A 55,755-nucleotide genomic window follows, 5' to 3' on the forward strand; every position below is an offset into this window, starting at 1 on the left:
ACTGTAGTCACAGAGGCATAGGCCAGCTCCCGATCCGGATCGGCCAAGATGCGCTCGTGGATTTGACGGGTGCTGGCACTGCCCAGATCCCAGAGGATGTCCAAGATTTCCGACTCCAGAGGGCCCAGCGACAGTTGCTTGGGACGATGCTTGGGCAACATGAGCCTTTGCCGGTGTAGGAACTTTTATCTAGACTAACCGTTGCAGTCTCAAACCCCTCAGCCATTTTTAAGGATCCGCTAAGCTCGAAGATGGTGGTTCTTTGTGCTGTTACTTCCCATGGCTGCTCCCACCTATTACACCATCACCTTCGGCTGCCAAATGAACCGCGCCGATACCGAGCGCATGGCCGGGATCCTGGAGTCCCTGGGGTATGTGGCCACCGAAGATGAGTTGCAGGCGGACTTAGTTCTCTACAACACCTGCACCATCCGCGACAATGCTGAGCAAAAGGTCTATTCCTACCTGGGCATCCAGGCGCAGCGCAAGCGCAAAAACCCGGCCATCAAGCTCATTGTGGCCGGCTGTGTGGCCCAGCAGGAAGGGGAAAAATTGTTGCGCCGCGTCCCTGAGCTGGATCTGGTCATGGGCCCCCAGTACGTGAACCGCCTTGGGGATCTGTTGGCGCAGGTGGAAGCCGGAAACCAGGTGGTGGCCACCGAGCCGGTTGAGATCCCAGAAGACATCACCAAGCCCCGCCGCGACAGCCAGGTCACTGCTTGGATCAACGTTATCTACGGTTGCAACGAGCGTTGTACCTACTGCATCGTGCCGCGGGTGCGAGGGCAAGAGCAGTCCCGACAGCCCCAGGCCATTCGCGCCGAAATCGAAGACGTGGCCAGAGCGGGCTACCGCGAGGTGACGTTGCTAGGGCAGAACATCGACGCCTACGGACGGGATCTGGATCCCAAAACCAACCTGGCCAGCCTGTTGCGCTTCGTCCATTCGGTGGCAGGCATTGAGCGGATCCGCTTTGCCACCAGCCACCCGCGCTACTTTACCGAGGAGCTGATCGCCACCTGCGCCGAGCTGCCCAAAGTCTGCGAGCACTTCCACATCCCCTTCCAGGCGGGCAGCAACGAAGTGCTCAAGCGGATGCGGCGCGGCTACACCCACGAGCGCTATCGCCAGATCATCCAGCTCATCCGCCAATACATGCCCGAAGCGGCCATCAGCGCCGATGCCATTGTCGGCTTTCCGGGAGAAACAGAAGCCCAGTTCCAAGAAACCCTGCAACTGGTGCAGGATATCGGCTTTGACCAAGTGAACACTGCTGCCTACTCCCCCCGTCCCGGCACCCCTGCCGCCGAGTGGCCCGACCAGGTGCCCGAGGAGGAAAAAAGCGACCGCCTGCAACGGCTGAACCGACTGGTGGCCGAGGTGGCTGCCGCTCGCAGCGCCCGACTCTTAGGCCAGGTGCAAGAGGTGCTGGTGGAAGGCCCCAACCCGAAAAACCCCCGCCAGGCGATGGGGCGTACCCGCGGCAATCGCTTGGTGTTCTTCGAAGGGGATCCAGAGCAACTGAAGGGATCCCTGGTGCCGGTGCGCATTACCGCCACGCGGGCTTTTTCGTTGACCGGCGAGGCAGTTGCCGTTGGCACTATCGGCTGAAGATTATCTCTAAATTGCCAAGCCCACGACGAGGATCGAACTCGTGACCTCCCCCTTACCAAGGGGGTGCTCTACCACTGAGCCACGTGGGCAAAGCCGATGGTGGGCCGAGTTGGATTCGAACCAACGTAGGCGTAAGCCAGCGGATTTACAGTCCGCCCCCTTTAACCCCTCGGGCATCGACCCATTGACACCGGTCTTTCATCATAGCAGAAGGTGTTGCCCAAATCAGACCTGCTCCCATCATCAGCCGCCTTAATCGAGAGGCCAGAGCTGGGAAGCCATCGGATCCTCGTGCAGACAATGAGGTGGCGCCAGAGCTGGCTACAGAGGGAAGCTGCCGGAAAAAGCCGGATCGGGTCGGGGCTGGACATTTTTCAAGACAAGCTGAACGCGGAACTTGATATCGTTGAAAACAGTCCTTCGGCCCCTGACCATGATTTCGACCCTCGGCACTCCCACCCATCCAGAGCAGACCCTTTCCCCCAACCAGTCTTTGCGCCCCTTGACCAGCCGTATCAACAGCCGGGGGCACTTGGAAATTGGGGGGTGCGACGTGGTGGAGCTGGTGCGCCAGTTCGGATCCCCTCTCTACATCCTGGACGAGTGGACGCTGCGCCGCGCCTGCCAGCTTTACCGCGACACCTGGGCCCGCTGCTACGCCGGGGGATCCCGGGTTTTGTACGCCACGAAAGCCTGGAACTGCCTGGCCATTTGTGCTCTGGCTCTGCAAGAAGGGCTGGGGTTGGATGTGGCTTCCGGCGGGGAGCTGTACACAGCCCTGCAGGCGGGGGCCAAAGGTGAAGATCTCTATCTGCACGGCAACGCCAAGTCTCTTGAGGAGCTGAACTTAGCCCTGGAGACAGGCTGTACTGTGGTGGCGGATAGCCTGTACGAGCTGCAGCAGGTCTCGGCCCTGGCCACACCCGAACGGCCAGCGCGGCTGCTCCTGCGGGTTAACCCCGGTATCGACGTCCACACCCACGAGTACATTCGTACCGGGCAAACCGACAGCAAATTCGGCATCGGGCGATGGCAATTGCCGGAAGTGCTGGATTTTTTGGCCGCCCATCCTCAGTTGCAGTGCGTCGGGCTCCACGCCCACATTGGGTCGCAGATTTTTGATCTGCAGGGCCACCGAGACCTGGCGGGGGTGCTGGCCCAGATCTGGCGGCAAGGGCTGGACAGAGGGTTGCCCCTACAAGAGCTCAATGTGGGTGGGGGCCTGGGGATCCGCTATGTCGAATCCGATGATCCCCCCTCCATCCCGGAGTGGGTGGAAACTGTGGCGACGGCGGTGCAACAAGCCTTTGCCCAGGCTGGGATCCCTCTGCCGAAAGTGCTCTGTGAGCCCGGACGATCTGTGATTGGGCCGGCTGCCGTGACCGCCTACACCCTGGGGGGGCAAAAGCGGATCCCTCCCAGTGATGACCTGCCCCAAGGACGCACCTACATCACCATCGACGGTGGTATGTCCGACAACCCCCGCCCGATCACCTACCAAGCCCGCTATACCGCCCTTCTGGCCAACCGACCAGAGGCAGAGGCCACGCAGCGGGTAACGGTGGCCGGCAAACACTGCGAGTCGGGGGATGTGCTGTTGAAGGATGTGCTTCTGCCCGCTCCAATGGCAGGAGAAGTGTTGGTGGTTTTGGCGACGGGGGCCTACAACTACAGCATGGCTTCCAATTACAATCGCTTCCCTCGGCCAGCCGCGGTGCTGGTCAACGAGGGAGAGGCCCAGTTGATTGTGCGGCGAGAAACTTATGCCGACCTAATCCGTCAGGATGTTCTGCCGGAGCGGTTGCTGCGTTGAAGGGGAGGATCGCCCATACCCATCTGGGCTAAGTAGAAGCACAGCCTTCCCTGGCAACGCCGACCACAGCCAACGCACCTCACGCGGGAAAGACTGGAAGATGGCCAGGAGGTGAGTGGTAGGCTGGTCTGGGGGCCGCAGTCAACAAGGGTTCTGGAGTTGAGAGGTTCTGAGGTACAGAACGGCACAGTCAGAAGGCCCGCAATGAGGGGAGCGTGAACGGGGTTTTTCGCCATGCTGGCGGCCTTATGGGCTTGGCTACAGCAGTTTAACTTTCTCAGCCTCTTGGACTGGGCTCTGGCCGTCTTTCTGTTGGCCTTGGCTCTCTATTACACCCGCGAGAGTCGTGCTGGGGTGCTGGTGCGGGGATTTATAGTGCTGTTGGTGCTGTACCTGGCCACAGCCTCTCTGCCCTTGGTTCACCTGATCTTGGATCGCCTGCTCCTGGGCGCAGCCGTAGCCATGGGCGTGCTCTTTCAACCGGAGTTTCGCCGGCTGCTGGAGCAACTGGCAAGAGCTATCCGCATGGAGTGGCCAAGCAACGCAGGCGACGACGAGGAGGATCCTGAGGAAGATTTGGTGGAAGAACTGGTGCAAGCGGTGCGAGAACTTTCCCAAAACCGCACAGGAGCGCTGATTGTCATCGAGCCAGAGCAGCCGATTGACTCGCGGGTCTTTACCGACAAAGGGGTACCTCTGCAGGCGCGGGTGTCGCGGGAGATCCTGCAGACCATTTTCCAGACTTCAACTTTGTTGCATGATGGGGCTGTGGTCATCCATCGGGATCGCATTCGCGCAGCGGGGGTAATCCTACCGGTTTCGGAGCGGGCCGCCTCTCGGCAACTGGGCACACGGCACCGTGCTGCGATGGGGATCACAGAACAGACCAATTGCTTGTGTATTGTGGTCTCAGAAGAAACGGGCTGCATCTCGCTGGCGGAGGGTGGGCGCATCGAGCGACCTCTGACCAGTGCCAAGTTACACGAGCTGCTGGTACAGCGGTTGCGCAATCCCCGCGATGCCAAAAAACGAGATGCTCCGCTACGGGGATTGTGGGCCTACCCCTGGTTTCGCAATGGGCCGCTGCGCTGGTGGGGATCCCTCTCCGATCTAACTAAACTCTTTCGCAAACCTGAGAAAACCCTCCCGAAAGACTGATCCCCATGACCCTTTCTCCTGCCCATCTTCTGCACTTGCCTGCCGACCTGGATCCCCAGTTGTTGCCCCGCCATGTGGCGGTGGTGATGGATGGCAACGGGCGTTGGGCGCAAAAACGGGGTTTACCCCGCAGCGTTGGGCATCAGCGAGGGGTATCGGCCCTGAAGGAGCTGCTGCGCTGTTGCAATGATTGGGGGATCCCGGCCCTTACCGCCTATGCCTTCTCCACCGAGAACTGGGGCCGTGCCCGCGAGGAAGTGGATTTCCTCATGACGTTGTTCGAACAGGTGCTGTGGCGGGAGTTGGGGGAAATGGTGCAGCAGGGGGTGCGCATCCAGTTTGCCGGCCAGTTGTCGGCTCTGCCCCACTCTCTGCAGGAAACCATCGTGCATGCGGTGGAATGCACCCAGCACAACAAGGGCATTTGCCTGACGGTGGCCCTCAACTACGGGGGAAGACAGGAGATCCTGCAGGCCTGCCGCTCCATTGCCACCTTGGTGCAGCAGGGGCTGCTGCAGCCGGATCAGATTGACGAGGCCCTCTTTTCCCAATTTCTCTACACCACCGGCCTCTCCGATCCTGACCTGCTGATCCGCACCAGTGGCGAGATGCGCATCAGCAACTTCCTGCTCTGGCAGATGGCCTACACCGAGCAGTATTTCACCCCCATTCTCTGGCCGGATTTTGACCGAGCCGCTTTTCACCAAGCCTTGCTTAGCTATCAGTCGCGGCAGCGGCGGTTTGGCAGGTGAGGTTCCAGGTTGAATATCTGTCGCAAACCGGCAGCTAGCGCAAAAAGCTGGTCACCAACCACATCACCGCAAACGTGATCCCCACCAACAGCGCGCCAGGAGCATCGCCACCGGTGAGGGGAAGGGCAATGCCGTAGGCCAACATCAGCCCCAGGCTCAAGGCCGCCAGAGCCAAGAGAAAAGCGCGAATGAAGCGGCGCTCTTTGCGGTACAGGAAATAGATACAAGCCATCAGCCCCAAGGCCAGTTGCAGCGAGGGGTACTCATCGGGAGCCAAGATAACCCAACCCACCAGTCCACCCAGCAGCGCCGCAGGCCAGAGGGCATCGGCGGTAGAGGGGGTATCCAACCAGCGGCTGACCCAGGGGGGATTTTGGGCAGCAGGGCGAGGCAAACTCAGCTCCGGCTCAGGATGGGCAGCCCGTTGTTCGGCGTAGCGAATGCGGTCGGGAACGGCGATTTTGCCCTCTTTGCGCAGGCGCAGGCGCTGCATCAGGATGGCATCGTAGGCTTGCTCCACCCGCTCCTGCTGCTGTTCGTCCGCGCCCAAGCTGGCCAGGAGCCTAGCCCGCGCCGATTGAATTTCTTCAAAGGAGGCTTCTTCGCTAATTCCCAACACCTGATACGGACTCATCTCAGCCATAGCGACCAGCCCTTTAACTCTCTATCACCTTAACCCAGCCTGCCCAACCTTCGATCCGGCTACGCGACAGGAACCGACAACGGGGATTGAGTTGCCCCATCCTCCAGGGATCCGGATTCGGAGGTCGAGGCAATTACTGCCTGCAGACATCGGGCTACATACTCGACCGCAGCGTAGGTGGTGGCTTTGCCAAGGCTAAGGCGAATGGATCCCAGTGCCTCGGCTTCCGAATAGCCCATGGCCAAGAGGATGCGGCTGGGGATCAGTTGGCCGCTGCTACAGGCGGAGCCGGCGCTAATGGCGATCCCCTGGCGGCTCAGAGCCCTGACCAGCACATTCCCGGGGATCCCCCCTGCGGTGCAGTAGCTGAGGTGGTGGGGCAGACGCTGCTCCAAATCCACAGGGCCGGTCAGCCGCAAACCGGGCACCTCCGCCAGCAACTGGGCCAAATGCCGTTGCAATTGCCGTAGGCGGGCCGTTTCTTGGGACAGCTCCTGGGCCGCCAGAGCCGCCGCCACTCCCAAGCCGACAATGCCCGGGATCCCTTGGGTGCCAGCCCGCAGCCGCCGTTCTTGCCCACCCCCCCGCAGCAGCGGTCGCAGCTCCACCCCTGGGCGCACGTACAGCGCCCCCACCCCCTGGGGCCCGTAGAGTTTATGCCCGGAAAGGGAGAGCAGATCCACCGGCAGTTGCGCCAGATCCAGCGGGATCCGCCCCACCGTCTGCACAGCGTCGGTGTGGAAGAGCACCCCCGCCTGGCGACAGATCTGACCCAGCTCTGCAATGGGCTGCAGGGATCCCACCTCATTTTGGCCGTGGACGATGGAGACCAAAACGGTATTGGGTTGCAGCGCCTGGATCAAAGTCTGGGGATCCACCTGGCCGGCGGCGTTCACCAGCAGACGGGTGACCTGCCAGCCTTGGGACTGCAACTGGCGGGCAGCATTCTCCACCGAGGCGTGCTCGACGCTGGAGATGATGAGATGTTGGGGAGTAGAGTAGCGCTGGGCCACCCCAAACAGGGCCAGGTTGTTGGACTCCGTCCCGCCTGAGGTAAACAGCAGCGCCTCCGGCTCACAGTTAAGCAGCTCGGCCACCTGCTGCCGCGCCCGCTCCATGGCCATGGCGGCCCGTTCTCCCCACCCGTGCAAGCTGGAGGGGTTGCCCCAGCTTTCCTGCATCGCCATCTGCATGGCCTCGATCACCTCAGGCCGAGGCGGAGTGGTGGCGCTGTGGTCGAAGTACAGGGTGGGATCCAGAGGCAACATGAAGACTTCACAACCCAGGACTCAATGTCCTCATCTTAGTGCGGGGTTGTGGTCGGCTCATACCCCTTGGCGCAGCCGTTCTAGCACCCCGCGATCTTCGAGGGTGGAGGTATCGCCACTGATGCCGGCGCCAGCCGCCAAATCCCGCAGCAAACGGCGCATGATCTTGCCGGAGCGGGTTTTGGGCAGGGCCTCGGTGAAGCGAATTTCGCTGGGGCGGGCAATGGCCCCGATTTCGGAGACCACATGTTGCATCAACGCTTGGCGCAGCGCTTCGCTGGGCTCATAGCCCTCCGACAGGATGACAAAGGCCACGATCACCTCGCCTTTGAGGTCATCTGGGCGACCGACCACAGCCGCTTCGGCAACTGCAGGATGAGACACCAAGGCCGATTCAAGTTCCATCGTGCCGAGGCGATGTCCTGCCACATTGATGACATCGTCCACCCGGCCCATCACCCAAAAATAACCGTCTTCATCCCGGCGGGCCCCATCCCCGGCAAAGTAGAAATACTGCCCATCTTGGGGAGGGATCCGCTCCCAGTAGCTGGTGCGGAACCGCTGCGGATCTCTATAGATAGTGCGCATCATGCCCGGCCAGGGGCGACGGATCACCAAATACCCCCCTTCGGGTGCCGGGTTCCCCTCCATATCGACAACATCTGCTTGAATGCCCGGAAAAGGACGGGTAGCCGATCCCGGCTTGGTGGCGGTAACCCCCGGCAAGGGCGAAATCATAATGCCGCCGGTTTCGGTCTGCCACCAGGTATCCACAATGGGGCAGCGCTCGTTGCCGATGACGGTGTGGTACCACATCCAAGCTTCGGGATTGATCGGCTCGCCAACCGTGCCCAACAGGCGCAGCGAAGAGAGATCATGCCGACGGGGCAGGGCGTCGCCACTTCTCATAAAGGCCCGGATGGCCGTTGGAGCAGTGTAAAAAATGGAGATGCGGTGACGGGCGATTAACTCCCAGAAGCAATCGGGCTTGGACGGTCGCGGCGCCCCTTCGTACATAAACACCGTTGCCCCGTTGGAGAGGGGGCCATAGACGATGTAGCTGTGTCCCGTGATCCAACCGATATCGGCAGTACACCAGTAGATGTCTTCTTCGTGCAAATCGAAGATCCACTGGCAGGTGATGTGGGTGTAGAGGTTGTAGCCGCCGCTGGTGTGGACAACGCCTTTGGGCTTGCCGGTGGTGCCGGAGGTGTAGAGGATAAACAGCATCGCCTCCGAGTCCATCGGCTCGGCAGGGCACGCTTCCTCCAAGCCAGGAGCCAGCTCATGCCACCAAACATCTCGGCCTGGGGTCATCGGCACGGCTTGCCCCGTCCGCCGCACCACCAAGACGTTTTCGACAGTGGGCACTCCCTCTGCCAGCGCCAAGTCCACCTGCGGCTTGAGGGGGACAATCGCATCTTTGCGCCAGCCCCCATCGGCGGTGATCACGGCTTTGGCTTCCGCATCCCGCAGCCGCTCCTTGAGAGCCTCCGCGCTAAAGCCCCCAAACACCACCGTATGGGCTGCCCCGAGCCGAGCACAGGCCAGCATGGCCATGACGGCTTCCGGGATCATCGGCATGTAGATCCCCACCCGATCCCCTTTTTGAATGCCCAGGGCCTTCAGGCCGTTGGCCCAACGGCAGACCTCGCGATGGAGCTGCTCATAGGTCAAGGTGCGAATGTCCCCCGGTTCTCCCTCCCAGATCAGGGCCAGTTTGTGGCGGCGGCCATTTTCCAGGTGGCGATCCAAGCAGTTGTAGCTGAGGTTGAGCTGTCCTCCCACAAACCACTGCGCCTGGGGAGGATCCCAGTGCAACACCTGCTGCCAAGGCTGAAACCAGTGCAACTCCTGCCGAGCCAGCCGTTCCCAAAAACCTAAGGGATCCGCCTCGGCTTCCTGACAAAGCTGTTGGTAGCGACTGGGGGTGATGCGGGCCTGTTGCACAAACGAAGGGGGCGGGGGGAAAAGGCGCTTTTCCTGCAGGATGGATTCGAGGGCGGGTTGAGACATGGTCAAAGATGAGTGAGGAAAAGAAGTTCTGCAACGCCCACAGAAGGGCGAGGGGATGGAATTGCAGTAGAATACAAATCCCGGCGAGGGTAGGGCAAGGGATGGGCAGGCAATCTCAATTGATTGTAAAGATTCTGAAGATTTTTTGAATGAGAAGTGGTTCAGGGGTATTCCCAGGCAGGGCTCAGGTGAAAAAGGTGGCACGTTGGCGGTGCATCACCACCGACTCCACCAAGCCGATGGCCAGAAAATTGGTCAGCAGAGCCGAGCGGCCATAGCTCAAAAAAGGCAAAGGCAAACCGGTAATGGGGGCCAGGCCGATGGTCATGCCGATGTTGACTACTGCCTGAAACAGGATCATTGCCAGCACCCCAATGGTGATCAGGGATCCAAAATTGTCCTTGGCCCCTTGGGCAATCCAGATCAGCCGCGCACACAGGATCCAGAACAGGATCAGCACCGTCAGGGTGCCCACAAAGCCCATCTCTTCCCCAATGGCGGAGAAAATGAAATCCGTGTGCTGTTCGGGGATAAAGTCCAGTTGGGTTTGGGTGCCCTGCTGGATGCCCTGTCCCCAGAGGCCACCGGCCCCGATGGCAATGCGGGATTGAATGAGGTGATAGCCGGATCCCCAAGGCTCTTGCATGGGATCGATGAAAATCTCCAGCCGCCGCCGCTGATAGGGCTTGAGAAGGTGCCAAGCTAGCTGACCCAACTGCCCCGAGAGCAGGTTGATTACCCCAAAAGTTACGGCCCCCGTCCACTGCCAGGGGAGACGCCAAGCGGCCAACCCCGCCATTCCCAGACACCAGAGCAGCCAAACCCAAAGCATCCAGCTCAGCTCTGGGCGAGTGTGTAAGCCATAGAGAATGGCTCCCACCCCCGGCGACAGGAGCAAGAGGATCCAACTGCCCTTGGCTCCGGCCCAGTAGAGCATGACCAGGACAATCACCACAAACACCAGGGCAGTGCCCAGGTTGGGCTGCAGGAAAATCAAGATCCAGGGAGGAGCAATGACGGCAACGGCCACCCAAATCTGGCTGAAGTATTTGATCGGCCAGTGGTGCAGGAGAGCGGCCAGGGTGATGATTACCCCCAGCTTGGCAAACTCAGAAGGCTGCACCTGAAAGCCGGCGATGGAGAGCCAGCGCTCCGCTCCTCCGCCTGCTGTGCCGAAAAAGAGCACTGCAATTAAACTCGCCAAGGTCAAGAAGTAGGTGAACCAGTGCCAGCGCAACAGCCGCTCATATGGAATCCGGGCCACCACTCCCAAAAACGCCAGGCTGATCCCGGCCATGATCAACTGCTGTACCCAGTAGTGGCTGATGGGCCGCTCCCAGACCGCACTGCGGATAGCAACAATACCGATGCTCGTCAAGGCCAGCACTGTGGCCAGCAAAATGCCATCGAACTCCCGCCAAGGAGCCAAGATCTGCCGCAGGAGCTTTTTCCACCCAGGCTGAGAAGATACCTTTGGGTCAGCGTTGCCCAGCAATAGACCCGATCCTCCAAAGCAAGGCCAGCCTCAGTTTGACATACCCCCTGCCCTACCGACTTGTTTTCTCATCACTCGCGTTGAGTGTCGATTCCTCGTCGATCCATTTTCTGGCGTGTTCGCCTCCTCTGATAGGGCCTCAGTAGTGCTCCGCACCGCTGTCGCGAACAGGTCAGCCCTCCTCAAGTTGATCCTGCTCAGATTGGCTGGACTCAGGATTCTTTCATTCCCAGCTCTGCAGTTGCCCTAGCCAAGCGGAGATGTGGGATCCCACTTCTTCTCGACGCCGTTCAAAATTGGCTGCCGTCCAAATGAGGAGCAGGCCCAGCAGGATCCCAGTGGCCCAGAACAGCAGCGAATAAGCTGTCACCAGTAGCCATCCCTGCCGCAGGATCCCCAGCCCAAAAGCCAGCGTGCCCACGAAGAGATAAGCTCTTACCCGCAAGGCCAAGCCCAGCAGACCCAAAGCTAAGCCAAGCCCCACCGGCCAAAATCCCGCCCACAGTTGCCCGTGGGTTTCCACCATCACCACCAGCAGCCATGTGCCCAAGGAAACCAGCCGCAGCCAATGTCGCCCCTGTCGCCCGCTGGCTTCCTGTAATCCCGGATCCACCTGAGCCACATAGAGCAGGGATCCCACCAAGGGTAGGGCGGAGAACGTGAGAGAAGACCAGTCCTGTTGCTGGATGTAATCCCAGAGGATCCAGTTGCTCAAAAACAAGCTGATGTAGCCCAGGCGCACCTGGGATCTCCAGACGGACAGCAGAGCATAGTAGGTTGCCCCCAACAGCAGATTAAGGGTGTTGTTTCCTCCCCCGGTTACCAGAAACGCAGTCAGGGGTAGCACCAAGGCCGTATTGTGCCAGGGATCCGACGGCCAGCCCCACCCTCGCCAGGGCAAGCCATGGTAAACCAGCCCCAGCCCACAGAGCAGGGATCCAGCCCATCGCGCTATGGATAGCTGCGGCAGCCCCAGGAACACACTGCCCAGCAGAACCCCAGCCCCCTGCCAAGCACTGAGGTAACCCCAGACCGTTGGCGCCCAATTTCGCTCTGTCGGAGATTCTGAAGTTGAGGTTCTCGCCTGTCCGGCGGCATAGGCCACCAGGCCGGATCCCGTCAGCACCCAGAGCCCCTTCCCCCAAGGGCTGAGAGCGAAACTCCAAAGGGCGAGGCTGGCCAAGCCCCAGTTGCCGGCACCTATCCGCTGCAGCCAGGCCGCTTTCAGCCGCAGGGTCGCCACCAGCCAAGATGGACAGAGGCGGTAGCCCACTGCCAAGAGCAGCCCTAGCAAAGCTGTCAGCACCGCCGCTTCGTCCTCCCAGAATTCCCCAGTTTGCTGGCCGAGAAAGTAGACCCAGCTCTCGTAGGCCGCCAGCGATATTCCGAAAGCTCCCAGGATCCCCTTCCGGTTGGTAGGAGGAGGGCCTTCCTGTTCGCGACAGGGGTGCTGCTCCGGTGACTGTCGGCGCCCCACGCCCAGCAGCACGATGGAGAGACCTAAGCTGCCCAGACCTGTCAGCTCGCTCCATTCGAGTTCGAGATGGGATCCCAGCCAGCCCAAGCCGGCATAGATCAGCGGCGCTGTCCCCCAGCAACTCAGAGCCTTGACCCGCTGCAGGAGTTGTCCCCCTGAGGACTCCGTCCCACCAGCGCGATCGGGCCGCTCAAAGAGGAGTTTCTCCGGCCCAATCCAAAAGAGGATCCCCAGGCTTAGATTGATGACGGCAAGCAGAGGGGCAACAGGACGGGATCCCTGTACCACCCACAAGAGGCTGCTGGCCACCAACAGCTCCAAAGCCCAGATCAGCCCATAGGACAGCCCCTCCATTACAGACCATGAGATGGCCGACGAAGCCTCCTGACCGCTGCCGCCAGTTGAGACATCCTCCGCCCTGGAAGGAGACGGGCTTTCGCTCTCCAAGCCAGCAGGATGGACACCGCCGTCGCGATAAAAAGCGGGAGCCACTTCCACCCAAAGCCGCAAAACAATGGCCACCAGGACAGTCCCAGAGGCCAGGGTCAGAGCCACTGGGGAATCCAGGTACTTTCCACCACCGATGCGACCTGCTTCTGGCTGCAATGTCTGCAACGTTAGGGAAAGTAAAAGTACGATCCCCAGCAGAAAGCCAAAGCCATCCAGCACCGGTCGGTAAGCTGCCCGAAGGCGGGGAGAGAGGTAGTGGAACGGAGTCCCTAGGCTGTAGCGACAGCCGCTAGTGCTCCGCACCGCTGTCGCGAACAACAGCAGCACCCCCAAGGCCGTCAGCCATTCTGACTCCGTTAAAGCGGGGAACAGCCGATGGATTCCCACCAGACCGAACCCCCAGCCAAACGTCACTGTCAACAGCACCTCTGCTGGAACAACTGCGTTGGCGGTGTGGAGCTCATGGTCGGCGGAGGGGAAAGAGGCCCACACCCACACCTGAGTGGCCATCAGCAGCAACCCCAAGCCCAGACCCAGAAACTCAACCCCCGGCCTTCCAAAGGTGAGTAACTGGGCCAGCAAAAGGGAGAGAACTGCCGGGAAACGCAAAGACCCGCGCTCCGGGATCCCCTGCTGCCAGGAAAGGGATCCCACCTCCCCTTGCTCTGGGATCTGCAGCCAGCGGGGCATGAACTCCAGGGGGGGCAGGGCCAATACCTGAGCTGCCGTCAAAACAAGAGGCACCAGCAGCCACAGCCAGCCAAAGGATTGTTCACCCGTCGCAGACAACTCGGGGAGCCGTTGCAGCAAAAACGCCAAGTAGCTGGATCCCACCAACACCGACCCTATGCCATCTGCACTTCGCTGCCACAGCCCCACGGGCAATCCCCAAAAGCGCCCTGACCCACCCAGAGCCACCCGCCCTGCCCATTCCAATAGACCCACCAACAGCAGAACCACTCCCCAAGCGGACAAGCTAGTGCTCCGCACCGCTGGCGCGAACAAGTCGGGCAAAAGCCAGCGGATCCCGGCTAGCAGTGCCCCCACTCCGTAGGCGTGGGTCAGGAGTACCCAAAGAAAGTTGGGAGTTTCTCCTGATCTGGACTTTTGTTGTAGCCACCAGGCCAGGATCCCGGCGCTCAAAAGCAAGTGCCAAAAGCGAATGGCCGGATAGGGAAGGCTCAAGAGCAGCAGGGATCCCCCTAGCCCCAAAACCAAGCGCTCTGTTGGTTCCACCAGCCCAGAAAAGTCTGTCTCGCCGGCTTCTGGAGTGCTCCTCTGCCAGCGGGCCGCCAACCCCAACCACAGCACCTCGTAGGGCAGTAGCACCAACCCCAGCAATCCCCAGGGGGAATCAAGGGGCTGAAACCAGTTGGTTACTGTAGCTACAACCTCTTGCCGCCAGCTTGCTGGCCACACCTGCCAAAAAGCCCAGCAAGTTTCCAGGCCCAGCAAGAACAGCAACGTCAAATGCACCCTAAGGACTTCGTCCCGCTGGGGCGACTGGGTGTGTCGGCGCAAGCGCCCGATTAAGACATGGATCCCCAGCAGGCTAATCCCCAGCAACTGCCAGCCGCTGAAAGGGCTCTCCGCCAAGCCAATGGCAGCCAGCAGCCAGCCCACCACCAACAGCACCCAGCTCCCCTCCCACCAGCGGGAGAGCGTCCCCTCCTGAGCGCCTTCTGCTACGACGTCCGGGGATCCCTGGGGCCATTCCGCTGCTAGCCAACCCAACAGGGCCACCGCCAACCCCAACTGCGGCACTTGGACATGCCCAGACAGCAGCCCCCGTAGGATTAACAGGGATCCGGCAGCCCCGATTAGCCAGATCTTGGAGCCCCGTAATTCCCGAGACCGGCGGCTCCAGGTGTAAATCACGGTGCTGAGGATCCCCAGATACAGGATCCCCAGGACAAAAGCAGGGCGAAGCTCCTGCGGCCCCAAGCTCCAGAAAGCGTGCAAGCCAGAGAGGGCCAAAAAGTTCACCAAGGTTCCGTAAAAGGCATTGGGCTCCACACCGCTGTCGCGAAAGCCGGCACCTGAACCCAGCGAGCGCACCCGACCCTCAGCCGTCAACGGGATCCCCAGCAGCAAGCCCAGCGCCAGGATGCGGATCCCCCAAGGGATCCCCAGCCCATCCAGGGCCCACACGTTCACCGGCACCAGCAGCAGGGCAATAGCCTCCAAGGTTTGACCGGTTAGACGCAGCCCTTCCTGCCGTTGGATCCATCCAGCACCTACCCCAAAAGCCGCCGTATAGGCCAAGAGCACCCCATACTGAGCAGTTGGAGAAAATTGCTCCCAGTGGCTGGCCGCCAGCACCCCGGAGGACACCACCACCAAAAACAGGCCCAGCAGCAACAGCCAAGCCACGCTCAGCTCTGACAGCAAGTTCCGCAGCAAAACAGCCAGCGCCGGGGTAGGGGGGGGCAAGGACTCCGTCCGAGTAGCGCGAGTGGATTGAGGGGCAGCTTGGGGCTCTTCTCCCCCCTCGACCGCAGGTTCCTCAACCCCAGATCCGGCCAGGCGAGCATTTCTTTCTCGCACCATCCCTGGGATCCAAATCAAATCCAGGAGCTGACCGATCCCCAGCAGCCCAAAGGTCAACAGCCAGAGCAAACCCGTCCGCCAGCGGCCCAGATAAAAACGGTGCAGGCCACAGATGCCAAACAAACCCAAAATCCAGAGCACGTAGGCCGAGCCAAGACGAGCCGGGATCTCGTCGCTGGGGGAAACTGCCGCTGACCTTGGTTCCTCCCCCTCTAGCCGATACTGCTCCACCAGCAAGCGAAAGTGCTCTGGAGTCAGCAAGCTCAGCTCCAGCCAGGCCCGCAAACCCTGCAAGACTTGCTGCCGGGATCCCCGAACGGTGAGCTGCAAAAGGACGTCGTCCGAGGAGGGCGAGCGGTCAGATTGCAGCTCCTCTGCTCCTGGAGGCAAGAGGTGATCCTGGGATCCCATGGCCAGATTCCTTGAGCAAAAGGCTTGGGGCTACTGCTACTCTAAGCCTTGCTCTAGCCGGTTGCCATGCCGTTCTCAAATCCTTCTCCTGCTGCGGCAAAGCGAAAGAGCTACGCACCGCTGACGCGACCGCTAGAGGGCTTCGACTAGCCCTCTAAACCTCAGTCGGGATCCCTGGGATCTCGCTGCTGTGAGTGCTGCGCAAGACGGGAAGCGTCATCATCTGTCCCAGGCGTGAAACGGTGAGCTCCGCCGCCGGAATGGGCTCCGAGACCTGTCCGCCGCTGAACACCATCACCCGGTTGCTGTACAGCAGGATCTCGTCCAAATCTGTAGAGGCAAAAAGAATAGCTGTACCCGTTTGGGTGCGTTCTAGCAATTGCCCCCAGACCCACAGCGCCGACTCGATGTCCAACCCTCGCGTTGGGTGCTCCATCAGCAAAAGACTCAGGGGTGTGGGCAAGAGAGCCAACTGGCTGCGCTGCTGGTTGCCCCCCGAGAGTTGCTCCACCCGGCTGTAGGGGTGACCCCGAATGCTGAAGTGTTCGATGGCCGCTTGGGTCTGCTGACGGGCCAGAGCCCAGTTGATCCAGGGATCCTGCTGCTGGAGGGCAAAATGCTCCTGCAACGTTAGGCCGGGGATCAGCCCTTCCCGCAGCCGATCCGCCGGAGAAAACCCCACCCCACAGCGCAGGTAGTCGACGTAAGGACGGCCTGTCATCTCCTGCCCCCTCAACAAGATCTGGCCCCGCCTGGGCGGCAACAACCCTGCACAGGTGAGAAGGAAAGAGCGTTGCCCACTGCCCTCCAAACCAGCCAACCCAATCACTTCCCCCGGCTGCACCGCCAGATCTGGCAAAGCCAAGGCAAACGGCTCATGCCGCACCACCAGGGAGCGCAACTCCAACAGGGGATCCGCCCTCCTTTGCGGAGAATGGGGCCGAGCCGGGGGTGCCAACTCCCGCCCGAACATCCAATCGATCAACCGCTGTTCCAGCAGGGCAATGTCCTCACCTCTAACAGGCAGCTCCCCCACCACCTCCCCCTGCCGCATCACCGTCACCCGATCGCAAAGGCACTCCACATCGGCCAGCTTGTGGGAGACGAAGATCACCGATTTGCCCTGCTCCGCCAACCTTCTCAGAGCCGCGAACAAAAGATCTTTTTGCGCTGCAGAAATGCCCGTCGTCGGCTCATCCAAAATCAAGGTGTTGATCCCCAGGGAAAGCAACCGCAGCATTTCCAGTTGTTGCCGTTCCCCCACCGTCAAGCTGCCGATGGCTCCATCGGGGTTGAGGTTGAAACCAAACTCTTCACAGGCTTTCTCAAGACGTTTCCGGCTTTCTCGCAGCCCCAAACCCAAGCGCCCTCGTTGCCCGGCAATAAAGTTTTCCAGCACCGTCAGAGAAGGAAAATCCAAGGGATCCTGGTGCAACATGCCAATGCCCAGGCGAATGGCCGCTGCAGGGCTGTCGATGCGAACCGGTTGCCCATCGATCCAAATCTCCCCCTGATCGCAGCGCAGAAAGCCGCTCAGGATTTTGACCAAGGTACTTTTGCCGGCCCCATTCTCCCCAAGCAGGCCGTGGATCGTGCCCGCCTCCACCCGTAAGGACACATCGCGGTTCGCCTGTACCGCCCCAAAACGCTTGTGGATGTGCAGCAGCTCGACCTTCATTCTGCTCATAGTAACCTGCCTCCCCAGAAAATCCCCAAGAATACAGTTGCTGAGGTTGCAAGTGCTGGTGCTACGATAGCGACAGCTCGCCGTTAGGCGTTGGCTGCGGACGAGTTCAGCATCGATCTGTGGTTCGCCCTGCCCCTCTTCTCCGCCCTTCCCCCCTGCCACCCATCTCGGATAGCAACCGCCTCAAAATCTTCTCAGGCAGCGCTAACCCGGCTCTGGCTCAAGAGGTGGCGCGTTACTTGGGCATGGATCTGGGCCCGATGTTGCGCAAGCGCTTTGCCGATGGCGAGCTGTACATCCAAATCCAAGAGTCGATCCGGGGTGCCGATGTCTACTTGGTGCAGCCCACCTGCCGCCCCGTCAACGACCACCTAATGGAACTGCTGGTCATTATTGACGCCTGTCGCCGTGCCTCTGCCCGGCAGATCACCGCCGTCTTGCCTTACTACGGCTACGCTCGTGCCGACCGCAAAACGGCAGGCCGAGAAGCGATCACCGCCAAGCTGGTGGCCAACATGATTACCCAGGCGGGAGCTCACCGCGTGCTGGCTATGGATCTGCACTCGGCCCAGATTCAAGGCTACTTCGACATTCCCCTCGACCACGTCTACGCCCAGCCGGTATTACAGGCTTACCTCAAGGAAAAGGGCTTGCTCGACGAAGACATTGTGGTCGTCTCTCCCGATGTGGGGGGTGTGGCTCGTGCCCGTGCCTTTGCCAAAAAACTCAAGGAAGCCCCTCTGGCAATCATTGACAAGCGCCGCCAAGCCCACAACGATGTGGAAGTCATGAATCTCATTGGGGATGTGCGGGGGAAAACTGCCATCCTTGTGGATGACATGATCGATACCGCAGGCACCATCTCGGAAGGGGCAAAATTGCTGCGCAAGCTGGGAGCCAAAGCGGTTTATGCCTGCGCCATTCATCCTGTTTTTTCTGAGCCGGCCATTCAACGCCTGCGGGGTGGTCTATTTGAAGAGGTGATCGTCACCAACACCATCCCTATCCCTCCAGAGCAGCACTTTCCCGAGTTAACCGTTCTCTCGGTAGCCAATGTGCTGGGGGAAGCGATCTGGCGCATCCATGAAGATAGCTCCGTCAGCAGCATGTTTCACTAAAGTAAGTTTCAAAGTAAGTTTCTCCAGAGTATCGCTAGAGTAGAGTGGGTGCAGAATGGGTGCGCCTGCTCCTTTTCCCTGTGGAGATCAGCCCAACCAGGCACCCCCGATCCGTCGTGATGGACTGGGTTGAGCCAGCTCCTCGGCCAGGTTTTCCCATGTCACCTCCCATTTCTCGCTCGCCAAGATCCGTTGTGCACGGTTTTGCTTTCCCGCGGACTGCTCCCAGGGAAGGGCAGTCCCTTCAAACCGAACTGGGTACAGCGCTGTACCCGCTGTTGCAATTACTGGGTCAACTGTTGAAGGTACCTTTGGTCTATCTAGAACTGGCCCAGCCGGGATCCGATCCCCACTCGCCTTCAAAAGGGATCCTCTACCGGGATCCGCAAGGGATCCCAGCCGGAGAACCTTTCAACCCCGATGTCGGCTCTGAGCAATGGCCTTTTCATGAGTCCTTTCTCTTGCAAACTGAGCAGGGGATCCGGTTGGCCGATCTGCACCTGCTCGACTGCCACCCTCGCCAACTGAGTTCCTTTGAACGGGAACAGATTGACCTCGTTGCCCTCAGCCTGAAGCACATTCTTCTCCAAGCCCAGGAGCATCGGCAAACCCTCGAGCAGCTCCAATCCCAACTGCAGGACAGCCGCAGCACTGCTGCCCGCTACCAGCAGATCTTCGAGAACGCCGTCGAAGGCATTTTTCAAACCACCCTAGAGGGCAAATATCTGGTTGCCAACCCGGCCTTGGCCCATATTTTCGGCTACGAATCCCCTGAGGATTTGATGCACAACGTCTCCGATATTGGCACCCAAATCTATAGCGATCCGGAGCAACGAGCCGAATTCATCCAGCGCATGCTGAGAGAAGGTCAAGTTGTGAATTTTGAACACCAAGTCTGCTGCAAAGATGGCAGGCTAATTTGGATTTCTTTAAATGCCCGTACCATCTACAACGACCAAGGGGATCCCCTCTATTTTGAAGGATTTGTTACCGACATCACAGCATCCCGTCAACTGAAAGAACGACAACAACAATTGGAAGAGGCCCGCCGAGAGAGCGAGCATCGTTTTCTGCAACTGGCAGAGAATACGCAGCAACTGTTTTGGATCACAACACTCTACAGCAAAGAGCTGATCTACGTCAGCCCAGCCTGTGAAGCCATTTGGGGCCTTTCCGCCGAAGAGGCCTACGCCAACCCCCAAGCCTGGATGCGCCAAATCCACCCCGACGATCGCTGGTTGTTCCCCACCATCCTCAAAGCCCAATCGGAGGGCAAATCCACCGATGTCGTCTTCCGCATTTATCGCACCGATGGCCGCCTGATTTGGCTGCGGGAACGCACTTTTCCCATCGCCGACAAAGAGGGCAAAATCTATCGGGTGGCAGGGATCGTCGAAGACATCACTGAGTCCAAGCAACTGGAAGCCGAACGGCGTCGTATAGAGCAAGCCTGGCAACAAAGCGCCAACCATTTTCGGCAGATTTTTGAGCTGGCCCCCAATGGAATTGCCCTTGTGGACTTGCAGGGGCGATTTATCCAGGTCAACGATGCCTTTGCCCAGATTGTCGGCTACACCCCCGAAGAATTGAAGCATCGGCAGCAACTGGACATTCTCCACCCCGAAGATGTCAACCCACTGCTGGGGGCCAATGAGGCTTTGTTGGCGGGGAAGGTCTCCGTCAGCCAGCGCCAGATTCGCTACACCCATCGTTCCGGTCAGGTTGTTCATGTGCTGTTTCAGGCCACCCTGCTCACCGACGAGGAAGGACAGCCCACCCAGTTTCTCAACCAGGTGATCGACATCAGCGCCCGCGTGGAGGCAGAAATTGCCCTCAAAGAAAGTGAAGAACGCTTCCGCCAATCCTTTGAATGGGCCCCCATTGCCAAGGCCATGACCCACCTGGATGGCACCTATTTGCAAATCAACGCCGCTTTTACCGAAACCCTGGGCTACACCCTGGAGGATCTCAAAGGGAAAACCGTCCTCGACATCACCCATCCCGACGACATCGCCACCACTCTGGAAAACAGCAACCGCCTGCTGGCCGGCCAGGTGCATCAGTGCGAACAGGAACAACGCTACATCCACAAGAACGGCCAAATAGTCTATGCCATTCTTCGCATCACCCTGGTGCGCACGGCCCAAGGGGATCCCAGCTACTTTCTGAGCCAGATTTTGGACATTACCGAGCGCAAGCAAGCTGAGGCAGCCCTTCGCCAAAGCGAGCTGAGTTTGCGGGGCATTTTCGAGCAGTCGGCCCTGGGCATTTCCATCGTCGATCACCAGGGCCATTACCTAAAAGTGAACCCTGCTCTGGAAGAGATCTTGGGCTACAGTGCCGCCGAACTAACCCGCATGAGCTTCTGCGACCTCACCCATCCAGAAGACATTCAGGAAGATTGGCGCCTTTTCCAGGAGGTTTTGAACGGCCAACGGGATCGCTACCATCTGGAAAAACGCTACATCCACCGCAGCGGAAAGGTGGTTTGGTGCCGCCTGGCGGTCTCTGCAGTCCGGGATCCCGAGGGCAAAAACCTCTTCATCATCGGCATTTGTGAAGACATTACCGAAGAAAAACGGGCAGAGCTGCAGATCCAGGCCGCCCTTCAGGAAAAAGAAGTTCTGCTGCGGGAGATTCACCACCGCGTCAAAAACAATCTGCAAATTATCTCCAGCCTGCTGCGGCTCCAAGCTGACCAGATCAAAAGCCGCAAGTACGCCCGCGTTTTTAAGGATGCCGGCAGCCGTATTCAAGCCATGTCTTTGATCCACGAAGGTCTGTACCAATCCAACAATCTGGCCGCTGTGGATCTCAAGCAGTACTTGCACAATTTGATCTCCAACCTCTTTCACTCCTACGGGGTGAACCCCGAGAGCATTCGCGCCAGCATCCGTGCCGAAGGGATCCGCCTCAACCTCGACGATGCAGTTTTGTGTGGCCTGATCATCAACGAGTTGGTGACCAACAGCCTCAAGTATGCCTTCCCGAAGGGCCGCAGTGGAGAGATAGAGGTTTGTTTCAGCCAAACCCGCAAATATACTCAGTTGCGAGTCTCCGACAATGGCATTGGCTTGCCCCCGAACTTTGACTTCAAGGAAACTCAATCTCTGGGTTTACAACTGGTTGCAACCCTCACCGATCAGCTACAGGGCAAGATACAATTGAGAAGCAAATCGGGTACTACTTTCATCATTACCTTTCCGAGGAGCGAGCCTTGAAGAGAGTTCCACCCCTTGTCAAAGGCAGTATTCTGGTCGTCGAGGACGAGAAGATCATCGCCAAGGACATTGCCAACGTTCTGAAAAAATTTGGCTACGCTGTGCCCGCCATTGCTTCTTCCGGGGAAGAAGCGATCCGAAGGCTGGAAGAGATGCCGGTGGACTTGGTCTTGATGGATATCGTCCTAAAAGGCGATATCGATGGCATAGAAGCCGCCAAGCGGATCACCGAGCGCTTCAACATTCCGGTGGTGCATCTGACGGCCTACGCCGACGAAGACACCCTCTCCCGCGTCAAAGAGACCCAACCCTTTGGCTACATCATCAAACCCTTCAAAGAGCGGGAACTCTACACCACCATTGAAATTGCCCTGCACAACCACCGCCAGAGCCTTGAGAACCGCAAGCTGGAAGAGAAAAGAATCGAGGAGCTGCGGCAAAAACTGCAGCAGTTGCAGCAGTTCACGGACGTGAAGGGCACTCTGTTCAAGAAATTCTTGCAGGATCTGAGCGAGCCCCTCTCGAACCTCAGCTTTGCCTTGGGGCTGCTCAAAGATGCCGAGTCGGAGCAGAAGCGGGAACACTACCTGCAGGTGCTGGAGGATGAATTTCGCCGTGAGCTGGAGCTGATCCACCAGACCTCTAACCTGGAAAATCTCCTGAACCTGGAAAATGTCGGCCTGTTGAGCCAGTTCAGCCTGCTGCGTCCCCAGGAGCCCAGCCCTGGTCACCGGTTGGAGCAGGAAGCACCCACCCCTGCAACCACGCCCTCCCAGGAGTCGGCAGGCTCTGCCCCCGCACCCAGCCCCACTGCCGCCACAGCGCCACGGGCACCGCTGCGCCCCCTTAACCAGACTCAGTTGGCGGAACGGTTGGGGGTGGTGGTTTCCGCCATTACCTACTGGAAATTCAAAACCGGGTTTCCAGAGTGGAGCCGCAGCCGGGATCCCGACGGCATTTCTTGGCGCTATTCCCCCGATTCCAAGCGCTTTTCGCCCGTGCCCTAGCTAGCGTTGCAGCACTTCCACCCGCACAGGTGCCAGCCCCGAGCGCACCATCCCCAACACCTCTGCCGCCCGCAGGGAGAGGTCGATGATCCGACCGGGGATAAAAGGGCCGCGATCGTTGATGCGCACGACAGCCTGGCGTCCGTTTTTCAGGTTGGTCACCCGTACCTCGGTGCCAAAGGGCAGGGTGGGGTGGGCAGCCGTCATCTCATGGCGGGTTGGGTGCAGGTCATACCAAGAAGCAATGCCCTCTTGCACAGGCCCAACCACGCGGACAGGGGCGGGTTCCTGTTGAGGGGCTGTTTTCGGCTTGGAACCTGCAACAGCGGCTTTGGCGGTCAGAGCAGCCGGTTGAGGCAGGGCCGGAGCTGAAATGGGCGGGGCATCGAGCAGCAGACGGCGCAGACGATTGGCAGCCAAAACAGCCACATCCACCGGGCGCTGGTTGTCGATCAACAGCACTCCATCGTCGATGCGCAGCAATTCCTTGTTGTTGACCTGAATGGTGTAGAGAGGAACACCCAAGCCTTGTTCGGCCAATTCCAAACCTGCCCAACCTAGGGTGATGGTGGTGTCTTTCAGGGATCCCTGGGCCATTTGGTTGAGCTGGGCCACAAGGGTGCTGGCCCGCATCAGCGGTGGTTCTAGCCCAGGGTGCTCGACAAAACTGACAATGGGCAGATCCCGCACATAGACAGTAACCACCTGTTGCCCGTCCATCTGATAGTCGTAGAGGGTGGAGATGGGCTGGTTGGTGTGCTGCTGTTGTTCGCCGATCTTGAGAATGGGTTCTTCTGCTCGACGGGGCAGGATCGCCTGGCGAGATCGGTTCAAGGGATGATCCAAGTTCAGGGTACCCAGTTTGGCAGGGGCAAGACCCTCGTGGCCGGAGATAGGGGTTTGGGGGGTTCTCGGCAGCGTTCTGACTGGGGCTGCGGCAGCAGTGGCGGGTTGGGAAGGGGGAACGAGGTCGGTGGCCGGGGAGGGCAATTGGGAGTCAGATGACAGCTCCGCTGCTCGGGTGCTCAGGGATCCGGTTCGCGTTGAGGCTTGTGCTCGCGAAGTCAAGCTGCCCAACATGCCTGCCGGCAAGCCCAAAGCCGTGACACAGAGACAACTGACCAAGCCCATTTTGCGGGCGGGATCCAGTCCCTGTCCAAGCTGTTTCCAATTTCGCATGAGGCCGCGCTCCTCTCCAATCTCGTACAACTTCCAGTGCGACGGTTAAAACAGAAGTTAATGTACCATAGGTTTCTGAGTTGACCCGTTTGTACGGTCGGACACAGGAGCTCAAGTCTTGATAGCATAAGGGGTTTTGGCATTTTGGACTACCGCTCAGCAGGGGTTGACATCGATCTGGGCCACGCCTTTGTCAGGGGGATCCGCGAGCGCGTTGAACGGATTCAAATTCCGTCCTCAGGTTCTTCAGGAACCTTGGGCGGCATCGGCGGCTTTGCCGGTCTGTTTGAGCTGCCGACGGGGTATCAAGCGCCGGTGTTGGTGGCGGGCACCGATGGGGTGGGGACAAAGCTGGACATTGCCCAGCAGTGGGGTCAGCACCGGGGGGTAGGTGTTGATCTGGTGGCGATGTGCGTCAACGACGTGCTGACGGTGGGGGCCCGGCCGCTGTTTTTCTTGGACTATGTGGCCACTGGCAAGCTGGAGCCAGAAGCCCTGTGGCAGGTGATCGATGGCATCTTGGCGGGCTGCCAGGAAGCGGGCTGCCAACTGCTGGGCGGGGAAACGGCGGAGATGCCGGGGTTTTATCCCCCTGGGAAGTACGACCTGGCCGGGTTTTGTGTGGGAATTGTGGAAAAAACGGCCATTCTGGATGGGTCGCGGGTACAGCTTGGGGATCGGTTGTTGGCTTTGCCCAGCAGCGGCCTACACAGCAACGGCTACAGCTTGGTGCGGCGGATTGTGGCCGACCGGGGTTGGCGCTGGGATCACCGGCCTCCCGGCTGGGATCGGCCTTTGGCGGAAGTATTCCTCACCCCCACCCGCATCTACGTGCAGGCGGTGCAGCGGCTGCAGGCAGCAGGGATCGCCATCCACGGCATGGCCCACATCACCGGCGGCGGGATCCCGGAAAATTTGCCCCGCTGTTTGGCCCCGAACCAGGCGGCGCGGCTGCAGCCCCATAGCTGGCCCATCCCACAGGAGTTTCTCTGGCTCCAAGAACAGGGCCAGGTGGAGACCTTGGAGATGTTCCGCACCTTCAACCTGGGGGTGGGCTATGTGCTGGTGATCCCCCCTGAGGCGGAAAACCAGGTGAGATCCCTGCTCCCCGAAGCCTTCCCCATTGGGGAGGTGGTGGCGGCCTGTCCAGGGGAGAGCCGGGTTCTGGGACTGGAACAGTGGGGATCCCTCACAAGCCCTGCCGACTAGCCAACCGATGGATCCCCACCAAAAGGGGGAAAGGGATCCCAGTTCCCTCGACTCATCCTCGCCGTCGCTATGCTAAGTTGGCATGTGGCCTCAGCGCTGTTGCCCGCCTTCTTGCCCGAGCCTGCTTCCCGACATTTGTCCTCTTTGGGAATAGGGGTAACTCGGCCTTGGACCGTTTGCTAATCGCTGCTGACCCTCTAGGTTAGGAGTTGCTGATGACAGGTTTACCCACTGCTCGTGCAACCGCGGGTGCCATCGAAGTTGAGCATCTGAGCAAAACCTACGGCAGCTTCACTGCCATCCGCGATGTTTCCTTCCAAGTGAACGCCGGCGAGATCATGGGTTTTTTGGGGCCGAATGGGGCTGGCAAGACCACTTCCATGCGCATTTTGGCGGGGTATCTGCCTGCCAGCGAGGGGACGGCGCGGGTGGCCGGGTTTGATGTTCACGAAAACTCGATGGCGGTGCGGCAGCGCATTGGCTATCTGCCGGAAAACCCACCCCTCTACCCCGACATGACGGTGGAGGCGTACCTGCACTTTGTGGCCCAGATCAAGCGGGTCAGCGCTGGCGATCGGCCCAGGCGGGTGGACGAGGCGATCCGGCGGTGCAGCCTGGAAGAAAAGCGCCACACCCTCATCCGCAAGCTCTCCAAGGGGTTTAAGCAGCGGGTGGGCATCGCCCAAGCTCTGGTTCACGACCCGCCGGTGATCATCCTGGATGAGCCCACCATTGGGCTGGATCCCAAGCAGATTATCGAGGTGCGCAAGCTCATCAAGAGCCTGGCGGGGGAGCACACCATCATCCTCTCCACCCACATCCTGCCCGAGGTGAGCATGACCTGCGACCGAGTGGTGATCATCAACCGCGGCCAGGTGGCGGCCATTGGCACGCCTGCCGAGCTGACAGCCCAGCTCCAGGATCGGCAGCAGGCAAAGCTGGTGGTGGGGGCAACCGAGGCAATGGCCATCCGGACGGCCCTGCAGCCTTTGCCCCAAGTGGAGGTGGTGAGCCTACAGCCCTTGGCGGCGGATCCCTCCCGCTGGCAGGTGCAGCTCAAGAGCAACGCTGCCGCGGACGGCTGGATCCCGGAGGTGGCCAGGGTGCTGGTGCAGGCAGGGATCGACCTCTACGAGATAGGCCGCCCGCAGGCTTCTTTGGAAGAGATTTTCCTGCAGCTCACTACGCAAGAGGGATCTGAGGGCGCATTGGAGGAAGCGGCATGAACGGAGTGGTTGCCATTTTTCGCAAAGAGCTGCGCGGCTACTTCACCTCCCCCATTGCCTATGTGGTGGCCGCGGTGTTTTGGGGACTGGCGGGGTTTTTCTTCTTTAATATTCTGGTGCGGGTGATCAGCTTTTCTCAGCAGGTGGATCTTTTCGCCCAGTTCGGCCAGGAGAACCCTTTTGACGCCGCCACCATCCTGTCGCAGCAGTTTCTCAACCTCTTGGGCACTCTTTCTCTCTTCTTATTGCCCATCTTCACCATGAGTTCCTATGCCGAGGAGCGGCGGCGAGGCACGATGGAGCTGCTGGCTACTTCTCCCATCACCAACTTGGAGGTGGCCCTGGGCAAATGGTTGGCGGTCTGGGTGTTTTTCATCACGCTGCTGCTGCCGCCGCTGGTCTACCATGTGCTGGTGCTGAGCAGCGCCAACCCGGCAGTGGACTACCGCCTGACCCTGATGGGTTATGTGGGCCTAACCCTGCTGGCGGGTAGCGTTATGGCTTTGGGGTTGTTTATCTCTTCTCTGACAGACAGCACCCTCATCGCAGCAGTGGCCACCTTTGGCTTGATTTTGTTGCTCTGGGTGATCGACGCGGCAGCCGGCCAGGAGGAGAACTGGATTGCCGCGACGCTGCGGCATGTGTCTTTGCTGCAGCAATATAGCAACTGGGTGCAAGGGATCCTCAGCAGCAGCAGCCTCATTCTTTTCTTGAGCATCATCGTCCTGGGGCTGTTTGCCACGGTGCAATCGGTGGAAAGCCTGCGCTGGCAACAGAGCTAGGGTCAGATGGGAGGAGTGTGGTGTTTGCGGCAGCGGTGCGGAGCATTATGAAGGACTGGCGCGCGTTATTGGACTGGACAGGGATCCTGGGCATTGGCGTCATCGCCATTGGCCTGGTGGTGGGATCCGCCTTTACCGGTTGGACGGCTGTGCCCCTGAGCATGCTGGCAACAGGTTTGGCCCTGCTGGTGGTTTGGGGCATCACCCACCGGCAGGAGGTGGGGGTCTTCCTCGGTCTGCGTTCCACCCAGACCAACGCCAACATCCTGGTGGCGGTGGCGGCGATGGCCGTCATTCTGGTGCTGGTGAATGTGGTGGCGGTGCGCTACGACCTGCGGCTGGATCTCACTGAGGAGGGTCTGTTTACCCTGTCGCCCCAAACCCGGCAATTGGTGCAGGGATTGGCGCAGCCGGTCAAAGTTTGGGTGGTCACCACTGCGCCGGATCCCAATCTGCGGGAACAACTGGAGCGCTATCGCCGCCTTAACCCCAACCGCTTTCAGTTTGAGTTTGTGGATCCCAATCGGGATCCCTTGACCATTCAACGGCTGCAGGTGACGCAAAACAACACCCTGGTGGTGGAGGCCGGAGAAAGCCGACAACAACTGCCCCAGCCCCCTGCTCCTGACCTGGAGAGCAGACTGACCCCTGTCTTGTCCAAAGTGGTCAACCGAGGGGAGTTAGTGGCCTATTTCGTGCAAGGGCATGGGGAAGTGGGGCTGCAAGCGAGGGAAGGCGCCCCAACTCTGGCTCAGGCGGCGGCAGCCCTGGGCCAGGAAGGCTATCGGGTAGAGCCCCTCAACTTGGTGCAAGCGGAGATCCCAGAGGATGCGAATGTCCTGGTGCTGGCGGGGCCACAGCGGGCTTTGTTCCCCGGCGAGGTGGAGAAACTGCAGGATTACCTGGCCGAGGGAGGACGGCTGCTGTTGTTGATTGGGCCACGGGTGGATGCCGGCCTGGATCCCTTGCTGGAAGAGTGGGGCGTGGTCTTGGGGGATGACATCATCCTGGAGGCGAGCAGCATCAGCCAGCTTCTGGAGACAGGGCCAGCCGTAGCTTTGGTTACTGACTACGGGGATCACCCCATTACCGCCCCCTTGGCCGCCCAGCGGCTGATGACCCTCTTTCCCTTAGCTCGTTCGGTAGAAACCCAAGCTCGGGAAGGGATCCAAGCCACGCCCTTGCTGCGCACCGGCCCGCAAAGTTGGGGGGAGACCAGTCCTGAGCTGGAACGTGGCCCCTTGCAATTCGATCCGGATCAGGACAAGCCCGGCCCCCTCACCTTGGGTGTTGCTTTAACCCGCCGTTTGGACGCCGACCAGGCCGACACAGGATCCCCGCAGGAGGCCCGCCTGGTGGTGATCGGCAATGTCAACTTCGCCCTCAACGGCAACTTGCGGCAGCAGGGCAACCGGGATCTCTTCTTGAACACCCTCAACTGGCTGACTGAGCAAACGGAGCAGATCTCCATCCGCCCCAAATCCATCACGGATCGCCGCCTCACCCTGACCGGTCAAACCTTCCGCTGGCTGGTGCTGGGATCGACGGTGCTTTTGCCCTTGGCGGCCCTGGGATCCGGAGCTGCCCTGTGGTGGCAAAGACGGTAGAGCTGGAGGAAAGCAGGCATGTTCAAGCGAACCACCTGGATTCTTTTGGGTTTGGCGGTGGCCTGTCTGCTGGGCTACTTCCTCTTGGACAACATCCAGCAACTGCGCCAGGAGCAACAGGCGGAGCGAGCGCGGCTGTTCCATTTTGCCACCGATACCATTGCCCGCATTGAAATCCGCCAACAGAAAGAGGGGGAACCCGTTCGCGGCAGCGGTGCGGAGCACTTGGAAATCCTTTTGGAGCGCACTCCGGAAGAAGAGGGATCCCGCTGGCGGATTGTCAGTCCCATTCAGTCAGCGGCGCTGGACTTCCCCATTGAGCAGTTGCTCAACACCTTCTCCCGCCTCACCCCCCAAATCACTCTGGAGGGGGTCACTGACCTGGCCGCTTTTGGCCTGGATCAGCCGCGACACCAAATCGCCCTTTTCCCCAAAGAAGGGGATCCCTACCGCCTGGCCATCGGCAACGACAACTTCGACGGCTCTGGCTTCTACGCCCAGCCCGAAGGGGGACAGGTGGTGCTTCTAAGCAGTGCCCAGAAGGGATCCCTGTTGCCCTCCCTACTGGCTTTGCGGGACAAGACTTTGCTTCAGTTTGATACAGCCGAGGTGAAAGCCCTGCAAGTGCAGTTGGCAGAGGCGGAGCCGGAAGTTGTTCGCCTGCAGCGACAAGACAATACTTGGCAGATTGTCGAGCCCAGAGAGCTGCCTGCCGATGAGATCAACGTCAACCGCTTGCTCAATACTCTGGCCCGCCTGCAGGCCGTGGAGTTCCCCGCCGAGACCCAGACGGATCTAGCCCCCTATGGCTTGGAGCAGCCTTCCGCCCGGCTGACGGTAGAGCTGGAGGAGGGCAAAACCCTGAAGGTCGCTTTGGGATCGGAGAAAGATGGCCAGGTGTACGTCATCACCTCTGAGCACCCGGCAGTAGCCACCTTGCTCACCTCCACCGCCGATATTCTCCGCTCCGACTTGGAAGAGCTGCGGGATCACCGCATTGCCCGCCTCAACGCCAACCAAGTGGGCCAAGTCACCTTAGAATCCCAAGGGGAAAAGGTCACCCTCACCCCTCGGCCTTCAGAGAAGGGATCCTTGGAGCTGCGCTGGGAAAACCCGGAGCGACCGGGCCAGCCTGTGGATCTCGGCTCTCTGTTCTCCAGCCTGAATGCTGCCCGCGCCAAGGAGTTTGTGGAACAGGCCGACGCGGAAGCCCAAAGGGTGTTGTCTGAGCCCGACCTACGGCTGACCTTTGAGCCCAAGCCTGACGCCGAGCAGGATCCCTTAACCCTGACCTTGGCCGCCTCTGGCTTGCAGGCCTATGTACAAAGCAGCCGCCAGCCGGACATTGCCGTGATCGAGCTGAGCACCTTCAACAGCCTGGAAACCGAAGTGAATCGCCTCTTGGAGGGCCAGCCGGAGAGCAAGGACTCTGCCCCGCTCACGCGACCAGATCCCACTCCCTCGCCCTAGAGTCCCTAGAGCCTTAGCCAGCAGGGGTAGCTGTCTTCTCTTCCGCAGTTTGGGCTTCTTTTTTCAGGGCTTCCCCTTGTATCGTCAGCACCGAGCAGGGGGCGCGGTGGAGCACGTAGTTGCTGACGCTGCCCAGAAACAGCTCGCTCAGGCCGGAGTGGCCGCGGCGGCCCACCACCACCAAGTCCGCATCCCAAGAGCGGGCCAGATCGCAGATGACTCGACCGGGGTTGCCGTAGTTGAGGCTGTACTCAGCACGGATCCCGTGCTCAGCCGCTTTCTCCACCAGCGAGCGCAGGTAGTCGATCTGGTTTTGCTCGAAGATGGCGCATTGCTCCCGATAGGACTGCCACAGCTCGGCGCTGATGGTGGAGCTGTAATCTACCCCCAGGATCATCGGCGGCTCTGGGGCGCCCGGCTCTTCCTGAGACAGAACATGGAGAATCATCATCTGGGCCTGCATGGCCTTGGCCACTTGGACGGCCTTTTGAAATACTCCCTGGCTCAGCTCCGACCGATCCACTGCCACCAAAATCCTGCTGAACATATCGGCTTCCTCCAGATGGCTAACAGAGGGACACAAGACAGAAGCAGCTTAACTTTGACTCATTCGACCCATCTTCCTTCGACTCAAAGTTCCTTTCTTCTTTGCCCTCATTCGTACCTATCTGTGTTGTAGAAGATTTGGGCGAGAAAACCCCCGAACATCTTGAATGAACCACCAGATTGGCAACGAAAGTTCAGAGATCTTGACACCGGTCAGAAGGCATCGCCCTGGGCCGCCCACTCCAACACCGCCTGCAGCGCCTCGGCCTGCTCTTGCCAGACTTGATCGAGGGGAGTGCCCCGCAGGATTTCCAGCGTTAGGGTTGGGATGTGCCGTTCCTGCCCCGCCCAAGTGCCCAGAGAACCGGGGGTGGGATAGCCAATGTCGGCGGCGACGGGCAAGCCGTTGCGAGCAGCCATCACCTGGGCCAGCTCAAGGGCAGGGCCGTTGTAGTTCACGCAGGGGTGCGCCTGGCAGGAGTGGGCAGAAAGGATAAACTGGGGCTGAATCCGGGCCAAACTCGTCAACAACACTTGCGTTTCGGGCTCGGAGCCTGGGGCCGATCCGGGCGGATAACGAGCTTCCAGAGAGGCCGGGATCCAATCTTGGGTGGGCAGATTGCGGTTGAGATCGACGCCGTTGGCATTGAGCCGTTGCCCCAAGGCACAGCCATCCGGGTTCAGGCGTGGGATCGCCCACAAGGTCGCCTTCCCGGCCAAGGATCCCCATTTCCCAGAAGCCACATAGCGCTCGATCAGGGCATAGCCCTCCACCTCATCCCCGTGTACCCCGCCGAGCAGCAGCAAGGAGCGGATCCCTTGGGTGAGCTGCCAAAGGTGAATGGGACGCCCCTGCACCGAGTAGCCGATGACCCGCAGGGATCCCAAAGGTTCACCCGCAGCAAGTTCCTGAGACATGGGGGATCCCGGCAAGTCTCGCAACCGTTAGAACGGGAGATCGTCCGGCTCCGGTGGGGAAACCACATCCCCCTCAGAGGATTCCACAATCGCCGGTTCGCCCATCCCCGTCAGGGAGAGAACGCGAGCGGATCCCAGTTGATGGACACGGCGCGCGGTGATCTCGGCCAGCTTTTCCTTGCGCCCATCTCGCTCCACCACATTCATGTGCAGTTGGCCCTCCACCGTGATCTGGTCGCCCACATGGCAGGTGTCCACCACCCTTTTGGCCAGTTCTCCAAAAGAGGAAACGCGCACGCGATAGGGCGGCTCATCCGGGCGCAGGCTGGGAAAGCCAATCACCAAGGATGTAACAGCCAAGTTATCGGGGGTGTAGCGCAGCTCCGGCTCAGACAGAACCTCGCCCATCAACACAATCGAGTTCATAACAGAGCCATCCAGGGATAAGGGGCAGCTCAGCGCACTTCCATCATGCCCGCAGGCCAGGATGCCGTCAAACCTAGCCGACGCGGAGAGTCATGTGGCGCAGCACACTCTCGTTGATGCGCAGGTTTTTCTCCCAGGCAGCCACCGCACTGGGTTCGGCTTCGTAGTTGAACTGGATGTACAGACCCTCCTTGAACTTTTTCATCTCAAACCCGGCAAAGCGGCGCTTGCCCCTATTGGTAATCTCCACGTGGGTTACTCCGTTCTCTCGCAGGATTGCCTCCTGACTGCTGAGCAGTTGTTCGAGGGGTTCATCTGACACATCAGGACGCACAATCAGCATCGTTTCGTAAGCGCGGGGCATGGAAGCGAGTTCTCCTTGAGGATCCAGTTGTAGAGATGCAGTAGACTATACTAGCTTTTCTTTCCTGCAACCGAAAAGGCCGCGGCTCAATCCCCACACCTCCATACTCTGGCCGCAGCAGCCAATGCAGGTGAGGCTGCTCACAAGAGGGGATCCATTGTCCGATACAATAGGGATTGCTTCATTGGCCGCTGGTTGGCCCGGCCAAGACACGCTGAATCGAGAGTTGGGATTCCAAGCATGAGCGCAGACGAAGTTTACAGCCGTGTTCGTAAGATCGTGTCCGATCAACTGGGCGTGGAAGATGACAAAGTGACCCCAGAAGCCAATTTCCAGAACGACCTGGGGGCCGACAGCCTTGATACGGTGGAGCTGGTCATGGCTTTTGAAGAGGAATTCGATCTGGAGATCCCCGATGAAGATGCAGAGGGGATCGCCACCGTGCAAGACGCTGTTAACTACATCCTCTCGAAGAAAGCTGCCTAGTCTGCCCCCAGTTCTGACTCTATACCCCCGGGCTAACACCGGACGATGGCTACCACAGATCCCGCCACTGCTTACAGACCAACCCGCCGCGTTGTGATTACGGGCCTGGGTGCGGTCACCCCTATCGGCAACTCTCCTGCCGAGTTTTGGCAGAGCTTGCTGGCAGGGCGCTCCGGCATTGGGCCGATTACCCATTTCGATGCCTCCCGCCACGACTGCCGTATTGCCGGAGAGGTGAAGGGATTTGATCCCCTCGACTATTTGGATCGCAAGGATGTCAAGCGCACCGACCGCTTTGTGCATCTGGCGATGGCGGCCACCCGGCAAGCCTTGGAGGACGCCGACTTTCACATCACCGATCTCAACGCCGAGCAAGTGGGGGTGATCTTGGGCACCGGCATCGGCGGCATCCGCGTCTTGGAAGAGCAGCAGACCATCTATCTGCAGAAAGGGCCGGATCGCTGTAGCCCCTTCATGGTGCCCATGATGATCGCCAATATGGCTGCGGGTCACCTGGCCATTCATTTTGGCGCCAAAGGCCCCAATTCCTGCACAGTTACGGCCTGTGCCTCTGGCTCCAACGCCATTGGCGATGCCTTTCGGCTCATCCAGAGGGGAGAGGTGCAAGTGGCGATCACCGGTGGCACGGAAGCGGCGGTTACCCCTTTGTCCATGGCGGGGTTCAGTGCCATGAAGGCCCTTTCCACCCGCAACGACGCCCCGGAGCAAGCCTGTAGGCCCTTCGATCGGGATCGGGACGGCTTTGTCATGGGGGAAGGAGCCGGGATCCTGCTGCTGGAGGAGTTGGAGCACGCCCGCGCCCGCGGGGCCAAGATCTATGCGGAGATAGTCGGCTATGGCCTCACCTGCGATGCCCACCACATGACCAACCCTGCCCCCGGCGGCGAGGGAGCGGCCCGGGCGATGCGGCTGGCCCTCAAGGATGCCGGGCTTCAGCCTGGGGATGTGCAACACATCAATGCCCATGCCACCAGCACCCCTCTAGGGGATATCGCCGAGGTCCAGGCCATCAAGTCGGTCTTTGGCGAGCATGCCCCCCGTTTGGCCATCAGCGCCACCAAGTCCATGACCGGCCACCTGTTGGGGGGAGCGGGCGGCATTGCCACGGTGGCCACAGCTTTGGCCATCCACCACGGCTGGGTTCCTCCCACTCTCAACTTGGACAACCCCGATCCCGAGTGCGAAGGGCTGGATTTTGTCCCCCACAAGGGGCGGCAGATGGCCGTTGAGGCCGCTTTGGTGAATGCCTTTGGGTTTGGTGGGCACAACGTCACGCTGGCCTTGCGCCGCTACTCTCCCGCTTGAAGGGCTTGGCCTATGTCTTCTCCCGAAAGTTCGTCGCCCTCAGTTCGCCAACAGGCCTTGGCCGCTTTGACAGCGGAGCTGGCGCAGCAAGGCCACCCGCCCGAATATGCCCAGCACATGGCAGCGGCGGTTATTTTTCAAGCGGACTTGGATCTGTGTGCAGCTCAATTGGCGCGGGTGCTCAGTTGGCTGAAGCAAAACCATCCTCAGCTCTATCCAGAGGCGGTGCAATTGGTGGACGCCACCCGCGAAGAGTTCGAGCGTCGCGTTCAAAATGGATAGACAAGCCATCTGCTGTGATCTGAAGCAGGGATCCGGCAGTTGGGTTGCGGTCGTTAGCAGAGGGTGATGTCCCCCCTATGGGACTGCAAGGGGTGATCTTGAGCTGGAGTGGAGTGGTGGCCGATGACGAGAGCCTGCACCTACAGGCCATCAACCAACTGCTGGTGGAAGAGAACCTGCGCCCCTGGAACCTGTGCTGGCCCAAGTCGGGATCCCCTGGGCAGTGGGAGCTTTACCGGCTGCAATACCTGGGCCGACCGGATCGAGAGCGCCTGCCGGCTCTGTGGGGGGATCAAGGGCGGGTGCTCAGCCCCAAACAACTGGAAGAGCTGCTGAAACGCAAGGCCCTATACTACCGACAGGCTTTGCAGGGGCAGAGGGAATTGCCTCTCATTCCCGGTTTGGCGGAAACTTTGGAGACGCTGGAGCGGCTGCAACTGAAGGTCGGCCTGCTGTGCGGCCAATCGGCAGCCGAGGTGGCCGCTTTTCTAGAGCGCTTCCAGCCATGCTGCCCGGCCCTGACGCGGTTGACCGATGGGGGATCCTACCGAGTGACGGGGGATGATGCAGGCCCAATGCTTTCCCCAGGACACTTGCACCGCCTGCTTTTGCAGCGGATGGAATTGCCTGCCCAGGAGTGCTTGAGCATTGAGGCCACCTACCCCGGCATTCAGGCAGCCCGTTCGGCAGGGATCCCAGTCCTGGCGCTGGCTACCTTCTTTCCTCTGCACATGCTGCAGCGGCGGGCCAATTGGGCGGTGGACGGCTACCACCAGGTGGAATGGGAGCGCATCCGGAACTGGTTTGCCGGCGGGCAAGACCGTCCTTCGACCCCAGAAGCGGAGGCCGGTTCCTTCAAGGGATCCCAGGGAGGTCAGCCCCAGCCCTAGGGCAGGATCAGCATGCCATCCCCAAAGGAATAGAAGCGATACCCCTGGTCGACGGCCTCTCGGTAGAGATCCAGCAGCCTTTGCCGCCCGATCAGCGCAGCCACCAGCATCATCAGGCTGGAGCGGGGCAGATGAAAATTGGTGACCAGTCCTTGAATCACCCGCCAGGAGTAGCCGGGGTAGATGAAGAGATCGCTTTTCCCCTGCCAAGGCTGCAAGGTGCCAGAGGCTGCCGCGGTTTCCAAAGAGCGCACCACAGTCGTTCCCACCGCGATCACCCGCCCCCCTCGGGCTTGGGCTTTTTGGATGGCTGCCACCGTTTCTGCCGGCACCTTGAGCCACTCGCTGTGGAGACGATGCGCGGTTACCCGCTCCGCTTCCACCGGTCGGAAGGTACCCAGGCCGATGTTCAGGGTGATGTAGGCCGTTTGGATCCCTTTTTGGGCCAGCCGCTCCAGCAGCTCCTGGGTAAAATGCAGCCCTGCCGTGGGAGCAGCCACCGAGCCGGGGTGTTTGGCCCAGAGGGTTTGGTAGTCTTCAGGGCGAACTTGTCCTGAGCCCGGGGATCCGGAAGCCTTGATGTAGGGAGGAAGCGGGATCCGGCCCACCTGCTCTAGGATTTCCTCAAAAGGCTGTGCCCCCTCCCACTCAAACTGCACCACTCGCCCACCGGTCTCCGGATCCAAATCCAGGACAGTGGCTCTCAGCCCAGAGGGGGATCCCTCCTTGCTCCAAAAACCAATCCGATCCCCCACCTTCACCCGTTTGCCCGGCCTGACCAAAACCCGCCAGTTCCACGCCTGATCCGGCAGAGGTTGGGCGGCGGCAGGGATCCCTTCCAGGCAAGGCTCCAGCAGCAACACTTCGACCCGCGCCCCAGAGGGTTCCTTAGCCCCGAACAGGCGGGCCGGGATCACCTTGGTATCGTTGAGAACCAGCAGATCCCCTTCCTGCAGGTAGTCAGGCAGATGGCAGAAGCGGCGATGCTCGTGCCTATCCGGGTACACCACCAGCATCCGCGCCTGATCCCTGGGCTCCACCGGCGTTTGCGCAATCCGATCTGGAGGGAGGGTGTAGTCGTAGGAAGCTGTGAGCAGATCGGGATTGGACTCCCTATCGCCCAAAGGCTCAGCCTCACCGGGGGGAGCGGCAGCAGGCGAAAAAGAGTCAGGCATGGAGATGAATCAAGATGGGGTTCTACGTGGATCCAGCATAGCCAACCGGATCCCGCCAACCCTCTCCCTTTTGAGGGAAGCAGCTAAACCTTGGCCACCACCACCTGCTGCGGCTGATCCTGATACTTGCCGGCGCGGTCGGCGTAGGTCACTTGGCAGGGATCCCCTTCCAGAAACAGAAGCTGTACCACCCCTTCGTTAGCGTACACACGGCAGTCGGCGCTGGAGGCGTTGGAAAACTCCAGAGTGAGATAGCCCCGCCATCCCGCTTCAGCCGGCGTCAGGTTGGCAATCAGACCCACCCTGGCATAGGAAGATTTGCCAATGCAGATCACGGTAATGTTATCCGGGACTTGCAGCCGTTCCAAGGACACCCCCAACCCATAGGAATGGGCCGGGATGATAAAGTAATCCCCCATCTCGTCGTGGTGCAGCTCCACCGCTTCCAGATTCTTGGGGTTAAACCGCTTGGGATCCACCACCGTGCCGGGCACATGGCGAAAGATCTTGAACTCCACCGGCGACAGGCGGATGTCGTAGCCGTAGGAAGACAGCCCGTAACTCAAAACGGGCCGAGATTCAACAGCGCGCACCAGCTCAGGGCAGAACGGCTCGATCATCCCTCGCCGCGCTTGCTCACAGATCCAGCGGTCGTTTTTTAACATGGATGCAGCCGGTTCCCTAGGGAGTGGGGGGAAAAGCAACAGTTACCATATGTACTGTTTCTGTCAGCTTCTGTCAGCAGTGCGGAGCAACATAGGGTGCCGTAGGCATAGCACTTGTGCCGTTGAATTGAGGGGGATCCAGAGAACAGGCAACATTCCCATCGGCAGTGCGGAGCCCTGGGCCTGGGATGCCACGTAGGCGCAACTGCGTGATCAAGTCGGCCCGCTCCAGAAACGAATCTGGCATCTCCGGCCCGGTGATCACCATGTCCATGGAGATGGGGCGTTGGTCGATTAAGCTCAGCACTTCCGCTTCTGGGATCAGGCCCAACTTCACAGCCAAGCTCAGCTCATCCAACACCACCAAGTCATAGCGGCCACTCCTGACAGCCTCCTGGGTAAATTGCCACAGCTCATCCAATGCCACCCGCTCCTCAGGCTCTAGGTGAGGTGTATCGATGCAGCGGTGCAGGCGACAACGAACCCACTCCAAGGATCTGCCCAGGGAGAGACGATTTTCGGGCCCCTGATTGATCCCACCCTTGAGAAATTGCACGATCAGCACCCGCGTTCCCTGGCCTGCCAAGCGCATCGCCTGAGCCATGACGGGCGTAAACATGCCCCGGCTGGGGTGGGTGTAAAGCTGCAGGGATCCCTGGGGAACCAACTGGGCGGAGAGGGCTCCATCCCGCTGAAGGAAGCGGTCGCCGGCAGCAGAGCTGGCTTGAGCAGTAGGCTGTTTGACGCGGGCCACAGGAAAGGCATCCTTGGGGGAGGGCATAGGATTTGGGGAGGCAGTGCAAACCACGTTCTAATCTCACGAGCAGGCTAGTGGACACGGCCCTAGGTTATAGGGCCTACAAGTGGTGGAGAGCGTCGGCTATGGATTCCATGAAACACCACCTGTGCGTATCCGTCAACGAGTCGGTTCTGCTTCCGGCCAGCATACAAATCATCCTAAATAGAGTGATAGAAAATACAATCCTTGCCCATCCTAGCTTTTCGGCACGAGAGGCAATACCTGAAAAGAAAAGCTTTGACAGAGGATCTTAATAAAATTTCAGGCCCAGCACAAAAGCTTGTGTGCAGGGCTACCTTACTTGAGTATAGAGGTGCTCTATAAAAATTCGAGGAAAAGATAATTTCTTCCAAATAAGGTTGACTCTCACAAACGGGAATGCCAGCACCGGCAGCCTATCCACCGAGAGCAGCGAGACTTAGCCCACCCCAGAAGCCTTGCCCGACAGGAGCTCCACTCTGTCGGGAGTTGGATAGATCCACACATTGCCGAACATTCGCAGTGGAAAGAATTGCGACCACAACTCCAAATACTTAATTTCCAGACTCGAAATTAACAAAATGCAAATTCGTCAATTATCTTCGTCAAAAAATGATTTATTGACAATATTTTTGAGAATCGCATCCGATTCAGCGAGAAACACAAGGGATTGTGTACATTTTAGATTCTGAGGCCGTTTTCTTCGAGAGATTGACTCTTTAATTATTTTTCTTACCGATCTCGGAGCCGATATTTCCATTTAATTTAACCTCTATTTCTACTCTGAGAAATGAGCATTGGGCATTCAGTTTGGATCCCATTTAAGATTGACCTGCACAAGCTCCGGAGCTTTGGGTGCCGAGATTGCCGGGATCCAGAGCCGAGTCCTTTCCTTCTTGAGAAGTCTTCTCCTAGCAAGGTAGATCCAATCCTGGAGAATACCTGATCCCTCATCCAAGCAGCCGGGAAGTCCAGGGATCCCACCCTCGATCCCTGGATCAAAAAGACACTTCCTGCCAGTACGAAAGGCTGCCTTTGTTCTCTGCTACCGACTTGGACTTGGGAAAAATCCCAAGCCATTGTGAACTCGGGGTGTGCGCCGCCGGGAGGGACTGGGATCCGTCTCACTGTTGGGTGGGCTGGCTTCTGGGTGTCGGTGTTCCAAATTGACGGCTTCTCCCCCCAGCACCAAGGTGGAAGCATTGCCCCCATCCAAGTTCAAGGCATGGCGACAGCCCAATTGCTGCATCAACTGCGCCATCTCCAGCAGGGTAAGCCCTTGGTTTTCCTGGGCATTGCCGGCGGTCACCAGCAGCAAATGTCCGCTGTCCAGTTGGCCGATGGCACTGCGGGCGGCTCGCTGCCTGCGAAAGAGAGGCTGAAATCCCTCCAATCGGGCATCCAAAACCACCTGCCCATCTAAGAGCAAGAGCGGCCCTGCGCCCAAGAGGTGAGGATAGGCTTCCAGCTCAGGCGGATCCAAGCGCAGATAAAAGCTGAGGCGATCCCCAGGAACCAGCTTGCGGGCTTCTAGGGCACCTTCTAGCCCCCGCCCTGCCAATACATACCCCTCACTGGGAATCTGTACCGTTAAACTGCCGGCCAGGCCAGCCATCAGAATCTCTTGCACCCGATCCTCCCGCACCATCACGAGCATTTCGTCGTCCGTTTGGGTGGTGTAGGTGGATCCCCAGTCGGGGGTGAACTGGGAGATGCCGGGCAGGATATAGCCTGTATTGATGCCCACCACTGGGATTTGATCCCCAATGGCATTGCGCAGCTCTGCTTGCATCCGCAAACGGGCAAAGCGCACGGATCCCCCTTCTTGCCCTGCCGTCCCATCCGACCAGGCGATGACCCCACGACCCAAAATGGGGCTGGAGATCCAACGGCCATCCCGACGAATTGCCCCCAGCGGCTGACGGGTGTTGCGGTTGAAAAACCCACCGTTAATGGCGGCTACTGCTCCCTGTTCGGGGCCAAAGGAAGACAGCTCCCCCAGACCCACCAGCCCCGCAGGTGCAGCCCAGATAGGCCGCAGTTGGCCCGCTGCGAGAGAAATGACCACGATAGAAACGGGGATCCGATTGTCTCCAACCCAAACCTCCTTCTGGTACAAAGGGATCCCTTGCACCACCCGCACCGGCTGCACACCGAGGGTCACCTGAGCTTGAGCAGCCACGCTGGGCAAAAAGAGAGCAGCAGTGCAGGCTAACCCCCAGCCCATGACCCAGGCGCTCAGCTTGGTTTTGGACATGTCTTCACGTCTTTAGGGCTTCACCATTGTCATTGGGAGATGATTATCCCCCTGCGGCAAAGGTTCCCATCACAATGAGCGACAACAGGATCCCTGGAAAGAGCAGCGTCACCAAGATCAGCAGTTCGGAAAGGGTCATCGGGGAATGCCACCTACTGGAGATTTAACCAACACAACAGCTCCGGCTTCCACCCTAGCGATCCCAGAAGGGTGCTCCAGGCTCCCTTTGGGATCCCTTAACACTCGATCACCGGTTTTTGCGGCTGCCCGTGCATGCCATCTCTCGCTCTGCCGACAGTATCCTGGCAAGGGGAAAGCCTCATCCAACGGTTCCTATGGGCATCCAAGGCAAACGCATTGCCGTCGAACCCGGCCATCTTCGCCCCTGGCTCAAAGAGGCTGTTTTGGCGGGGGGCGGCGAAATTGTGCCCCTGGCAGAAGCAGAAGCCTTGGTCTGGGCCGATGCCTTTGATGTGCCTGGCCTGAAGCGTTGTCTGGCGGAAGGGAAAGGGATCCGCTGGGTGCAGCTGCCCTGGGCAGGGGTGGAACCCTTTGTTCGGGCGGGAGTCTTGGATCCCGCTTATGTGTGGACTTGTGGCAAGGGGGTCTATGCCCAGCCAGTGGCGGAACATGCCTTGGCCTTGACCTTGGCCGGCTTGCGCGACTTGAAGATCCGCGCCTTGGCCCAAACGTGGCAGGAGGGCTCCGGTACCAGCCTCTGGGGTAGCCGTGTGGTCATTTTCGGGGCCGGGGGCATCGCCCAAGAGTTGATCAAGCTGTTGCAGCCTTTTCAATGCTCCATCGACGTGGTGCGTCGCAAGGCGGATCCCTTGCCGGGGGCCACGCGGGTGGTGACGCTCGCGGAACGGCAAACGGTGTTGGCAGAGGCAGACGTGGTGATCTTGGCCTTGGCTCTCACGCCGGAAACCGAGGGGATCATCGCCCAAGCTGAGTTGGAGCAGATGGGATCCCAGTGCTGGCTGGTGAATGTGGCGCGAGGCAAGCACATCGTGACCTCCGACTTGGTGGCCGCCCTGCAGCAGGGGGTCATTCGCGGGGCCGCCTTGGATGTCACGGATCCCGAGCCCCTACCGGATGGGCATCCCCTCTGGAGCTTGCCCAACTGCCTGATTACCCCCCACACTGCTCTTACCGATGCCATGATTGTCCCAGCCCTCTCTAAGCGGGTGCGAGAAAATGTGCGGCGCTTCCGGGCCGGGGATCCCTTGCTGGGGGTGGTGGATCCGGTTTTGGGGTATTGAGTCCTCTAGCCCCCCTCCCTTGGGGAGCCTGGGATCAGAAACATTTGGCGCCAAACCCTACTGCGAAGCCATCTCCCGCACGCGGGCAGCAATGGCCTCTGCCATCTCCTGAGTGCCGACAGGATCCCCTGTGGCCAGGTCATAGGTGACCTGCTTGCCCTCGGCGATCACCGCCTGCACCGCCGCCTCCACCCTTGCGGCAGCCTCCCGCTCTCCTAGGTAGCGCAGCATCATCGCCCCGGAGAGGATCAGAGCGCAGGGGTTGACTTTGTTTTGGCCGGCATATTTGGGAGCAGAGCCGTGAATGGCCTCAAAAACCGCAATGCCGTCGCCGATGTTGGCCCCCGGCGCCACCCCCAGCCCGCCGATCATCCCCGCGCACAAGTCGGAAATGATGTCCCCATAGAGGTTGGTGAGCACCAGCACATCGTAGAGCTGCGGCTTTTGCATCAGTTGCATGCACATGTTGTCCACGATGCGATCTTCAAACTCGATGTCGGGATACTCCTGGGCCACCTCCCGCGCCACCTGCAGAAACAAGCCATCGGTGAATTTCATGATGTTGGCTTTGTGCACTGCCGTCACCTTCTTGCGGCCATTCTGGCGGGCGTACTCAAAGGCAAATTTGACAATGCGGCGGCTGCCGAAGTCCGAAATGGGCTTGATGCCGATGGCGGATCCCTCGCGGATGGGTTTGCCGGAAAGGCGCATCATTTCCTCCCGCGCCTGGATGGCTTCCGGCGTGCCCCGTTCAAACTCGATCCCGGCATAGAGATCTTCGGTATTTTCCCGCACCACCACTAGGTCGATGTCTTGAAAAGGGCTTTTGACACCGAGCATAGATTTGGCCGGGCGCAGGTTGGCGAAAAGATCCAGCTCCTTGCGAATGGCCACGTTGACCGAACGAAAGCCAGTACCTACGGGAGTGCCAATCGGCCCTTTGATCGCCACTTTGGTTTCCCGAATGGACTCCAACACCTGGGGTGGCAAGGGGGTGCCGTATTTTTCAATCACCTCCACCCCTGCCTCTACCGGGATCCATTCCAACCCAACCCCGGTAGCCTCCAAGACCGTGGTCATCGCCTTGGCCACTTCCGGGCCAATGCCATCCCCAGGGATCAAAGTCACACGATAGGCCACAGATGCTTCTCCTCGCAGTGTTAACGACAGCGCAAAAACTCCGCCTTGCCAGCGTGAGAGGATCCCCTACAAACGGGTCAGACAACCGGGGATCCGTTGAGCTTAAACGACTATAGAACAGGTTGAGACCGAAAATGCTGCGTCTGCTACCTCAGAAAAGGGGGGGCTAGCCGCAAGATCGGGGACTCGGCGGCAGAGGGACTCGCAGCTCTACAACTGTGCCACTGCCAAAGCGGCGATTACGCCAAGCAATGCTTGCCCCGATCAACTCGGCTCGGTAGCGCATGTTGAGCAACCCGTGGCCATGGCCGGGCGGCTGGGCGGGATCCGCCCCGCTCTTGGACTCCGGCATACCACAGCCATCGTCGATGATCTTCAGCTCCAAGTGGGTGTAGGGAGCCTGAGGGTTGGTAGAGGAACCCGCGTCCTGTTGCGCCTTGGGCTGAATGATGAGATCGATGCGCCGTGCCCCTGCGTGTTTGACGATGTTGTTCAGAGCCTCCTGCACGATGCGGAAAATGTTGCTCTGGCAGGTGGGGCTGAGACGGGAGAGCAGGCCATCGGCTTGGTTGTCGAAACGGGTGAGGAGAGGATGGGGGGAACGTTGGGCGGCCCGTTCCAGGAGACTGCGCAGAGCCGGGCCAAGGTTAAAGGCCCGCATGGCCGTCGGCTGCAAATCTTCCACGATCCCGCGCAATTCGGCCATGGTCTCTCGCAGTTGGGCGCTCATGGCCCGCAACTGAGCCTGTCCGGCTGGGCCAATGGTCGGATCGCCGGATAGCTCTTGGATCTGGCGAGACAAAGCTCCCAGATCTGCCAAGGTTTGGTCGTGCAAATCGGCGGCCAACCGACGACTTTCCGCCTCTCGCCCCTCGGTTAGGCCCCGCAAAGCTGCTGCCGTCGCCTCCTGACGGCGAACCTGCTCGTAGAAAGAGGCCCGCTGCAAGGCTACTGCCGCAATGTCCGCCAGCGCGTTCACCAAGTCCGTATCTCTGGGGGAAAATCCGGCGGCTTCTGAGGCGATATCGGCGGTTTTGCTTCCCCGAACTGCCGGCTCAAACGGCGGCATGAAGGCGCAAAGCACCCCGGCCACCTGGCGAGCATCGGTGACTATCGGCACACCCAACAGGGAGCGGATGCCCTTTTGCAGCAGATGGCGGCGGGCGTGGGCAGACAATGGGAAGGTGTTGACATCTGGAATCAGCAGCGTGTTCAGGTGGCTGTAGCAATTGACCCAGAGGAGCTGGCTTAGCTCAGGGGGCAGCGTCTGTCCCCTTTGGGAAGGGATCCCCGGCTGACGGCAATACTCTTGGATGATGGCCAGAGGTTCTGCAGGAGCGCCGGCCAAGGGTTGCTGAGCCAAAGGACTCCGTCCCGCCTCTGGTGGGGCTGTTGCTCTGCCTACGGCAGGGGAAGGGGAACCGCAAGGCTGTCGCGACGAGGCTGCGAACGGCTCATGGCCACTGCAGGGCGCCACAAAACTGCACCGCTCAACCTGCAAAGCCTCTGCCATGCCCTCGAGGGCAATCTGCACCACCTCCTGGGGATTGTAGGTGCCGCTGAGGCGCTGGGCAATCTGGCGCAAAAGGCTTTCCCGCTGGGCAGAGCTACGGGTTTGCTCGTAAAGCCGCGCTTGCTTGAGGGCGATCCCCGCCTGCTCGGCCACGGCTTCTGCCAACTCCAGATCCTCCGGCTGCCAAGGACGAGGGGTCAGGGAATCGCTGCCAGGGTAGCGGATTAGGGCAATGCCCCCCAACAGTTCTTGGGGCCTGTCCGGATGCTCAGAAGCAAATAGGGGCACCAACAACAGCCCACTCCCCTGGCTCTGAGGCTTTAGATCGGCCCAGGACTGAGCCGTCTGCGGCTCCGGCACCACCACAGGCCCCCTCAAGGTGGCGAGCAAACTGGCCCCCAAGCGCAACTTGGCTCGAATCGTCTCCGGCAAGTCCGGCGGGATCCCAGGCTCAACCCAGGGGCAATCTGGGGATCCCACCAACGGCCCCCTTGTCGGCAACAGAGTGTCCAGCAACGACTCCGTCCCGCCCACGCGAACGGTGGGGGAAAGCTGCGGCGCATAAAGGCCAACAGGGTGTAGCAGCTCCTGCTCCGGCTGCCAGAGGGCCAAGATACACACATCTGCCTGAAAAGCCGCCCCGATCTGCTGGGTGATCGCATGGAAGAGGGTGGTGGGCTCCAGGCTGGAGCGAATCGCCGCCGTGATCGAGTGCAACAGAGCCAGCCGTTCCGTCTGCTGATGGGCATGCTCGAACAGGCTGGAACGGGTGAGGGCAATGGCCAGTTGAGAGGCCACCGAGCGCAACAGCTCGATCTCCTCCGGCTGCCAAAGGTGGGGTGTGGTGACGTACACTCCCAACAACCCAATCATCTCCCCTGGCTCTGCAGCCAAACCGGGCCGTCCCCCATCCTTCCCGCCAACCTCCGAAAGCCCTACTCCTGCCGAGCCCACCGACTGCACCGGGATCAGCACCGCCGAGCAAGCCTGCAGCGCCTGGAGAGCGGCCAACCCCTCTGGGGTCAGGAGATCTCGATCCGGCAGCAGAGGCAAGGCTATTTGCACCACCTGCCCCGTCCGCAGGCGCTCGCACAGCGAGCCAAAGTCCTGGATCCGGTACACCTCTCCTAGGGAGGGGGTTAGCCCAGGGCTCAGGGCCTCATGGCTGACCCGAACCGTCTGCTGATCCGGGCTGAGACTGTAAAAACAGCAGCGGCTCAGCCCCTTCACCCCTTTCGAGAGAAAGGCCTGCTGCAGCTCCTTCAGGGCAGTGCTGACGATTTGATCCCACTGCAAAAAGCGGTGAACAGTGCTGGTGATGCGGTTGAGCAGCGCCTCCCGCACCGCCTGCCGTCGGCTGCGCTCCAGCAGCTTGGCATTGATGATGGCGCTGGCGATATAGGAACAGAGGAACTTCACCACTTCCAGAAAGCTGGCTTCCAGAGGTGTCCGGCTCAGCAGAGCCAAAGCCCCCAGCCGCTCCTCCCCTCGGTTAATCGGGTAGGCAACAAAGCCCCGCAAGCCATTGGCCTTCACCCACTCCGGGGCGGGCATCCAGGCTTCTTGGGCGGGATTGTTGCTCAAAAGCGGCAGCCCCTCCTGGGCCACCCGTCCTAAAGGGCTGTCGTCAGGATAGATCCGCTGAATTTGGTCGTGAGCAGGGCTGAGCAGGCCGGCATGGGCCACCGACTGAAAACATCCTTCCTGCGGGTCGAAAATCCAAAGGCGAGCTGAGGCCGCGCCCAGGCGATTTACCATCTGCTGTACCAAGGTCTGGGCCAGCTTGAGCACACACTGCTCCAGCTCCCCCATCTCTACAGAGTCCGAAGAGGATGGGGAAGATAACTGAGAAGAGAGCAGCACCAGTTCTTGGACAATTTGGTTTGCAGCCTGTAGCTGGCGTGACAGCATGGGATCCCGATTGCGGCAGCGGTGCGGAGCACTTTCAACAGAGGCAACCGAAGGCATGACAGCAAGAGATGGGCTTCCATCAACAAGAAACCAACTTCTGCACAGCCTCTAACCGCCCCAAAGCCCAGCCCCGCCGCTGGAGAAGGGCAAAAGATTCCAGCAAATCCGGCCCCTGCAGATCCCCTGTCAGGGCGGCCCGCAAACTCTTCATCAGCAGGCCCTTTTTCATGTTCTGGCCCTTGGCCACCTGATCCACCAGCGGTTTTAAGCTGTCCGCCGAAACCTGGGGCAGCTCGGCAGCAGCCAACGTGGTGGCCATTGCAGCCATAGCCTCTGCCACCCCAGGCAGGCGCAACTGTTCCAGAGCTGGCAACGTGTAGCTGAGGGGCTCCTGAAACAAAAAGCGGCTGAGCGGAGGAGCCTCTGCCAGGCGGTCGATACCATCGGCAATCAGGCGGGCCACATCTTCCAACCAGGTGGGATCCGGCACCTCGGAAAGGTCAAACCCTGCCGCCTGCCAAAAGGGGGTGAGCCGTTCTACCAGTTCTGGCGGAGAAAGCCGCTTGATGTACTGGCTGTTGATCCAGTTGAGCTTGTCCCAGTCAAAGCGGGCAGCCGCACGGTTAACCCGGTCAAAGTCGAACAGCGCAGCCGCCTTTTCCAAAGAGAAAAGCTCTTCCCCATCCGGGGGCGACCAACTGAGCAAAGCCAAATAGTTCTTGAGAGCTTCCGGCAAAAAGCCCAGTTGCTGGAACTCTGCTACCGAAGTTGCCCCATCCCGTTTGGAGAGCTTTTTCCCCTCCGGGTTCAGGATTAAAGGAGAATGCGCGAACTGGGGAGGTTCGTAGCCAAGAGCGCGGTAGAGCAAAATCTGCTTGGGGGTATTGCCGATGTGATCTTCGCCGCGAATCACATGGGTGATGCCCATGTCAATATCATCCACCACCACCGCCAAGTTGTAGAGAGGGTAGCCATCCGCTCGGGCAATGACCATATCCCCCCCCAAGTCCTGGGTGTTCCAGGTAATGGGGCCGCGAATGAGATCCACCCAAGACACTTCCAGGGGCTCCTCGATTTTGAAGCGGATCACCGGCTGCCGACCCTCGGCTTCGTAGGCCCGTCGCTGGGCTTCGGTGAGAAAGCGGTGGCGGTTGTCGTAGCGGGGGGCTTTGCCGGCGGCCTTCTGGGCAGCGCGCATCTCCTCCAGCTCCGCCTCGCTGACGTAGCAGCGGTAGGCCAACCCTCGATCCAGAAGCTGCTGTACCACCGCTTGATAGCGCTCGATGCGCTTGGATTGGTAGACCGGCCCTTCGTCCCAGTCTAGGCCCAACCAGGCCAGGCCCGCCAAAATGTTGCGGGTGTAGCGGGGCAAAGAGCGGTCGCGGTCGGTGTCCTCGATGCGCAAAATGAACCGGCCACCGTGGCGACGGGCATACAGCCAGTTGAACACTGCCGTTCGGGCGGTGCCGATGTGCAGATTTCCGGTTGGGCTGGGGGCAATGCGAACACAAACACTCACAGGTCTAAGGATCCCAAGCAGAGTATCCCGATCCTAGTCGGCGGCGAGATCCTTTGTCATGTTGGCGTTCTATTGGGTTGCAGGCGGTTGCCAATCGAGGCATTTCGAGTAGAATCCGCCTTAGCTGCCGGTCAAAAGGTAGGCTTCATGGGGATCCAAGTCAATGAGCAACGTTCAAACCCCGCTTTTTTCCGGTGTTGAGGAAAAGCTGTAGCGCAGGAGGAATCACAGCACATGCGTCTGACTTCGGCCATTCTTCTGGGTTGTCTATCCGCCGGGATCCCGATTGGATCCGCCTTGGCCCAAATTGCCTATCCTTCCTATCCGGTGGGAGATGCCCTGGATAGGATCCTGTTGGATACAGGCAGGAATGTGGATCCGGTCATTTTCCCTGAGGAGGTGGTGCGCTCCCAGGCCCGGCAGACCACCGCCTTCTTCACCACGCTGCTGAACCAACGCACCAACATCCCACCCCTGCGCTCGCTAGATTTGCCCAGTCCCTATCAGGCTTCGGTTCGTACCCAGGCCGGGTACTACCGCGTGACCCAGACAGAGCCCGTTTTGGATTTTGAAATCTTGCGCTAGGCAGGGCAGGTATTCGGGGCCTACTCCAGCACCGGTCTGCTGCTGTCAGAATCCTCCTCCTGTGGGGCGGGGAGTATGTCAAAATTCGGCAAGAACCCTTGAGTGGCCGCAATGATCCCACCGGATGGATCCTCCCTTTCCTCTGTCCCTGCTTGGCATAGCCTCACCCTTGCCGCCGCCATCCAGAAGTTGCAGACCGATCCCGATCGCGGCCTCACCACTCAGCAGGTAATCCAGAGGCAGCGGGAGTATGGCCCCAATGAGCTGATCACCTCCTCTGGCCGTAGCTCCTGGCAAGTCCTGCTGGATCAATTCCGCAACGTCATGCTGCTGATGCTGATCGCTGTAGCCGCGATCTCGGCCACTTTGGACTTGCAAGAAGGCGAGTTTCCCAAAGATGCCCTGGCCATTTTGTTGATCGTCGGCCTCAACGGCAGCCTGGGCTATTTGCAAGAAAGTCGGGCGGAAAAAGCGCTGGCAGCCCTGAAAAAACTGGCTTCCCCTACCGTGCGGGTGGAGCGGGATGGCCTGTGGCAAGAAGTTCCGGCCAGCCAACTGGTGCCGGGGGATCGCGTGTTGCTGGAGGCGGGGGTGCAGATCCCAGGCGATGGGCGCTTGGCCGAGGCCGTGAACTTGCAGGTGCGAGAGGCAGCTTTGACCGGAGAAGCCACCCCTGTAACCAAACAGGCAGACTGCGTCCTCCCGCCGGATATCGAGCTGGGGGAACGGCGCAACATGGCCTTCATGGGCACCGAAGTGATTCAGGGGCGAGGGATCCTCTTGGTTACTGCCACCGGCATGAACACGGAGCTGGGCAAGGTGGCGAAGCTGCTGCAAACGGTGGAAAACGAGCCCACTCCCCTGCAGCGGCGCATGAGCCAACTGGGCAATGTGCTGGTGTCGGGATCCCTGGCTTTGGTGGCCCTGGTGGTGGGGATAGGGCTGCTGCAAGCCGGGAGCATGGCCCCCTTTACCTCGCTTTTGGAAACTTCCTTGAGCATGGCCGTGGCCGTGGTACCAGAGGGGCTGCCTGCGGTGATCACTGTCACCCTGGCCATAGGCACCCAACGCATGGTGCGCCGCCACGCCCTGATCCGCCGCCTGCCGGCAGTAGAGACCCTGGGATCCGTGACCACCATCTGCTCCGACAAAACCGGCACCCTCACGGAAAACAAAATGGTGGTAACCGACATCATTACCCCCGACCGCCATTACCACGTCAGCGGCACCGGTTACATTCCCAAGGGATCCTTCTACTGCGGCGGCCAGCCCATAGATCCCGGGAGCGCCCCGGATCTGCAGGCCATCTTGCGGGCCGTGGTGTTCTGCAACGATGCCCTGTTGCAGGCCAGCCTCCAACCCGTTGCCGGTCGCAACCCTCGGTCTGCAGTTTCTTCCCCCCCTTCAACGCCCACCTGGTCCATCCTGGGGGATCCGACCGAAGCAGCCCTGCTGGTGGCAGCCGCCAAAGCCAACCTCCATAAAGGCTCCCTACAGGAGCGCTACCCACGGGTGCAGGAGCTTCCCTTCAGCTCAGAACGCAAGCGCATGAGCGTGGTGATCCAGGAAAACGGCGGCTATTGCGTCTACATCAAGGGATCCCCAGAGCTGGTGCTAGAGCGGTGTGATCGCATCCAGAAAGGGGGCACTTGGCAGGAGCTGTCGGAAACCGATCGCCAAGCCATCCTCGGCACCAATAACCGCCTGGCCGCCCAAGGTATCCGGGTTCTGGGGGTAGCCACCCAGAGGCTAGAGCGGATCCCGGACAACGGGGAAGAGGTGGAGCACAACCTGGTTTGGCTGGGCTTGGTGGGGATGCACGATGCTCCGCGACCAGAGGCGCGAGAGGCCGTGGCCCGCTGCCGAGAAGCCGGGATCCGCACGTTGATGATTACCGGCGACCACCAACTGACAGCTGTTGCCATTGCCCGCCAGCTGGGCATTCTCGAGTCGGAGGATCAGGCGATTGACGGGCGTACCCTCTCCCGCTTGAGTTTCGAGGAGCTGCTGCAAACGGTACAAACCGTCAGGGTCTATGCCCGCGTCGCCCCCGAACACAAGCTGCGCATTGTCCAGGCCTTGCAAAAGCAAAACGAGTTCGTGGCCATGACCGGGGATGGGGTCAACGACGCCCCTGCCCTGCGCCAAGCGGATATTGGCATCGCCATGGGCATCACGGGCACCGATGTGAGCAAAGAGGCCAGCGATATGGTGCTGCTGGACGACAACTTCGCCACCATCGTGGCAGCCATTGAAGAAGGGCGAGTGGTCTACAGCAACATCCGCCGCTTTGTGAAGTACATTTTGGGCAGCAACATCGGTGAGGTGCTGACAGTGGCTGCTGCCCCCATCCTGGGCTTGGGGGATGTGCCGCTGACACCCCTACAGATCTTGTGGATGAACTTGGTGACCGATGGCCTGCCCGCTCTGGCCTTGGCTTTGGAACCGGCGGAGCCAGGGGTGATGCAGCGCCCCCCCTTCAACCCCAAAGAGAGCATCTTCGCCCAGGGGCTGGGAGCCTACATGGTGCGCATCGGCGTGGTTTTTGCCATCTCCACAATCCTCATGATGGCCATTGTGGAAGCCTACATCCCCCACTGGCGCACAATGGTCTTCACCACCCTGTGTATCGCCCAGATGGGCCATGCGCTGGCCGTGCGCTCCAACGAGAAGCTCACCATCGAGACCAACCCTTTTTCCAACCCCTACCTGCTGGGCGCGGTCCTGACCACTCTGCTCTTGCAATTGGCTCTGCTCTATGTGCCTTTCTTGCGCAGCTTCTTTGGCACAGAGGAGCTAACCCGCACTGAACTTTTGATCTGCTTGGGCTTTAGCACCGTGGTTATGGTCTGGGTGGAGTTGGAAAAACTCTATTGCCGCTGGCGCAAGGGATCCCGCTGAATCTTCACAATTATTTTTCACAATAAAGCATCTTCACAATAAAGAGTCTCTCTCCCTACTGCACCCAGAAACAAAGCTTTGAGCCAAGACTCATTTCCCCAAAAAGCCACTCTTGAGGAATCCTGCCCATTGCATAGAGGCCATTTCCGCAAGTTAGCTGAGCTTCCCCTTTTGACCTCCAAGATAAGCTGGAAAGACTTGCTGGGATACTGTGGAAAGGGGGCAGGAATCTCTGGGTTCTATGCACAGAGAGCTATGGGCGGTAGGGAAAACGGTGGGCCTGGTGGATCCCTCTGGCCTTGCCTTTTGGCTGCTGGGATCCCTCTTCTTGGCTCTCCTGCTGCTTGGCGTCAGCCTGGGGGAAAGTCAGCCGCTTTCTGTCTTCAGAGGGATCCTGGGATCCCTTTCTCGAAGATTTCCCTTCCAACCTCCTAGAGGCACCCCCAGCCCAGAGGCTCGTTTTCGGGCAGCCTTGGAAGCCAGCTTGGATGCTATTTACCTGCTGGAGGCGGTGCGGGATCCCGCTACCCGCGAGATCATCGACTTTGTCTTTGTGGATGTCAACGCCAAGGGGGAAGAGCTCATTTCCCTCCAGCGCCGGCAGATCATCGGCCAGCGGCTGTGCGAGCTGCTGCCCATCAACCGCTGGGGGGGCTTTTTTGAGAAATACAAGCGAGTGGTGGAAACCGGCATTCCTCTGGAAGAGGAGTTCCCCATTTCGGGGCAGCCGGGCTTGAAGGCCAGCTGGATCCATCACCAAGTGGTGCCGGTGGGAGACGGGATCCTCATCACCAGCCGCGACATCAGCGAGCGGGTCAAGATGGAGCGGGCTCTACAGGAAAGCGAGTCTCGCTACCGCGCCCTCTACGAGGCCATTCCCGACTTGATTTTTGAGCTCAGCGCCGAGGGAGTCATTCTTCATTGCAAGCCTTCCCCTTACGTTCCCACCCGACATCCGCCTGAGTTTTACGTGGGTTGCCGCGCCCAAGACGTGTTTACTGGCTCGCTAAAAGAGCAGTATCCATCTCTGGCGGAGGGGGCCTTGGTCAGCCAGACGCCGCAGTACCTAGAGTACGAAGTTGAGATTGAGCCGGGGATCCGCTGCTATCGGAGAGCCTGCGTTGTCGCTCACGGGAGAGACAAAGTTTACATCCTGGTGCGAGATATCACCGAGCGGAAACAGGCGGAGTTGGCCCTTAGAGAAATGGAAGCCACCCAGCGGGCCATTCTCCAAGCCATCCCCGACCTCATCCTTCGCCTGAATAGCCAGGGCATCTGCCTGAGCTTTATTTCCGGAGGCGATATCCATCTCTACACTCCAGCCGAGCAGCACTTGGGCCGATCCCCCCGGGAAATTCTGCCGCTGGAGCTGGCAGAGCAGCGGCTTTTCTATGTTCAGCAAGCTCTGGCCACCCAAACCCAACAGCGCTACGAGTACAGCATTGAAGTTCAAGGGGAGGTACGCTACGAAGAGGCCCGCATTGTCCCTCTCAACAGCCAGGAAGTCCTGGCAATCGTGCGGGATATTACAGAAGCCAAGCAGGCGGAGCTGGCCCTGAAGGCTGCTGGACAGCTGCAGCGAGCCATTCTAGAAGCCATTCCCGACTTGATCTTTCGCCTGGACAGCCAGGGCATCTGCTTGAGCTTTGTCTCGGGGGGCGAGGTTCTTCCCTATGGCTCGCCGGACACCTACGTGGGCCGATCCCTGCAGGAGCTTTTGCCACCGGAGTTGGCCGAGCGGCGGCTTTTCTTTATTCGGCAGGCCCTGAGCACCCAGACGCGGCAGCGCTACGACCAAAGCATCGAGATTGAAGGGGAGACCCGCCACGAAGAGGTGCGCATTGTGCCCCTCAACGCCCAAGAGGTGGTGGTGATCGTCCGCGATGTAACCGACAGGGTGCGATCCCAGCAGGCCGTCCAGGAAAGCGAGCAGAAGTTCCGGGCTCTGTTTGAGAATGCCGCTGTGGCCATCCTCATCCGTCATGCAGAGACGAGCGAGATCCTGGAGGCCAACTCCCAAGCCATTGCCGCCTACGGGTTTTCCAGCCTGGAGGAGCTGCGAGCCTTCGACACTTCCGAGCAGTCTCCCTATCGCCGGGCTTTGCAGGGGAGGGAGTTTGCTTTGCAGCCCCACTTGGAGCAGGCCCGCCAGCAGGGATCCGCCCGCTTTGAGTGGCAATGGCAGCGGCAGGATGGCCGAGTTGTCTGGGAAGACGTGTTTGTGCAGCCCCTTGTCTTGCGCGGGATCCCGTGTTGGGTGTTTACCGCGGTGGACATCACTGCCCGCAAGTCGGCAGAAGCGGAGCTGGAGCAGTTTTTCTCGGTGGCTCTGGATTTGCTTTGCATTGCCGATGCCCAAGGGTACTTTCGCCGTCTCAACCGCGCCTGGGAGACCACCCTGGGCTATTCCCTGCAGGAGCTCCAGAGCCGACCGTTTTTGGAGTGGGTTCATCCGGACGACCTCCCCGCCACGCAGGCGGCCATGCAGCAGCTTATCGAAGAGAAACAGCTGGATCACTTTGTCAACCGCTACCGCACCCAGGACGGCAGCTATCGTTTCATCGAGTGGCGAGCCTCTTTGGCCGGATCCCTGTTCTACGCCGCCGGACGGGATATCACCGTAGCCAAGCTGGCAGAAGAGCAGATGAAAGCAGCCAAGGAAGCTGCCGAAGCCGCCAGCCGGGCCAAGAGCGAGTTCCTGGCCACCATCAGCCACGAGATCCGCACCCCCATCAACGCCATTTTGGGGATGACCAGTCTACTCCTGGACACCTCCTTGGATCCGCAGCAGCAGGATTGGGTACAGACCATCCGCTATGGAGGCGAGGTGCTGCTGAACCTAATCAACGACATCCTCGATTTCTCTAAGATCGAGTCCCAAAAACTGGAACTGGAGGAAATACCCTTTTCCTTGCTGCAGTTGGTGGAAGAGCTGCTGGATTTGATGGCCGCCCAAGCCCAGAGCAAGGATCTGGAACTGGTGGCCTGGGTGGATCCCAACCTGCCGCCAACCTTGATAGGGGATCCCAACCGGCTGCGCCAAATCCTGGCCAATCTGCTCAGCAACGCCATCAAGTTCACCCCCCAGGGAGAGGTAGTGGTGACGGTCGAGGCAGGGGAGAGGGATCCTGAAAAGCAATGGGTCAACGTTCAGGTGCGGGATACAGGCATTGGCATTCCCCCCGAAAAATTGGATCGCCTCTTCAAGCCCTTCAGCCAGGTGGATAGCTCCATCAGCCGCCAGTTTGGGGGCACCGGCCTGGGCTTGGCCATCAGCCAGCGTCTCTGCCAGCTCATGGGGGGAGCAATCGGGGTGGAAAGTCAGCCGGGCCAGGGATCCACTTTTCGCTTTCGCATTCCCCTGAAGAGGCCAGACCAGGAGCTGTTGCCAACCGCCGCACCGGATCCGTGCTTGGCCGGCAAGCGGGTTTTGCTGGTGGAAGACAACGCCAGTCAACGGCAGTTGCTATCCCGACTGCTGAGCGCTTGGGGCATGGAGGTAACCTGTTGCGCCTTGGCGGCAGAAGCCCAGGCTGCAGCTAGAACCCATTCTTTTGACCTAGCCCTTCTGGATGCCACCCTGCCAGACCGGGATGGCTTGACCCTGGCGGCTGACCTGCAGACAGCGCAACCCCGCCTGTTGCCCATAGTGCTGACGGGGCGCAACTTCATCTCCACAGCAGACCCTCTCCCCACTTTGGCCAAGCCGGTCAAAGCCTCCCAACTGCGGAAGCTGCTGCTGGGGCTTGTGGGAGAAAAAGCTCCTTCCTCCTTATCTTCCTCTCCCGCCGCTCCTCCCTCCATTTGGGACGCGACCCTGGCCAGCCGCTACCCGCTTCAGATCCTGGTGGCAGAGGATAACCCGGTTAACCAGAAGGTGATTCGCCTCATGCTGGAGCGATTGGGCTACCGGCCCGACATAGTCGGCAACGGTCTGGAAGCCGTCCAAGCTCTGCGCCTGCGACCCTACGATCTGGTGTTGATGGATATGCAAATGCCGGAGCTGGATGGTCTTGCGGCCACCCGTCGCATCCGCGCTGAACTGCCTCCTGAGCGCCAGCCTCGCATGGTTGTCCTCACGGCCAATGTGTTTTCGGAAGGCCGTGCTGCTGCCCAAGCTGCTGGGGTAGATGGCTATCTAACCAAACCCTTGGAGCCAGCCGCCCTAGTCCGGGTTCTTCAGGGATCCCTTCCCCTTCCCATCCCGGCCAGCCAAGAAGAGGATCCGCCCCTCGACCCCGTTATCCTCGCCCAGATGCGGGCAGTCTTCAGCTCTCCAGAAGCCTGGCAGGAGATGATCCAAACCTACCGGCAGGACAGCGAAGCTCTATTGGGATCCCTGCGGCAGGCCCTAGAGCAGCGGGATCCCCAAGCCATTGCTCGGTTGGCCCACCGCCTCAAGGGCAGCAGCAGCACCCTGGGCGCCAAACGTCTGGCCGAGCTGTGTCAGCAGTTGGAAAAGCTGGTTCATGCCGAGCCAGCCAGTTCTGTAAAATGGGATACTATAGAGCAAGCCGTGCAGAAGCTAGAGGTGGCATATCGGCAAGTTATCCTCAGTCTCTGAGTGCAGAGCTTTTCTCCCTGATACATTTACGCTGAACACTGCTGAACATCACTGTTCAACTATGCAGCGATAGCATTCTGTTTGTTTCCAAACA

39 protein-coding genes and 2 tRNA genes (1 of these 41 cut by a window edge) are annotated in these 55,755 nt (G+C 59.9%); 20 read left to right on the forward strand and 21 right to left on the reverse strand.

All coding sequences use genetic code 11. The annotated features are described in order from the left end of the window. A protein-coding gene (locus tag NW870_RS02165) for a BlaI/MecI/CopY family transcriptional regulator (protein ID WP_011433287.1) crosses the window boundary here: on the reverse strand, positions 1-161 show its beginning. The gene continues 274 nt to the left of window position 1, outside the view; the window shows 161 of its 435 coding nt (coding positions 1-161); the start codon lies at positions 159-161; the stop codon falls past the left edge of the window. A gap of 118 nt (positions 162-279) precedes the next feature. Here NW870_RS02165 and miaB point away from each other — a divergent pair, with 118 nt between their 5' ends. Next, a complete protein-coding gene (gene miaB / locus NW870_RS02170; RefSeq protein WP_414373671.1) occupies positions 280-1,611 on the forward strand; it encodes a tRNA (N6-isopentenyl adenosine(37)-C2)-methylthiotransferase MiaB in 1,332 nt (443 codons plus the stop codon). A gap of 20 nt (positions 1,612-1,631) precedes the next feature. On the opposite strand, the gene NW870_RS02175 is transcribed toward miaB, so the two are convergent. Next, positions 1,632-1,703 (reverse strand) — tRNA-Thr (locus NW870_RS02175). Between the two features lie 8 nt (positions 1,704-1,711). Further along, positions 1,712-1,797, reverse strand: a tRNA-Tyr gene (locus tag NW870_RS02180). A gap of 250 nt (positions 1,798-2,047) precedes the next feature. Between NW870_RS02180 and lysA the strand changes: the two genes are divergently transcribed. From lysA to NW870_RS02195, 3 genes are all read left to right on the forward strand, one after another. Further along, complete coding sequence (gene lysA, locus NW870_RS02185; protein ID WP_414355719.1) at positions 2,048-3,427, forward strand: diaminopimelate decarboxylase; 1,380 nt, start codon at positions 2,048-2,050, stop codon at positions 3,425-3,427. Between the two features lie 234 nt (positions 3,428-3,661). Beyond that, entirely contained in the window at positions 3,662-4,585 is a 924-nt protein-coding gene (gene cdaA, locus NW870_RS02190) for a diadenylate cyclase CdaA (RefSeq protein WP_414355704.1), read from the forward strand. Positions 4,586-4,590: 5 nt separating this feature from the next. After that, positions 4,591-5,337: an isoprenyl transferase gene (locus NW870_RS02195; protein WP_414355703.1), complete on the forward strand. Its 747-nt coding sequence runs from the start codon at positions 4,591-4,593 to the stop codon at positions 5,335-5,337. 34 nt (positions 5,338-5,371) lie between these two features. Here NW870_RS02195 and NW870_RS02200 read toward each other — a convergent pair whose 3' ends face one another. From NW870_RS02200 to NW870_RS02225, 6 genes are all read right to left on the reverse strand, one after another. After that, on the reverse strand, positions 5,372-5,971 hold the full coding sequence (locus NW870_RS02200) for a CPP1-like family protein (protein WP_414373673.1): 600 nt from the start codon (positions 5,969-5,971) through the stop codon (positions 5,372-5,374). A gap of 68 nt (positions 5,972-6,039) precedes the next feature. Beyond that, the gene (locus NW870_RS02205; protein ID WP_414373675.1) at positions 6,040-7,248 is read right to left on the reverse strand and encodes a cysteine desulfurase family protein; all 1,209 of its coding nucleotides are present in this window, start codon (positions 7,246-7,248) and stop codon (positions 6,040-6,042) included. A 57-nt stretch (positions 7,249-7,305) separates the two neighbouring features. Continuing rightward, positions 7,306-9,264: an acetate--CoA ligase gene (gene acs, locus NW870_RS02210; RefSeq protein WP_414373677.1), complete on the reverse strand. Its 1,959-nt coding sequence runs from the start codon at positions 9,262-9,264 to the stop codon at positions 7,306-7,308. A gap of 184 nt (positions 9,265-9,448) precedes the next feature. Continuing rightward, positions 9,449-10,759 carry a rod shape-determining protein RodA gene (rodA, locus tag NW870_RS02215; protein ID WP_414373678.1) on the reverse strand — a complete coding sequence of 437 codons (1,311 nt, stop codon included), beginning with the start codon at positions 10,757-10,759 and terminating at the stop codon, positions 9,449-9,451. 223 nt (positions 10,760-10,982) lie between these two features. After that, positions 10,983-15,647 carry an NINE protein gene (locus NW870_RS02220; RefSeq protein ID WP_414373680.1) on the reverse strand — a complete coding sequence of 1,555 codons (4,665 nt, stop codon included), beginning with the start codon at positions 15,645-15,647 and terminating at the stop codon, positions 10,983-10,985. A 154-nt stretch (positions 15,648-15,801) separates the two neighbouring features. After that, positions 15,802-17,334, reverse strand: coding sequence for an ABC transporter ATP-binding protein (locus NW870_RS02225; RefSeq protein WP_414373682.1), 1,533 nt, complete (start codon positions 17,332-17,334; stop codon positions 15,802-15,804). 119 nt (positions 17,335-17,453) lie between these two features. Here NW870_RS02225 and NW870_RS02230 point away from each other — a divergent pair, with 119 nt between their 5' ends. The 3 genes from NW870_RS02230 to NW870_RS02240 all read left to right on the forward strand — a co-directional run bounded on the left by NW870_RS02230 (position 17,454) and on the right by NW870_RS02240 (position 22,680). After that, the gene (locus tag NW870_RS02230) at positions 17,454-18,452 is read left to right on the forward strand and encodes a ribose-phosphate pyrophosphokinase (protein WP_011433256.1); all 999 of its coding nucleotides are present in this window, start codon (positions 17,454-17,456) and stop codon (positions 18,450-18,452) included. Between the two features lie 299 nt (positions 18,453-18,751). Beyond that, the gene (locus tag NW870_RS02235; protein ID WP_414373685.1) at positions 18,752-21,673 is read left to right on the forward strand and encodes a PAS domain S-box protein; all 2,922 of its coding nucleotides are present in this window, start codon (positions 18,752-18,754) and stop codon (positions 21,671-21,673) included. Beyond that, the gene (locus NW870_RS02240) at positions 21,670-22,680 is read left to right on the forward strand and encodes a response regulator (RefSeq protein ID WP_414373688.1); all 1,011 of its coding nucleotides are present in this window, start codon (positions 21,670-21,672) and stop codon (positions 22,678-22,680) included. Before NW870_RS02235 ends, NW870_RS02240 begins: the two co-directional genes overlap by 4 nt. On the opposite strand, the gene NW870_RS02245 is transcribed toward NW870_RS02240, so the two are convergent. Beyond that, complete coding sequence (locus NW870_RS02245) at positions 22,681-23,859, reverse strand: septal ring lytic transglycosylase RlpA family protein (RefSeq protein ID WP_414373689.1); 1,179 nt, start codon at positions 23,857-23,859, stop codon at positions 22,681-22,683. A gap of 144 nt (positions 23,860-24,003) precedes the next feature. Between NW870_RS02245 and purM the strand changes: the two genes are divergently transcribed. The 5 genes from purM (at position 24,004) to NW870_RS02270 (ending at position 30,153) form a co-directional block, all read left to right on the forward strand. Beyond that, a complete protein-coding gene (purM, locus tag NW870_RS02250) occupies positions 24,004-25,068 on the forward strand; it encodes a phosphoribosylformylglycinamidine cyclo-ligase (protein WP_414373690.1) in 1,065 nt (354 codons plus the stop codon). A 215-nt stretch (positions 25,069-25,283) separates the two neighbouring features. Further along, a complete protein-coding gene (locus NW870_RS02255) occupies positions 25,284-26,294 on the forward strand; it encodes an ABC transporter ATP-binding protein (protein ID WP_414343290.1) in 1,011 nt (336 codons plus the stop codon). Continuing rightward, the gene (locus NW870_RS02260; RefSeq protein WP_414343288.1) at positions 26,291-27,076 is read left to right on the forward strand and encodes an ABC transporter permease; all 786 of its coding nucleotides are present in this window, start codon (positions 26,291-26,293) and stop codon (positions 27,074-27,076) included. The genes NW870_RS02255 and NW870_RS02260 overlap by 4 nt, the downstream gene beginning before the upstream one ends. 47 nt (positions 27,077-27,123) lie before the next feature. Further along, the gene (locus NW870_RS02265) at positions 27,124-28,683 is read left to right on the forward strand and encodes a GldG family protein (protein ID WP_414373692.1); all 1,560 of its coding nucleotides are present in this window, start codon (positions 27,124-27,126) and stop codon (positions 28,681-28,683) included. Positions 28,684-28,701: 18 nt separating this feature from the next. Beyond that, complete coding sequence (locus NW870_RS02270) at positions 28,702-30,153, forward strand: DUF4340 domain-containing protein (protein ID WP_414373694.1); 1,452 nt, start codon at positions 28,702-28,704, stop codon at positions 30,151-30,153. Between the two features lie 13 nt (positions 30,154-30,166). Here NW870_RS02270 and NW870_RS02275 read toward each other — a convergent pair whose 3' ends face one another. From NW870_RS02275 to rpsF, 4 genes are all read right to left on the reverse strand, one after another. Continuing rightward, entirely contained in the window at positions 30,167-30,700 is a 534-nt protein-coding gene (locus NW870_RS02275; protein ID WP_414373695.1) for a universal stress protein, read from the reverse strand. 212 nt (positions 30,701-30,912) lie between these two features. Further along, positions 30,913-31,617 carry a M14 family zinc carboxypeptidase gene (locus NW870_RS02280; RefSeq protein WP_414373697.1) on the reverse strand — a complete coding sequence of 235 codons (705 nt, stop codon included), beginning with the start codon at positions 31,615-31,617 and terminating at the stop codon, positions 30,913-30,915. 27 nt (positions 31,618-31,644) lie between these two features. After that, positions 31,645-32,043: a single-stranded DNA-binding protein gene (locus NW870_RS02285; protein ID WP_414373698.1), complete on the reverse strand. Its 399-nt coding sequence runs from the start codon at positions 32,041-32,043 to the stop codon at positions 31,645-31,647. A 73-nt stretch (positions 32,044-32,116) separates the two neighbouring features. Continuing rightward, complete coding sequence (gene rpsF / locus NW870_RS02290; protein WP_414373700.1) at positions 32,117-32,407, reverse strand: 30S ribosomal protein S6; 291 nt, start codon at positions 32,405-32,407, stop codon at positions 32,117-32,119. A 240-nt stretch (positions 32,408-32,647) separates the two neighbouring features. Between rpsF and NW870_RS02295 the strand changes: the two genes are divergently transcribed. From NW870_RS02295 to NW870_RS02310, 4 genes are all read left to right on the forward strand, one after another. Next, a complete protein-coding gene (locus NW870_RS02295) occupies positions 32,648-32,893 on the forward strand; it encodes an acyl carrier protein (RefSeq protein WP_041436540.1) in 246 nt (81 codons plus the stop codon). 45 nt (positions 32,894-32,938) lie between these two features. Then, positions 32,939-34,219: a beta-ketoacyl-ACP synthase II gene (gene fabF, locus NW870_RS02300; protein ID WP_414373703.1), complete on the forward strand. Its 1,281-nt coding sequence runs from the start codon at positions 32,939-32,941 to the stop codon at positions 34,217-34,219. 12 nt (positions 34,220-34,231) lie between these two features. Further along, complete coding sequence (locus NW870_RS02305) at positions 34,232-34,501, forward strand: hypothetical protein (protein WP_414330100.1); 270 nt, start codon at positions 34,232-34,234, stop codon at positions 34,499-34,501. 77 nt (positions 34,502-34,578) lie between these two features. After that, positions 34,579-35,391, forward strand: coding sequence for an HAD family hydrolase (locus NW870_RS02310; RefSeq protein WP_414373706.1), 813 nt, complete (start codon positions 34,579-34,581; stop codon positions 35,389-35,391). Here NW870_RS02310 and queA read toward each other — a convergent pair. From queA to NW870_RS02330, 4 genes are all read right to left on the reverse strand, one after another. Continuing rightward, a complete protein-coding gene (gene queA / locus NW870_RS02315; protein ID WP_414373709.1) occupies positions 35,388-36,566 on the reverse strand; it encodes a tRNA preQ1(34) S-adenosylmethionine ribosyltransferase-isomerase QueA in 1,179 nt (392 codons plus the stop codon). The two genes, NW870_RS02310 and queA, sit on opposite strands and share 4 nt — an antisense overlap. A gap of 83 nt (positions 36,567-36,649) precedes the next feature. Continuing rightward, complete coding sequence (gene dcd, locus NW870_RS02320; protein ID WP_011433274.1) at positions 36,650-37,231, reverse strand: dCTP deaminase; 582 nt, start codon at positions 37,229-37,231, stop codon at positions 36,650-36,652. Between the two features lie 73 nt (positions 37,232-37,304). Next, positions 37,305-38,012 (reverse strand): cob(I)yrinic acid a,c-diamide adenosyltransferase, encoded by a 708-nt coding sequence (locus tag NW870_RS02325; RefSeq protein ID WP_414356112.1) that lies wholly within the window; start codon positions 38,010-38,012, stop codon positions 37,305-37,307. 1,042 nt (positions 38,013-39,054) lie between these two features. After that, entirely contained in the window at positions 39,055-40,266 is a 1,212-nt protein-coding gene (locus tag NW870_RS02330; RefSeq protein ID WP_414356111.1) for a phosphodiester glycosidase family protein, read from the reverse strand. A gap of 335 nt (positions 40,267-40,601) precedes the next feature. Between NW870_RS02330 and NW870_RS02335 the strand changes: the two genes are divergently transcribed. After that, a complete protein-coding gene (locus tag NW870_RS02335) occupies positions 40,602-41,528 on the forward strand; it encodes a D-isomer specific 2-hydroxyacid dehydrogenase family protein (RefSeq protein WP_414373711.1) in 927 nt (308 codons plus the stop codon). A 57-nt stretch (positions 41,529-41,585) separates the two neighbouring features. On the opposite strand, the gene NW870_RS02340 is transcribed toward NW870_RS02335, so the two are convergent. From NW870_RS02340 to gltX, 3 genes are all read right to left on the reverse strand, one after another. Continuing rightward, positions 41,586-42,668, reverse strand: coding sequence for an isocitrate/isopropylmalate dehydrogenase family protein (locus tag NW870_RS02340; protein WP_414373713.1), 1,083 nt, complete (start codon positions 42,666-42,668; stop codon positions 41,586-41,588). A 166-nt stretch (positions 42,669-42,834) separates the two neighbouring features. Beyond that, positions 42,835-46,092 (reverse strand): GAF domain-containing sensor histidine kinase, encoded by a 3,258-nt coding sequence (locus NW870_RS02345; protein ID WP_414373715.1) that lies wholly within the window; start codon positions 46,090-46,092, stop codon positions 42,835-42,837. Positions 46,093-46,171: 79 nt separating this feature from the next. Then, entirely contained in the window at positions 46,172-47,611 is a 1,440-nt protein-coding gene (gltX, locus tag NW870_RS02350; protein WP_414356106.1) for a glutamate--tRNA ligase, read from the reverse strand. Between the two features lie 234 nt (positions 47,612-47,845). On the opposite strand from gltX, the gene NW870_RS02355 reads away from it, so the two are divergent. From NW870_RS02355 to NW870_RS02365, 3 genes are all read left to right on the forward strand, one after another. Further along, positions 47,846-48,196 (forward strand): hypothetical protein, encoded by a 351-nt coding sequence (locus NW870_RS02355; protein ID WP_414356105.1) that lies wholly within the window; start codon positions 47,846-47,848, stop codon positions 48,194-48,196. Between the two features lie 111 nt (positions 48,197-48,307). Beyond that, a complete protein-coding gene (locus tag NW870_RS02360; RefSeq protein ID WP_414373716.1) occupies positions 48,308-51,097 on the forward strand; it encodes a cation-translocating P-type ATPase in 2,790 nt (929 codons plus the stop codon). A 241-nt stretch (positions 51,098-51,338) separates the two neighbouring features. After that, positions 51,339-55,661 (forward strand): PAS domain S-box protein, encoded by a 4,323-nt coding sequence (locus NW870_RS02365; RefSeq protein ID WP_414373717.1) that lies wholly within the window; start codon positions 51,339-51,341, stop codon positions 55,659-55,661. Positions 55,662-55,755: the final 94 nt, after the last annotated feature.

This window comes from Synechococcus sp. R50.1, from assembly GCF_047462115.1.
Taxonomy (GTDB): Bacteria; Cyanobacteriota; Cyanobacteriia; order Thermostichales; family Thermostichaceae; genus Thermostichus.

What these genes read in the sequence shown, in the direction of transcription:
- NW870_RS02245 (WP_414373689.1), bottom strand. Translation starts at nt 23,859, where the DNA reads ATGCGAAATTGGAAACAGCTTGGACAGGGACTGGATCCCGCCCGCAAA.
- NW870_RS02195 (WP_414355703.1), top strand. Translation starts at nt 4,591, where the DNA reads ATGACCCTTTCTCCTGCCCATCTTCTGCACTTGCCTGCCGACCTGGAT.
- NW870_RS02220 (WP_414373680.1), bottom strand. Translation starts at nt 15,647, where the DNA reads ATGGGATCCCAGGATCACCTCTTGCCTCCAGGAGCAGAGGAGCTGCAA.
- queA (WP_414373709.1), bottom strand. Translation starts at nt 36,566, where the DNA reads ATGCCTGACTCTTTTTCGCCTGCTGCCGCTCCCCCCGGTGAGGCTGAG.
- NW870_RS02345 (WP_414373715.1), bottom strand. Translation starts at nt 46,092, where the DNA reads ATGCTGTCACGCCAGCTACAGGCTGCAAACCAAATTGTCCAAGAACTG.
- NW870_RS02260 (WP_414343288.1), top strand. Translation starts at nt 26,291, where the DNA reads ATGAACGGAGTGGTTGCCATTTTTCGCAAAGAGCTGCGCGGCTACTTC.
- NW870_RS02275 (WP_414373695.1), bottom strand. Translation starts at nt 30,700, where the DNA reads ATGTTCAGCAGGATTTTGGTGGCAGTGGATCGGTCGGAGCTGAGCCAG.
- NW870_RS02255 (WP_414343290.1), top strand. Translation starts at nt 25,284, where the DNA reads ATGACAGGTTTACCCACTGCTCGTGCAACCGCGGGTGCCATCGAAGTT.
- NW870_RS02295 (WP_041436540.1), top strand. Translation starts at nt 32,648, where the DNA reads ATGAGCGCAGACGAAGTTTACAGCCGTGTTCGTAAGATCGTGTCCGAT.
- NW870_RS02285 (WP_414373698.1), bottom strand. Translation starts at nt 32,043, where the DNA reads ATGAACTCGATTGTGTTGATGGGCGAGGTTCTGTCTGAGCCGGAGCTG.
- cdaA (WP_414355704.1), top strand. Translation starts at nt 3,662, where the DNA reads ATGCTGGCGGCCTTATGGGCTTGGCTACAGCAGTTTAACTTTCTCAGC.
- NW870_RS02365 (WP_414373717.1), top strand. Translation starts at nt 51,339, where the DNA reads ATGCACAGAGAGCTATGGGCGGTAGGGAAAACGGTGGGCCTGGTGGAT.
- NW870_RS02325 (WP_414356112.1), bottom strand. Translation starts at nt 38,012, where the DNA reads ATGCCCTCCCCCAAGGATGCCTTTCCTGTGGCCCGCGTCAAACAGCCT.
- NW870_RS02335 (WP_414373711.1), top strand. Translation starts at nt 40,602, where the DNA reads ATGGGCATCCAAGGCAAACGCATTGCCGTCGAACCCGGCCATCTTCGC.
- NW870_RS02270 (WP_414373694.1), top strand. Translation starts at nt 28,702, where the DNA reads ATGTTCAAGCGAACCACCTGGATTCTTTTGGGTTTGGCGGTGGCCTGT.
- lysA (WP_414355719.1), top strand. Translation starts at nt 2,048, where the DNA reads ATGATTTCGACCCTCGGCACTCCCACCCATCCAGAGCAGACCCTTTCC.
- NW870_RS02225 (WP_414373682.1), bottom strand. Translation starts at nt 17,334, where the DNA reads ATGAGCAGAATGAAGGTCGAGCTGCTGCACATCCACAAGCGTTTTGGG.
- NW870_RS02355 (WP_414356105.1), top strand. Translation starts at nt 47,846, where the DNA reads ATGCGTCTGACTTCGGCCATTCTTCTGGGTTGTCTATCCGCCGGGATC.
- acs (WP_414373677.1), bottom strand. Translation starts at nt 9,264, where the DNA reads ATGTCTCAACCCGCCCTCGAATCCATCCTGCAGGAAAAGCGCCTTTTC.
- dcd (WP_011433274.1), bottom strand. Translation starts at nt 37,231, where the DNA reads ATGTTAAAAAACGACCGCTGGATCTGTGAGCAAGCGCGGCGAGGGATG.
- fabF (WP_414373703.1), top strand. Translation starts at nt 32,939, where the DNA reads ATGGCTACCACAGATCCCGCCACTGCTTACAGACCAACCCGCCGCGTT.
- rpsF (WP_414373700.1), bottom strand. Translation starts at nt 32,407, where the DNA reads ATGCCCCGCGCTTACGAAACGATGCTGATTGTGCGTCCTGATGTGTCA.
- NW870_RS02330 (WP_414356111.1), bottom strand. Translation starts at nt 40,266, where the DNA reads ATGTCCAAAACCAAGCTGAGCGCCTGGGTCATGGGCTGGGGGTTAGCC.
- NW870_RS02280 (WP_414373697.1), bottom strand. Translation starts at nt 31,617, where the DNA reads ATGTCTCAGGAACTTGCTGCGGGTGAACCTTTGGGATCCCTGCGGGTC.
- miaB (WP_414373671.1), top strand. Translation starts at nt 280, where the DNA reads ATGGCTGCTCCCACCTATTACACCATCACCTTCGGCTGCCAAATGAAC.
- NW870_RS02265 (WP_414373692.1), top strand. Translation starts at nt 27,124, where the DNA reads ATGAAGGACTGGCGCGCGTTATTGGACTGGACAGGGATCCTGGGCATT.
- NW870_RS02310 (WP_414373706.1), top strand. Translation starts at nt 34,579, where the DNA reads ATGGGACTGCAAGGGGTGATCTTGAGCTGGAGTGGAGTGGTGGCCGAT.
- NW870_RS02305 (WP_414330100.1), top strand. Translation starts at nt 34,232, where the DNA reads ATGTCTTCTCCCGAAAGTTCGTCGCCCTCAGTTCGCCAACAGGCCTTG.
- NW870_RS02360 (WP_414373716.1), top strand. Translation starts at nt 48,308, where the DNA reads ATGATCCCACCGGATGGATCCTCCCTTTCCTCTGTCCCTGCTTGGCAT.
- NW870_RS02205 (WP_414373675.1), bottom strand. Translation starts at nt 7,248, where the DNA reads ATGTTGCCTCTGGATCCCACCCTGTACTTCGACCACAGCGCCACCACT.
- NW870_RS02200 (WP_414373673.1), bottom strand. Translation starts at nt 5,971, where the DNA reads ATGAGTCCGTATCAGGTGTTGGGAATTAGCGAAGAAGCCTCCTTTGAA.